This is a genomic window from Pseudomonas sp. SAR267 (assembly GCF_052077595.1).
GTDB classification, from domain to species: Bacteria; Pseudomonadota; Gammaproteobacteria; order Pseudomonadales; family Pseudomonadaceae; genus Aquipseudomonas; species Aquipseudomonas vlassakiae.
The window spans coordinates 2,229,001-2,285,124 of record NZ_JBQIHU010000001.1 but is presented as its reverse complement, the minus strand read 5'-3'; the positions used below and the strand labels follow the sequence as shown (position 1 = coordinate 2,285,124).

Below are 56,124 nucleotides of genomic sequence, written 5' to 3'. Positions count from 1 at the left end.
ACCGGCCTTGAGGGCGGTGAGCTCTCTGTGGGAGCGGGCGTGCCCGCGAATAGGCCCTAAAGGCCGAGCTTGGCCATTCGAGCTTTGACGGAAGCCTCGATGCCAGCAGCATCCAGCCCACACTCGGCCAGCATCTGCGCCGGCTTGGCATGCTCGACATAGATGTCCGGCAGCCCCAGGTGCAGCAGCGGCTTGACCACGCCCTCACGGGCCAGGAACTCGCCCACGGCAGCCCCGGCGCCACCCATGATGCTGTTTTCTTCGATGGTTACCAGCAGCTCATGGTTGGCAGCCAGTTCCAGCACCAGGGCCTCGTCCAGTGGTTTGACGAAGCGCATGTCGACCACGGTGGCGTTGATCTGCTCGGCAACCTGCTGGGCTTCGGCCAACTGCACGCCGAAGACCAGCAGGGCAACCTTTTCACCTTGCCGGCGAACCACGCCCTTGCCGATCTCCAACGGTTCGAGGTCACCACTGATCGGTGCATTCGGGCCGGTGCCACGCGGGTAGCGCACAGCGGCAGGGCCGTTGTACAGGTGGCCGGTGCTGAGCATCTTGCGCAGCTCGTTCTCGTCGCTCGGGGTCATCACCAGCATGCCAGGGATGCAGCGCAGGTACGACAGGTCGTAGGCGCCAGCATGGGTCGGGCCGTCTTCGCCGACCAGGCCGGCACGGTCGATGGCGAACAGCACATCGAGGTTCTGCACCGCTACGTCGTGGATCAGTTGGTCGTAGCCGCGCTGCAGGAAGGTGGAGTAGATCGCCACCACTGGCTTGCTGCCTTCGCAGGCCATGCCTGCGGCCAGGGTCACCGCGTGCTGTTCGGCGATCGCCACGTCGAAGTAGCGCTCGGGGAAGCGTTCGCTGAAATCGACCAGGTCGGAGCCTTCCTTCATCGCCGGGGTGATGCCCACCAGGCGGTTGTCGGCGGCGGCCATGTCGCACAACCACTGGCCGAACACCGCAGAGTACTTCGGCCCGCTGACCTTTTTCGGCGCAGCCGGCTTGTCGGCGGGTTCGAGCTTGGTGATGGCGTGGTAGCCGATCGGATCGACCTCGGCGGGGGCGAAGCCCTTGCCTTTCTTGGTCACCACGTGGAGGAACTGCGGGCCTTTGAGGTCACGCATGTTGCGCAGGGTGGCGATCATGGTCGGCAGGTCATGGCCGTCGATCGGGCCGATGTAGTTCCAGCCCAGCTCTTCGAACAGCGTGCCCGGCACCAGCATGCCTTTGGCGTATTCCTCGGTGCGACGGGCGATTTCCCAGGCGCCTGGCAGGCGCGACAGCACCTTCTTGCTGCCCTCGCGCATGCTCGCGTAGGTGCGGCTGGAGAGGATCTTGGCCAGGTAGTTGGACAGGCCGCCGACATTGCGCGAAATCGACATGTCGTTGTCGTTGAGGATCACCAGCATGTCGGCGTTGACTTCCTGGGCGTGGTTCAACGCTTCGAAGGCCATGCCGGCAGTAAGGGCACCATCGCCGATCACGGCGATCGACTTGCGGGCGCTGTTTTGCAGACGGGCGGCGATGGCCATGCCCAGCGCGGCACTGATCGAGGTGCTGGAGTGGCCGACGCCGAAGGTGTCGTACTCGCTCTCGCTGCGGCGCGGGAAGGCGGCGATGCCGTCCTTCTGGCGCAGGCTGAGCATGCGCTTGCGGCGCCCGGTAAGGATCTTGTGCGGGTAGGCCTGGTGGCCAACGTCCCACACCAGCCGGTCATCCGGGGTGTCGAAGACGTAATGCAGCGCGATCGTCAGCTCAATGACGCCCAGGCCGGCGCCGAAATGCCCACCGGTCTGACCAACGGTGTAGAGCAACTCCTGGCGCAATTCGTCGGCCAGGGTCTCCAGGTCGGCTTCAGCCAGCCGGCGCAGGCCGGCAGGCGTGTCAGCGCGGTCGAGCAACGGCGTGACCGGGCGTTCGCGGGGGATCTCTTGAAACGTCGTGGGCATCAGGCGAGTCGTTATAGGTGTGTGAAGACGCGGCAGTTTACCCCATTGTGGGAAAAGCTGCCCATTCATGCGGGTGCTGCTGGGGCTGCTTTGCAGCCCTTCGCGGGCAAGCCCGCTCCCCCAGGATTACCACTGTATTCACGGCCAGTGAAGTCCGTGTGGGAGCGGGCTTGCCCGCGAAGGGCCGCAAAGCGGCCCCACTCAATCAGTGACGGCGCTCGACGATATAGCGTGCCAACGCCCGCAGCGGCTCGGCATTTTCGCCAAACCCTTGCAGTGCGACCAGCGCCTGGTCGCGCAGTTCGATTGCGTAGGCCTTGGCGGCTTCCAGCCCCAGCAGGGCCGGGTAGGTCGGTTTGTCACGGGCGATGTCAGCCCCCTGGCGCTTGCCCAGGGTAGCGGTGTCGCTTTCCACGTCGAGGATATCGTCTTGCACCTGGAAGGCCAGGCCGATGGCCTGTGCATAAGTCTGCAGGGCATCCAGTTGTGCCTGCTCGGCGCGGGCACTGGCCAGGGCGCCGAGGCGCACACTGGCTTCGATCAGGGCGCCGGTCTTGTGCCGGTGCATGAATTCCAGGGCCTGCTGGTCCAGCTTCAGGCCGACCGAGCCGAGGTCGATGGCCTGGCCGCCGACCATGCCCGCAGGGCCTGCGGCCTTGGCCAGGGCCTGGACCATGGCCAGGCGGGTGCTGTCGGCTTGCGGGCTCAGGGTTGGGTCGAGCAGGGCGCTGAACGCCAGGCTCTGCAAACCGTCACCGGCAAGAATCGCGCAGGCTTCGTCGAAGGCCTTGTGGGTAGTCGGCTGGCCACGGCGCAAGTCGTCGTCGTCCATGGCCGGCAGGTCGTCATGCACCAGCGAATAGGCGTGGATCAGTTCCACCGCACAGGCCGCCCCGTTGGCTTGCTCGGCTGGCGCGCCAAGGGCTTCGCAGGCGGCATAGGCGAGCAGCGGGCGCACGCGCTTGCCGCCGTTCATCACGCTGTAGCGCATGGCGGCGTAAAGCCGCTCCAGCTCCCTGGTCGGGGCGACGAACAGCGGTTCGAGGGCGGCGTCGACACGGGCCTGGCAGCTGGCCTGGTAAGCAGTGATCATGCCTCTGGCTCCGCATCGAACGGCTGCGCGGCCAGTTCGCCGTCACGTTCCAGCAGGATCTGCACTTTCTGTTCGGCCTGGGCCAGGGCGCCCTGGCAGTCGCGGGTCAGGGCGATGCCTTGCTCGAACGCGGCCAGCGAGTCTTCCAGCGACAGTTCGCCGTTCTCCAGGCGCTCGACCAGGGCTTGCAGGTCGGCGAGGGATTGTTCGAAATCGATGGAGGCTTTTTTGCGGGCCATGGCGACAGTCTCGGTGGCGGGTCAGAACGGCGCGACGTTAGCAGAGCGGGGCGGGGGGAGCAAACATCCGACTTGCTGATCAGTTAACGCGCAAATTTGTGGGAGCGGCCTTGTGTCGCGAAAGGGCTGCGAAGCAGCCCCGCAATTTCTGCATTTACGCTGAAATTCTGGGGCGGCTGTGCGGCCCTTTCGCGACACAAGGCCGCTCCCACAGGGATCAGGCTGGCTCGGCCTCGAGTTGCACCATGGCCTCACGGCACCGCGCCAGTTCCTCGATGGTCAGCACCGGCAGGTTGTACTGCCGCGCATACACCGCCACCTGCTCACCCCGCGCCATGCTGCCATCAGGATTCATCAGTTCGCACAGCACCGCCGCCGGGCGCAGGCCGGCCAGGCGCGCCAGGTCAACCGAGCCTTCGGTATGCCCGCGACGGGTCAGCACACCCCCATCGCGCGCGCGCAGCGGGAATACATGGCCCGGGCTGACGATATGGCGTTGCTCGGCGGTCGAACGCAGCGCCGCTTCGATGGTGGTGATGCGGTCCTGGGCGGAAACCCCGGTGCTCACGCCTTCGGCTGCCTCGATGGTGACGGTGAAGCCGGTGCCGTGACGGGCCTGGTTGTTCTGCACCATCGGCGCCAGCTGCAGGGCGTCGACAGTGGCTTCGTCCAGGCACAGGCAGACGATGCCGCTGCAATCGCGGATCATCATGGCCATGGTCTGCAGCGACAGGTTCTCAGCAGCGGCGACGATATCGGCTTCGTCCTCGCGGTCGTCATCGTCGAGCAGCAGCACAGGGCGCCCGGCCTGGAAGGCGGCGATGGCGGCGGAGACATTGGGAAATTGTTTTTGCAGCAAAGGGGACATGAAACGCTCCTCGTGATTGATCGATGAACGTCTCGGGGCGAACAAAATGCGCGCGCAGGGGCGCCCGAATGGCCCCTGCCTGACGCCTTCTTTCATCCGGACTATGACCGTCGGCTCTGGAGTCGCACCAGATCTGCTGACCCCCGGCATGGCCGGGGCGCTCGCGGGCTCATCTTTCGATTTACCGCCGGTGGGGACTTTCACCCCGCCCTGAAGACCGGCCAAGCATACAGCACTGTGCCACCTTGCTGGCAAGCCGCTGTTCCAAGGCCTTCGGCGGTATCATGCAGGCATGGCTCAACAGGAACAGCCCCATGGACATTCTCCAGGTCGCCGGTGGCAAGCCGGTCAAACTGTGGACCGACGGCGTGCCGGTCGAAGACGACGCCCGTCGGCAACTGCTCAATACAGCGAAGATGCCGTTCATCTTCAAGCACCTGGCGGTGATGCCGGATGTGCACCTGGGCAAGGGCTCGACCATTGGCAGCGTGATCCCCACGGTCGGCGCGATCATCCCCGCCGCGGTGGGCGTCGACATTGGCTGCGGCATGATCGCGGCGCGTACCTCGCTGCAGGCGCGTGACCTGCCGGACAACCTGCACCGCCTACGCGGCGCCATCGAGCAGGCGGTGCCCCACGGCAAGACCTTCGGCAAACGCGACCAAGGTGCCTGGGACAACGTGCCGGGCCTGGCAGACAAAGCCTGGGGCCAGCTCGCCGGGCGTTTCAAGGCCATCACCGACAAGTATCCGCGCCTGGAAAAGACCAACAACCGCCACCACCTTGGCACCCTGGGCGGCGGTAACCACTTCATCGAGGTGTGCCTGGACGAGGCCGACCGGGTCTGGTTCATGCTGCACAGCGGCTCGCGCGGTGTCGGCAATGCCATCGGCAACCTGTTCATCGAACTGGCCCAGGCCGACATGCGCCAGCACCTGGCCAACCTGCCGGACAAGGACCTGGCCTACTTCGAGGAGGGCAGCCGCCATTTCGCCGACTATGTCGAGGCGGTGGAATGGGCGCAGGACTTTGCCCGGCGCAACCGTGAACTGATGATGCTGGCGGTGATCGCGGCCACCCGCAAGGTGCTGGGCAAGCCGTTCGAGGCAAGCCTGGAGGCGGTCAACTGCCACCACAACTATGTGCAGCGCGAGCAGCATTTCGGCCGCGAGGTGCTGGTCACGCGCAAGGGCGCGGTGTCGGCGCAGAAAGGGCAGTTGGGCATCATTCCTGGCTCCATGGGCGCCAGGAGCTTCATCGTGCGGGGGCTGGGCAACGAGGAATCGTTCTGCTCCTGCAGCCATGGAGCGGGCAGGTTGATGAGCCGGACCAAGGCCAAAAGCCAATTCACCGTGGAAGACCAGCGGCGGGCCACGGCCCATGTGGAGTGCCGCAAGGACAAGGACGTGATCGACGAGATACCGATGGCGTACAAGGACATCGATGCGGTGATGAAGGCACAGAGCGAGTTGGTGGAAGTGGTGCACACGCTGCGGCAGGTGGTGTGTGTGAAAGGTTGACCTGTCCCGGCCTCTTCGCGGGCACGCCCACACAGGGATACGCGAGCCCCTGGTGCGGGCGTGCCCGCGAAGAGGCCGGGACAGGATTACCGCGACATGTCTCCAATCACCTTACCCAGCGAGGCCGGCAGCATCGGCCCATGCCCCAGCCCTTCGAATCGCTCGAAGTGCACCTGCAGCCCCTGCACCCTGGAAAGATCAGCCGCCAACTCCCGGGCCGGCCGCTCCACATCGCCCTTCACCGGCATACGCGGATTCGCCGGCTCCTCGCTCCCACGCATCAACAGCAACCGTGGCCGGCTATCGCCCAGGCGCTGCTGCAACCCCTGCGCCTCACGCAAGATCGCCCCGTCGTTCCACCATAGCGACGGGCTGGCCGCTGCATAGTCGCTGAACGCGCCAGGCCGGGTTAACAGTGCATGCAACACCGCCAGGCCACCATAGGAATGCCCCCACAGCGTCTGCCGCTGCGGGTCGATTGGTGCCACGTCAGCCACAATTGGCCGCATCTTTTGCGTCAGCAGATCAAGGAACGCATCCGCCCCACCGCTGGGCTCCCCCGTCAGTGGATCGCGCTGCTCGGCCTGTCCGGCTACTGCCGGGGTGTAATCGAAGGTGCGCCCGATCCGCTCGATGCGCTGATCTGTCTGGTACCCCACGGCAACCAGCAACGGTGCCTGACCGGCGGCGAGCTGGCTCAGTTGCTGGGCATTTAGTGCGCCCAGCGCGGCATTGCCGTCGAGCATCCACAGTACCGGATAACCGGTAGCCGGCGCCGGGCGACCCGGCTTGCCGAGCCACAGGCGGTAGTGGCGCTGGCCGTCGGCCGAATCCAGGTCAAGATGACTGAAGCGGTAGGCCAGGTCCTGGCGTTGCAGCAGCGAGGTGTCCATTTTCTGCTCACGTGCTGGCTGCGCCACGGCAACCGGGGCGGCCAGCGCCAGTGCAAAAATCAGGGACAGGGTCATCTTGCTCATCAGGCGTCTCGTCTGGGCTTTGCAGGGAAAGGCCAGATGATAATCAGTGCCGTTTGGGCGTAAAGCGCATTAACTTTCTAAACATTCCCCGCCGATTGGCAGCACCACATGCAGGCACAAGCCGGGGTGAGCATTGCTGGCCCACAGCCGGCCGCCTTGCAGTTCGATGGCGCGGCGGGCGATGGCCAGCCCAAGGCCGAAGCCTGCGCCGCTGTGGGGCAAGCGTTGGTAGGGTTGGAAGATGCGTTCGAGGTCAGCGTGCGGTATGCCGGGGCCCTGGTCGCTCAGGCGCAGGTGCCAGCAGTCGCCCTCACGCCAGCCATCGAGGCTGACCCGGCCGCCCTCGGGCGAATGGCGGATGGCATTGCGCATCAGGTTTTCCAGGGCCTGGGCCAGGCTGTCCAGATGGACCTGCACCCGGCAGTCGGTGCCCAGCGAGCAGGGCAGGCGTGATCGGTCCCAGCCACTTTCGAAGCAGATGTCCTGGCATAGCGCCTCCCACACGGAAAGCATCAGCACGGGCTCGGTAGGCAGTTGCGGTTGCTCGGTGTCCATCCAGGCAAGGTCCAGGGTGTCCTCGAGCAGCTTCTGCATGTCATTGACCTCACGCTCCAGGCGTTCACGCAGTTGTGCCGGCGGCAAGTCGCTGTCATGGGCGATGCGCAAGCGCGCCAGTGGCGTGCGCAGTTCGTGGGACAGCGTGCGCAGCAGCAGGCGTTGTTGCTCAAGGCTCTGGCGCAGGCGCCCGGCCATGTGCTCGAAGGCCTGCGCCAGCTCGCCCAGTTCATCGCGGCGCTCCTGCAGGGGCAGGCCAGGGCTTTCCAGGTCGTCGGCGCGCAAGGCATCGGCGCGGTCGCGCAGGCGGTTGAGCGGCACCACCAGCTGCCGATAGATCGCCAGGCCCAGCAGCAGGGCCAGCAGCGTGGGGGCGACGCCGTGGGTGATGACATGGGTCCAGGGCGTCAGGCCTGTGGGCAGCAGGCGTTCGGGCAGTTGCATCACCAGGCGGCCGTTCTCGGGGTGATCCGGAAACTCGATGCTGACGTACGGCAGTTCATCCTGCAGGCGCCGGCTCATCGGCCAGTCGAGCTTGCGCATGAAGGTCAGGTGGCTGGCCTCTTCGGCGTCCAGCGGCGTGGTGCCGAGGCTTTGCAGGTGTGGCCCGAGCAGCACCGCCCAGGTGTCTTCGGCGTGTTCGAGCTTGCGCCGGAACGCCTCGGCGCCGGTCGCCCCCGCTTGCTGCCAGGCCTGTTCAGCCTGCTGTGCGTAGCGGGCGAGATAGGCCTGGTCAGCTGCGGAGAGAAAATAGGTGCTGCGCTCCACCGACAGGCCCCAGGTCCAGATCAACCAGGTCAGCAACAGGCAGAAGCTGACCTGCAAGGCTGCCAGTTTCCACAGCAAGGGGTGTCGGCGCATCAGGCGTGTTCCGTGTCGACCAGCAAGTAGCCCTGGCCGCGCACGGCCTGGATCTGCAGGTGCTGAGCGCCGATATCGGTCAGCTTGCGACGCAGGTTGCACACGTGCACGTCGAGGCCGCGGTCCAGGCGGGTGTAGGCCCGGTGCAGCACGGTCTGGTACAGGAACGGCTTGCTCAGGGCCTCGCCGGGGTGGGCGCTCAATGTGGCCAGCAAGCGGAACTCCGAAGCGGTCAGGCCGGCCGCCTTGCCGTGGTGAAGCACATCCCGCAGGTACTGGTCGTAGACCAGCGGGCCGGCTTCGCTGTGCGGCAGTGTGCTGCGGCCGAAGGCCACTCGCCGCAACAGGGCATCTACCCGGGCGTCCAGCTCGGCGAGGCTGAACGGCTTTGGCAGGTAATCGTCCGCGCCCCGGGTAAAGCCGCTGATGCGGTCCTGCTCGGCGCCCAGCGCCGACATCAGCATCACGGGGACGGCATGCTGGCGGCGCAGCTCGTCGAGCAGGCTGAGGCCGTCGATGCCCGGCAGCATGATGTCCAGCAGCACCAGGTCGAAGCGGCTGTGCTGCACGGCATTCAACGCCTGGGTGCCGCTGGCGCAGGCGTTGACCTGGAAACCACGGTTGAGAAAGTGGCGCTGCAGATCCTCACGCAGGCGTGCGTCATCTTCGGCGAGAAGGAGTGAGGTGGGCATCGTTTGTCTTTAATGAGAATTTGTATCAGTTAGCCATCATCCCATTGTGGGCGGGGGAAGGGCAATCGCCCCGTGTCAGGCGCATGTGTTAAGAAGGTTAATCCTGCTGCACCTCGGTTTTTCGTCCGGTATCGTTCGCAAAAAGCAACTTGTTTCATTTGCGATTAAATATCACTTGGGCGAAGGGTGTGTCATGAGCGGTTTCAATGGTGTGGGGAGCCCGCGACGGGTTCGGGGATGGCTGGTGCTGGGGCTGCTGGCGCCGTTTTCGTTGTCGGCACTGGCTGAAACGGTGGCAGGCCAGGCGGCGGCGGACGACACGTCGCTCGACCTGCCGGCGCTGACCATCGAAGGCAACCGCCTCTACGACATGCTGCCCTCGGAACAGACCGGTGGTTACAGCGTCGATGCCGCCACCGTGGGCACCAAGACCCCGGCAGCTCTCAAGGACATCCCGCAATCGATCACCGTGTACACCCAGGACTACATCAAGGACCGCCAGTTCGTGCACCTGGATGACCTGGCCAAGTACACCGCCGGCCTGCGCACCCTGACCAACGACAGCGGCCGTTCATCGATCTACGCCCGTGGTTACGAGTACAGTGAGTTCAACATCGACGGTCTGCCGGCGCCCATGGCCAGTATCTTCGGCACCGTACCGTCGCTGGCAGCCTTCGACAGGGTCGAGATCATGCGCGGCCCGGCCGGCCTGTTCAGCAGCACCAGCGAGCTGGGCGGCATCGTCAACATGGTGCGCAAACGCCCAACCGCCGAATTCCAGGGCCATGTCGAAGGTAGCTACGGCACCTGGGACACCAACCACGAAGAAATCGACCTGAGCGGGCCGCTGGACGATGCCGGCCGGGTACGCGGGCGCTTCATCGCCTCGCGTGACGACACCAACGGTGAGGTGGATTACAACGCCAACACCAGCAACAGCTACTACGGCGCGCTGGACATCGACCTGGACGACGACACCACGCTGTCGTTCGGCCTGATCCACGAAGTGAAGAACATCACCCCGCACAACGGCTACCCGGCGACGCTGTCGGGCGAGGTGCCTGATTTCAGCCATTCAAAGTTCCTCGGCGCCGACTGGAACTACTTCGACGGCAAGACCACCGACCTGGTCGCCGAGCTGACCCACCGCTTCGACAACGGTGGCTATGGCCGCGTCGCCGCCCGCGGCTCGCACCGCGACACCAACTACCTGTATGCCTTCACCGCGACCAATGCCACCACCGGGGCCAACTCCGAGCGTGCCAGCGCCCGCGACTTCACCCAGGACACCTACTCGCTGGACGCCAGCTACAGCCAGCCGTTCGAAACCTTCGGCCAGGTCAGCGAATTCGTGGTCGGCACCGACTACAAGAACTACGACACCGAGTACCTCAACGGCACCACCAACCTGGGCAGCATCAACGTCGACACCTACACGCCGACGCGCTTCGCCAAGCCGTCGCCGAACTACAGCACCGAGACCGGCATGCAGGAAGAGGAATACGGCCTGTACTCCAAGGTCACCTTCCGCCCGATCGAGCGCCTGGCGCTGATCGCCGGCGGCCGCTTCAGCTGGTACCGCGGTGATTTCTACACCACCACCCTGAGCAGCGGCTCGACAGTTGACGACAACAAGCGCGTCGATGGCCGCTTCACGCCGTATGGCGGCCTGGTCTACGACCTGACCGAAAACCACGCGCTGTATGCCAGCTATTCACAGGTGTTCAAGCCCCAGTCGGACACCGACGGCAACGGCCGTGTGCTCAAGCCGCGCCAGGGTGAGCAGTACGAGTTCGGCCTGAAGAGCAGCTACTTCGGTGGCGACCTGAACACCCGCTTCTCGGTGTTCCGCCTGACCGACAAGAACCGCGCCAGCACAGAGTACGATGCCGATGGCGTGGACACCGGCTTCTCGGTCGCCTCCGGCAAGACCCGGGTCAAGGGTGCGGAAGTGGAAGTCAGCGGCAAGCTGACGCCTGACTGGGAGCTGCTGGCGGGCTACACCTGGATGGAAACCGACACCGTCAAGGGCGATGCCGAAACCACCTTCTTCATCATGCCGCGCAACCAGGCATCGCTGTGGAGCAAGTACACCATCAGTCAGAGCCCGCTGAACGGGCTGGCGATTGGTGGTGGCGTGTCGGCGATGAGCAACTTCTACTCCGAGAATGGCGGCGTGCGTATCGATGCGCCGGGCTATGCCACCGTGGATGCGATGCTGTCGTACCCGGTGACCTCGAAGCTGACGGCGACCTTCAACGTCAACAACCTGTTCGACCGGGATTACTTGTCGCGGGTGGGCTCGACTTCGACGTTCAACTTCTATGGGCCATCGCGGAGCATGATGGTCGGGGCGCGGTATGACTTCTAAGTTCAGAAAATTCCCGTTGTTTGTAGTCCATTTCTGAATTAGCTTCCTACCGCCCTTGGGCCATTGCGGTGGTGTTCTGGGCGGCCTAGTGTGGTCCGGTCGTTGTCAAAGCAGCGACCGGGCCTGCAAGCCCGTACAAACATCAGTACCGATTTCCGAGTTGCTGCTTGCCAGCAACTTCGGTCAATGGTGGCTGCGTGCGGGAGATCTTCGGATCTGCCGGTTCTCGTCTGTCCGGTCTTGCAGACCTGCACGTAGCCGCCACCCATCAAATGCAAGTGATGACGTGGTGGTTTCTTCGGATACAGACGAGGTTACACCATGCTTAAGATAGTCCCCGATCCACCCCACGATATTCATTCCCTCGAAGACACGCTTGTCCAGGCCACTGACTACGCACTCTGCGCGACGACGGTGGTGCATCAGGCGTTGCTGCTGCAGCCCAAGTCACCGGCGTCGATCCTGATGATGACCTCGATGCATGAGCTGGAGGCGCTGCGGGCTTTGCTCGAGTCGGCGTTGATCCAGGTGCAGATGGCCACTGGGCCTCGGACCTTGCACTAAGGCTCAGGTGATGTATTGCCTGTTCCGGCCTCTTCGCGGGCACGCCCGCTCCCACAGGTACGGCGCATGCCCGCGAAAGGGCCAGAACAGGCATTCGAGAATTTTCAGGGAGATGAGCAATGACCACAGACAACACCCAATGCACCGCCGGCAAAACCACCTTCTTCCAAGGTGAAAACCAGACCCACCCACTGTTCCGCATCGAACCCGGCATTCCCTGCCAGGATGCTCGCGAGCAGGCCTCGGAACTCATGGGCTATGTGCGCGAGCTGACCATCCTCGGCTTGATGGATGAGAAACCGATGCTGATCTGGGCCTCGCATTACCTGAGCGCGATGGCCAAGGCGCTGATGGATGATGCTGAGTTGGGCATGAGGCATTGATTGGCCAGACCTGATAGCGCATCACGGCCACCAAGTGTTCGCCGAAAGATGTGCAGCGCCTATCAGATCGAGCGCCGCCCGCGCGGCGCATCGCGGGCAAGCCCGCTCCCACATCTGTTTCGGGCCAGTCACTCCTATGAAGCCAACAGGGACCGCCCTGGTGCATGACAGGTAACAGGTGGAACAGCACGAGTGCCCATCGAGATGCATCGCCATGGCAACAAGGCTGTTCCTGTTGGCTTCACCGAGATGCATCGCCATGCTAACAAGGCGGTCCCTGTTGGCGGCACAGGAGTGATTGGCCCGAAACAGATGTGGGAGCGGGCTTGCCCGCGATGCGCCGCGCGGGCGGCGCTCGATCTGATAGGCGCTGCACAACTGTCGGCATACAAAAAAAGGGCATTAAAAAGCCGGCTTGTGGCCGGCTTCTCGGGGACGGTTCCGACTAATTTATGGTAAGTCGCAACCGCCTTAACTGTGTGGCCAGCAAGGGCCTGAAAGAGATGGCAAACGGTCGTGTGGAGCGTCGCCGAGCCCTCTGGAACGCGGCTTGCGCCGGCCGGGGCTGAATGTGCCGCGTAGCATACAAGGGCTGGCGCGGTATGCCCAGCAAAAAATGGCACAGGGCGTGTCAGCCGGGGCGTCGCTGGCGGTAATGCGACCAGTGGAACACCCAGCCGAGTACCTCCAGCTTCTGCGCCTTGCGCTGTAACGGTGTGTAGCGCTCCACCACCTCACGCCGGTTGTGGCTGTGCAGGCACAGGGTGCCTTGGTGGCCGAGGCTCAGGCTGTTCACCCTGAGCCTGCCGTTGTGCAGCAGGGCATAGATCTCGCCATCAACCACCCGGGTGTAGCTTAGGTCGATCGCCAGGATGGCATCGCGTGGAATCCACGGCGCCATATTGGCAGCCGGCATGGTCATGCAGATGGCTTGCTCCACGGGTACGGCCAAAGCCTCCAGCGCAGGTGCCGGCATTGCCAGGTGATGGCCGTCGATCGCGATGAGCTGGCCGTTGCGCAGCTCGTGGAAGGGTACTTGCACCAGGGGCACAAGTTGGTCCGATGACGCACCGAATGCGTCTATCGGCATTGCCTGTGGCGCATACATGCGCAGAAGCGAATGCGGGTGCTTCGGGCCTTCGCCCGTTTGCAGCCAGCGGCGCTGCACACAGAACAACTCGGCCATTTCGTCGAGGCGGGCAATCGGGATGCCGCGGGTGAACCAGTTGTTGATGTGCTGCGACGTCACGCGGCGCTGGGCAGCGAAGTCTGAGGGGGTCAGGCCACATTCCCGGAGGAGTGCCTTGAGTCGGTCACCGGATCTGTTCATGAGGCCGAGTGTAGCGGCCGGTTGCCAGTAGCGAAATGAACGTGATGTTGATATGAACGGTGTGAAAAATGCTTGGATGTAGGGCGAAGGTGTAGGGCTGCGTAGGATTTTTTACCTGCCTTCCGCGTAACCCATAAAAAACCCCGCTGAGGCGGGGTTTTTTATGCAAAACGGTATCAGCCTTTGTAGGCAGCGACCGATTTGGTGATCGCGGCGCGGGCGGCGTCGGCGCCTTCCCAGCCTTCGATCTTGACCCACTTGCCCTTCTCCAGATCCTTGTAGTTCGCGAAGAAGTGCTCGATCTGCTGGATCAGCAGGGCTGGCAGGTCGGTGTATTCCTTCACGTCGACGTACAGCTGGCTCAGCTTGTCGTGAGGCACGGCGATAACCTTGGCGTCGCCGCCGCCGTCGTCGGTCATGTTCAGCACGCCGACCGGACGGGCACGGATAACCGAGCCAGGAGCAACCGGGTATGGGGTCACGACCAGCACGTCCAGCGGATCACCGTCGTCGGCCAGGGTGTTCGGGATGAAACCGTAGTTGGCCGGGTAGAACATCGGGGTGGCCATGAAGCGATCGACGAACAGGGTGTCGCTGTCCTTGTCGATTTCATACTTGATCGGCGCGTGGTTGGCCGGGATCTCGATGGCGACGTAGATGTCGTTCGGCAGGTCTTTGCCAGCCGGAATCTTGCTGTAGCTCATTGGGCAGTGCCCCCGTGTTTGATCAAAAAAGTGGCGGCGATTATAGGCACATTCCGCCAGGCCATGCCACGTGTGCACGGATGTGCGGCCGCATCAGGCGTGGCTTTCGCGGTAATCCGGATGCCCGGCCTGCAGCTTCAGCAGGCGCTCGAGCGGGTTCTGCCGGTAGAACAGCGACAGCTGCTGGTACACCTGTGGATAAGCCTGCTGCAGCAGGTCGGGAGCGCTGAAGAAATACTCGCTGGTGACGGCGAAGAATTCCGCCGGGTTTTCCGCCGCGTAGGGGTCGATGGCGGTTTCAGCATCGGGGTCGGCGTCGAGCTGGCGGTTGAGGTCGTCGTAGGCCTGCTGCATGGCCGCTGCCCAGTCTTCCACGCGCATGCCCGGGTGCAGCGGCGGCAGGCCGTTGGCATCGCCATTGAGCATGTCGAGTTTGTGTGCCAGCTCGTGTATCACCAGGTTGTAGGCCTCCCAGCCGCCACTGGCCAGCACCCCGGCCCAGGCCAGGATGATCGGCCCCTGCTGCCAGGCTTCGCCGCTGTGTTCGGCATCCCACGCGTGCTCCACGCCAGTGGCATCGCGGTGGCGCTGCGGGCTCTTGAAGTCATCGGGGTAGAGAATGATCTCGTGGAAACCTTGGTACCAGTTCAACTCGCCCAGGTGCAGCAGTGGCAGCTGCGCCTGGGCGGCGAGAAACAGGCGCTGCTCGTCGTCCAGCTCGACCCCGGGGAGGGTGGTCAGGTGCTTGTCGAGCAGGAACAGGATGCAGGCTTCGCGCAGCCACTGGTCTTCGGCATCGGTGATGCCATCGAGCATCGGCAGGCGATCACGGATCACCTGCCATTGCTGTGGGTCGATCGGGTAGCGCGCGAGTGTGCGCTTGCGCCGCCAGGCGCTGAAGGACCACATGTCTGCTGTCAGTGGGCCTTGGCGGTGCGGCCCAGGCGGCTGCGCAGCAGGCCGAGGATCATCGGTACCAGGGATAGCAGGATGATGGCGACCACCATCAGCGACAGGTGCTGCTTGATGAACGGCACATTGCCGAAGAAGTAGCCCAGGGTCACCAGGCCACCGACCCACAGCAACGAACCGGCCACGCTGAAGCCCAGGAAACGCGGGTAGTGCATGTGCGCGATACCGGCCACGAACGGCGCGAAGGTGCGCAGGATCGGCAGGAAGCGTGCCATGGTTACGGTCTTGCCGCCATGGCGTTCATAGAAGTCGTGGGTCCGCTGCAGGTAGTCGCGGCGGAAGATCTTCGAATTGGGATTGCTGAACAGTTTTTCGCCTGTGGTGCGGCCGATGATGTAGTTGGTGCTGTCGCCGAGGATGGCGGCGGCCATCAGCAGGCCTGCCAGCAGGACCGGGTCCATCCCGCCACCGGCGGCCACGGCGCCAGCGATGAACAGCAACGAGTCGCCCGGCAGGAACGGCATCACCACCAGGCCGGTTTCGCAGAAGATCACAGCAAACAGGATCGCATAGATCCAGGGGCCGTAGTTGGTGACCAGCAGATCGAGGTAGGCATCGAGATGCAGGATTAAGTCCAGCGGGTTGAATTCCATGTACAGCACCTGTGTTCTTGCCCGCCTATACGGGCATGCGATGACCGACAATGCCCTCGGCGTCGGCATGACTAACCTGTGAGTGGGTAAATTTTCACACATGACAGGTCGAAGCATTATACGGCCAAGTAGGAAACCTGCCCGTAGAGTTTGTAGCGGGGGGTTACTGTGTGCGCCTGTGCCGTCCTCTTCGCGGGCACGCCCGCTCCCACAGGTACCACACAAGGCTCAAGGGCTGTGCAGTACCTGTGGGAGCGGGCGTGCCCGCGAAGAGGACGGTACAGGTCAGTCCTGGCTGATCGGCAGGATGTAGTTCTCGAACTCGGTGTCCTTGCGAAAGCCGATCGACTCATAGGTCTTGCGCGCCACCTCGTTGTTGGCACTGGTCGATACCCGCATGCGCACGGCCTGGGTCTGCTTGGCCATTTTCTTGGCCTCGCGCATCAGATGGTCGGCCACCAGCATGCGCCGCGAGTCTTCGGCGACAAAGATGTCGTTGAGGATCCATACGCGTTTCAGCGAAAGCGATGAAAAGCTCGGGTACAGTTGACAAAAACCGAGCAATTTACCGTCATCGTCATCCGCCAAGGCCAGGTAGATCACCGATTCGTCGCGTTTGAGGCGTTTCTCGAGAAAGGCACGCGAGCTGTCGGGGAAAGGCAGCTGCCCGTAGAACTCGCGGTATCTGACGAACAGCGGGGTGAGCAGGTCGAGGTGTTCCAGGGTTGCCTTGATGATGCGCATGTGCGGCCCTCAGAGTCCATTTGGGGAAACGGCGGAATGCCTGCAGCTTTCATGGGCATGCTGCCCCAATGCTGGCCGTCAGTGCAATCCGCCTTCCGTTACAGGTTCTTTAACCTTCACCGAGCAGGAAATTGCCGCGCTGGTTGGGGGTGTTTTCACTGTCGATGCTATGGACCTCGGCTTCGTCCTTCAGATTCACACCGGAAAGCTGCCGCCGGCAGGCTTCGCGCATCAGGTATAGCAGGCGGTGGGCTGCCATGCCGTAACTCAGACCCTCCAGGCGGATGTTGGAGATGCAGTTGCGGTAGGCATCGGTCAGGCCGACCTTTGGGGCGTAGGTGAAATACAGGCCCAGGCTGTCTGGCGAGCTCAGCCCTGGGCGCTCGCCGATCAGCATCACGGTCATGCGTGCACCGAGCAATTGGCCCACTTCGTCCGCCACGGCAACCCGGCCTTGCTCGACCAGCACCACCGGGGCGCTGGTCCAGCCATCGGCTGCGGCCTGCTCCTCGAAGCGGGCCAGGAATGGCAGGGTATGGCGGTGCACGGCCAGGGCCGAGAGGCCGTCGGCGACCACGATGGCCAGGTCGACGCCTTCGGGGTTGGCCTGGGCATGCTGGCGCAAGCGTTCGGCCGAATCGTCGTTCAGCCGCCGTCCCAGGTCGGGACGTTGCAGGTACTGGTGGCGATCAGTGGCGGCGCTGTGCAGCACCAGGCTGTCGCGGCCATGGTCCTTGAGCTGTTCACTCAGGGTGGCGTGGTCGAAGGCCAGGTGCACGGCGTCACGGGCCTGGGCGTGGGCGAACTGGAAGTCCAGTTGCGCAGCGGTAGGCAGGCTGGTGCCGCAACGGCCCAGGGCGATGCGTGCCGGGGTCAGGTTGCGCAGGGCCAGCCAAGGATTTTCAGGGATTGGGGATCGGTCTGCCATGGTCACCTCTAGGCCAACTGTGCCAACGCCTGGCGGAATGCCGGCGGCAGGTTGTCGCCAAAGCGCACGCGACCATCGGCCTGGGTGAAGATGCCGGTGCGTTGCAACCAGGCTTCGAATTCCGGCCCGGGCTTCAGGCCCAGGGTCTGGCGCGCATACAGCGCATCGTGGAACGACGTGGTCTGGTAGTTGAGCATGATGTCGTCGGAGCCTGGGATGCCCATGATGAAGTTGATCCCGGCCACGCCCAGCAAGGTCAGCAGGGTGTCCATGTCGTCCTGGTCGGCTTCGGCGTGGTTGGTGTAGCAGATGTCGCAGCCCATCGGCACGCCGAGCAGCTTGCCGCAGAAGTGGTCTTCGAGGCCGGCGCGGATGATCTGCTTGCCGTTGTACAGGTATTCGGGGCCGATGAAGCCGACCACGGTGTTGACCAGGAACGGCTTGAAGTGGCGAGCCACGGCGTAGGCGCGGGTCTCGCAGGTTTGCTGGTCGACGCCGTGGTGGGCATTGGCCGACAGCGCGCTGCCCTGGCCGGTTTCGAAGTACATCAGGTTCTGCCCGAGGGTGCCGCGCCTGAGCGACAGGCCGGCCTCGTAGCCTTCCTGCAGCACGTTAAGGTTGATGCCGAAGCCGGCGTTGGCCGCCTCGGTGCCAGCGATCGACTGGAACACCAGGTCCAGCGGCACGCCGCGGTTGATCGCTTCGATCGAGGTGGTGACGTGGGTCAGCACGCAAGCCTGGGTGGGAATGTCATAGCGCTGGATGATGGCGTCGAGCATTTCCAGCAGGGCGCAGATCGAGGCGATGCTGTCGGTGGCCGGGTTGATGCCGATCATGGCGTCGCCGTTGCCGTAGAGCAGGCCGTCGAGGATGCTGGCGGCGATACCGGCCGGCTCGTCGGTCGGGTGGTTGGGTTGCAGACGGGTCGACAGGCGCCCGCGCAAGCCCATGGTGCCGCGGAACCGGGTCACCACGCGGATCTTCTGCGCCACCAGCACCAGGTCCTGCACACGCATAATCTTCGACACGGCGGCGGCCATTTCCGGGGTCAGCCCAGGGGCGAGGGCGCGCAGGCTCTGCTCGTCAGCTTCTTCGCTGAGCAGCCAGTCGCGCAGGCCGCCAACGGTCAGGTGGCTGACCGGAGCGAAGGCCTGGGCGTCGTGGGTGTCGACGATCAGCCGAGTGATCTCGTCCTGTTCGTAGGGGATCAACGCTTCATTCAGAAAATGCGTCAGCGGGATGTTGGCCAGGGCCATCTGTGCGGCCACCCGTTCGCCGTCGTTGCTGGCGGCGACACCGGCCAAAAAGTCCCCGGAACGGGCCGGGCTGGCCTTGGCCATCACGTCCTTGAGGCTGTCGAAGCGATAGACCAGGTGGCCTACCGTGTGTACGAAACTTGCCATACAGAATCTCCAGAGCCGCGGGCTGGCCCGCGGCAGGTGGCTTTGATCAGTGCAGCGCCTCTTCGGCCTTCTGGATCGCGGCGAATTCCTCTTCCGGTGTGCCCGCAACCAGGTGGTGGCGGCTGTACAACGCAAAATAGGCGATGAATACCGCATAGATCACGGCAGCGCCAATCACCACCCGTGGGTCGACCAGGAAGCCCGCGACCACGGCGATACACGCCAGCACCAGGGCCAGGCCCGAGGTGAAGATGCCGCCTGGGGTGCGGTAAGGGCGCTCCATTTTTGGCCGACGGATACGCAGGGTGATGTGCGCGGCCATCATCAGCACATACGACAGTGTGGCACCGAATACCGCCACCAGGATCAGCAGGTCACCCTGGCCAGTCAGCGACAGGGCGAAGCCGATGAGGCCGGGGATCACCAGCGCCATGACCGGGGCCTTGCTCTTGTTGGTTTCCGACAGTTTGCGGGGCAGGTAGCCCGCCCGCGAAAGGGCGAAGATCTGCCGCGAATAGGCGTAGATGATCGAGAAGAAACTGGCGATCAGGCCGGCCAGGCCCACCAGGTTGACGAAACTGCCCATCCAGGTAGAACCGCCGTAAGCCTTGGCCAGCGCCTCGACCAACGGGTTGCCGGAGGCCTTCAGGGCTTCGGACCCTGCGCCGCCAGGGCCGACCACCAGGATCAGCAGGGCGAACGCCAGCAGTACCAGCATTGCGCCGATCAGGCCGCGGGGCAGGTCGCGCTTGGGGTTCTTGGTTTCTTCAGCGGCCAGTGGCACCCCCTCCACGGCGAGGAAGAACCAGATGGCATAGGGGATCGCGGCCCACACGCCGACATAGCCGAATGGCAGGAAGCTGCTGGCGCCCGCGGCGTCCGTTTTGGCGATGTCGAACAGGTTGGCTGCATCAAAATGGGGCACCATGGCCACCAGGAATACCGCCAGGGCAATGGCTGCGACGGCGGTGATGATGAACATCAGTTTCAGCGCTTCACCCACGCCGAAGATGTGAATGCCGATAAACACTACATAGAACGCCAGGTAAATCATCCAGCCGCCGATGCCGAACAATGACTGGCAGTAGGCGCCGATGAACGTGGCGATGGCGGCGGGGGCGATGGCGTACTCGATGAGGATCGCCGTGCCGGTCAAAAAGCCGCCCCACGGGCCGAAGGCGCTGCGGGCAAAACCGTAGCCGCCGCCAGCGGTGGGGATCATCGAGGAGAGCTCGGCCAGCGAGAAGCACATGCACAGGTACATGGTGGCCATCAGCAAGGTGGCGAGGAACATGCCGCCCCAGCCACCTTGGGCGAGGCCGAAGTTCCAGCCGGCGTAGTCGCCGGAAATCACGTAAGCAACGCCCAGGCCTACCAGCAGTACCCAGCCGGCGGCGCCTTTCTTCAGTTCACGTTGCTGGAAATAGTCCGAACCGACCTTTTCGAAGTCGACGGAAGACCCTGCCGGCACGCCGGCGGAATGATCGCTTGGCATAGATTCACCTGTTCTTTTTCTTGATGGCCGGAAGGGGTCCGGGCCGATGGTGATAGGTACTGCAGGAAGCGAGCCAGAGCGGTTTTGGCTCTGAAGATTGTGGTAGCAAGTCTGGCCTCTTCGCGGGCAAGCCCGCTCCCACAGGTACTGCACAGGCATGGAATCTTGCGCGATTCCTGTAGGAGCGGGCGTGCCCGCGAAGGGCGCGACGCGGTTTAGAAGAAGCCCAACGGGTTGATGTCGTAGCTCACCAGCAGGTTTTTGGTCTGCTGGTAGTGGTCGAGCATCATCTTGTGGGTTTCACGGCCGACGCCGGACTTCTTGTAGCCACCGAATGCGGCATGCGCCGGGTACAGGTGGTAGCAGTTGGTCCACACGCGGCCGGCCTTGATACCACGGCCCATGCGGTAGGCGCGGTTGATGTCGCGGGTCCACACGCCGGCACCGAGGCCGAACTCGGTGTCGTTGGCAATCGCCAGGGCTTCGGCTTCGTCCTTGAAGGTGGTGACGCTGACCACTGGGCCGAAGATTTCTTCCTGGAACACGCGCATGCGGTTGTTGCCTTTGAGCAGGGTCGGCTGGATGTAGTAACCGGTGGCCAGCGAGCCTTCGAGTTTTTCCACTTTGCCGCCGGTCAGCAGCTCGGCGCCTTCCTGCTGGGCGATGTCGAGGTACGAGAGGATCTTCTCGAACTGCTGCTGCGAGGCCTGGGCGCCGACCATGGTGTCGGTGTCGAGCGGGTCGCCGCGCTTGATTTGCAGCACCTTCTTCATCACCACTTCCATGAACTGCGGGTAGATCGACTCCTGCACCAGCGCGCGCGATGGGCAGGTGCACACCTCGCCTTGGTTGAAGAACGCCAGCACCATGCCTTCGGCGGCCTTGTCGATGAAGCTCGGCTCGGCCTGCATGATGTCTTCGAAGTACACGTTCGGCGACTTGCCACCCAGCTCGACGGTGGACGGGATGATGTTCTCGGCCGCGCATTTCATGATGTGCGAGCCGACCGGGGTGGAGCCGGTGAAGGCGATCTTGGCGATGCGCTTGCTGGTGGCCAGTGCTTCACCGGCCTCGCGGCCATAGCCTTGCACCACGTTGAGCACGCCTTTGGGCAGCAGGTCGGCAATCAGCTCGACCAGCACGGTGATGCCCAGCGGCGTCTGTTCGGCCGGCTTGAGCACCACGCAGTTGCCGGCGGCCAGGGCTGGGGCAAGCTTCCAGGCGGCCATCAGGATCGGGAAGTTCCACGGGATGATCTGCCCGACCACACCCAGTGGCTCGTGGATGTGGTAGGCCACGGTGTTTTCGTTGATTTCGGCAGCGCCGCCTTCCTGGGCGCGGATGCAGCCGGCAAAGTAGCGGAAGTGGTCGACGGCCAGCGGGATATCGGCGTTGAGGGTTTCGCGGATCGGCTTGCCGTTGTCCCAGGTTTCGGTAATGGCCAGGATTTCCAGGTTCTGCTCGATACGGTCGGCAATCTTCAGCAGGATGTTGGAGCGGTCCTGTACCGAAGTGCGGCCCCAGGCGTCGGCGGCGGCATGGGCGGCATCCAGGGCTTTTTCGATGTCTTCGGCAGTGGAACGCGGGAATTCGGCGATCAGCTGGCCGTTCACCGGGGAAGTGTTGTCGAAGTACTGGCCTTTGACGGGGGCCACGAATTCGCCACCGATGAAGTTGCCGTAGCGGTTCTTGAAGGAAACCTTCGCGCCCTCGGTACCGGGATGTGCGTAACGCATGGTGTGTCTCCTGGCTGTTATGTTTGTTGAGGAGTTGGAAAGCGTAGAGCAAAGGTTGGGCCAGCGTGGTGCACCCTCGTGGAATCAATGACTTGGGTCATGCTTTGGCGCCGCAGCAAGGTGCGCTGTGCCAGGCTTGGCACGGCCGGGGTGACACTTTGTACCGTTTGCGACACGGTGCCGGCAGGTACGTTGCAAAGCCTGCGCAGGTGGAGGATGCTGGCCTGAATCTCTATCTGCGGAGAACAACAACAAATGCAGAGCAACTCATTCAGCCGACATGCCCAGCAAGTGCATACCGTTGCCCGTGGAGAAGCGGGCAGCGATCCTTCCATTGCCCGCTCCTGGCTGCGCTGCCTCGACGATTACCACCTCGACCCGTCAGTGATCGAGGCACCGGTGGTGCTTGAGCACGGCCGCCTGCTGGAGAGCCGCGAGCGCCTGCGCCAGGTGCTGAAAATCGCCGACAGCGAAATGAACAGCCTGCACCAGCAGCTGTCTGGAGCCGGCCATGCGGTGCTGCTGACCGACGCCCGTGGGGTGATCCTCAACTGTGTCACCGCACCCAGCGAGCGGCGCAACTTCGAGCGTGCCGGGCTGTGGCTGGGCGCGGACTGGAGCGAGGCACGCGAGGGTACCAATGGCATCGGCACCTGCCTGGTCGAGCGCCAGGCCCTGACCATTCACCAGAATGAGCACTTTCGCGGCCGCCATACCGGGCTGACCTGCTCGGCGAGCCCGGTGTTCGACCCCCATGGTGAACTGCTGGCGGTGCTGGATGTGTCCTCGGCGCGGCCGGACGTGTCGCGCCAGAGCCAGTTCCACACCATGGCGCTGGTGAACCTTTCGGCGAAGATGATCGAGAGCTGCTATTTCCTGCGTCATTTCGAGCAGCAGTGGTTGCTGCGCATCCACGTGCAGGCGGAGTCGGTCGGCCAGTTCAGTGAAGGGTTGTTGGCGTTCGATGGCGATGGCCGGATCTGCGCCGCCAACCAGAGTGCGCTGAACCTGCTCGGCACCATTCGCGGGGGCGTGTTGGGCAAACCGCTGGAGATGTTCTTCGCCTGCAGCCACGACGAGCTGTTCAGCCGCGCTACGCCAGGCGGCAGTACGGTCTGGCCGTTGCGCACCCGTGATGGACGCCAGGTGTTCGCCAGCCTGCGCGGCCAGGCGCAGGCGCCGCGATGGACGGTGCCGGCCAGCCAGCCCCAGGCCAGGCCTGCCGCAGCGCCGGGTATCTGCTTGCTGGACCCGGCCCTGCAACACGATTTTCAACGTGCCGTGCGTGTGTTCGAGCGCGATGTGCCGCTGCTGCTGCGCGGCGAGACCGGTTGCGGTAAAGAAGCCTTTGCCCAAGCCGTGCACCAGGCCAGCCAGCGCTGTGGCAAGCCGTTCGTGGCGGTCAACTGTGCGTCGATCCCCGAGAGCCTGATCGAAAGTGAGCTGTTCGGCTACCGCGGTGGCAGCTTCACCGGGGCGCGCAAGGAGGGCATGCGTGGCAAGCTGTTGCAGGCCGACGGCGGTACTTTGTTGCTGGACGAGATTGGCGATATGCCACTGGCCTTGCAGACCCGCCTGTTGCGGGTGCTGGAAGAGCGCCAGGTGGTGCCGATTGGCGGTGAGCCGCAGGCGGTGGATGTGCGCATCGTCAGTGCCACCCACCGGGATTTGCTGGAGCGGGTGGAGCAGGGCAGTTTCCGTGAGGATCTGTACTACCGGCTCAATGGCCTGGAGGTGGCGCTGCCAGCGGTGCGCGAGCGTAGTGACAAGGAACGGTTGCTGGATTTCCTGCTGCATCAAGAGGCACAGGGGCAGGTGGTCCGATTGGCGCCCGAGGCGCGTCAGGCACTGCTTGGCTTCGCCTGGCCGGGGAACGTCCGGCAGATGCGTAACGTGCTACGGACCTTGGTGGCGCTGTGCGAAGACACCATCATCCGGTTCCTGGACCTTCCCTCCATCTTCAGGACATACGCGCCCTCTGTGGGAGCGGGCATGCCCGCGAACGAGGGCAACGGCCTCGCCTTGCATTCCCAGGTCGGGCCTCTTCGCGGGCATGCCCGCTCCCACAGGGGCGGTGTCGAGCCTGAGGTCTCAGTGAGGGGCGATGTATTGCAGAGCGCAGAACGCCAGGCGCTGATGGAAGTGCTGGAAGCAAAACACTGGCATCTGACCCGGGTCGCCGAGCACCTGGGCATCAGCCGCAATACCTTATATCGAAAATTACGAAAACACGGCATTAGCCGCGTGTAATAACCGAAACAGCGTGTGCGATTTTTCTCGCTCTGGGCTACCCTGCCTCGAAGTTTTGCGAGGTCGACCATGCATATTCATATTCTCGGTATTTGCGGCACTTTCATGGGTTCGCTGGCCGTGCTGGCCAAAGAGCTCGGCCACCGCGTCACCGGCTCCGACGCCAACGTCTATCCGCCCATGAGCACCCAGCTCGAAGCCCAGGGCATCGAGCTGACCCAGGGCTACGACCCGGTTCAGCTGGACCCTGCACCTGATCTGGTAGTGATCGGCAACGCCATGTCGCGGGGCAACCCGGCGGTGGAATATGTGCTGAACAAGGGCCTGCCTTATGTATCCGGCCCGCAGTGGCTGGCTGACCATGTGCTGCAGGGCCGCTGGGTGCTGGCCGTGGCGGGCACCCACGGCAAGACCACCACCAGCAGCATGCTGGCCTGGGTGCTGGAGCATGCCGGCATGAGCCCGGGCTTCCTGATCGGCGGCGTACCGCAGAACTTCTCGGTGTCGGCGCGCCTGGGCGGCACACCGTTCTTCGTGGTCGAGGCCGACGAATACGACAGCGCCTTCTTCGACAAGCGTTCGAAATTTGTGCATTACCACCCGCGCACCGCGATCCTCAACAACCTTGAGTTCGATCACGCGGACATCTTCCCTGACCTGGCGTCCATCGAGCGGCAGTTCCACCACTTGGTACGGACCATCCCGAGCGAAGGCCTGGTCATTCACCCGACCACCGAGCAGGCGCTGGAGCGTGTGATCGGCATGGGCTGCTGGACCCCGGTGCAGACCACCGGTGAAGGTGGCCAGTGGCAGGCTCGCCTGCTCAGTGCCGACGGTTCGCGTTTCGAGGTGCTGTTCGAGGGTGAGGTGCAGGGCGTGGTGGACTGGGCCCTGACCGGTCAGCACAACGTCGCCAACGCCCTCGCCACGCTGGCCGCCGCCCGTCATGTTGGCGTGGTGCCAGCAATGGGTATCGAAGGCCTGAGTGCGTTCAAGAGCGTCAAGCGGCGCATGGAAAAGGTGGCTGAAGTCCAGGGCGTGACCATCTACGATGATTTCGCCCACCATCCGACTGCCATTGCTACCACGCTCGACGGCCTGCGCAAGCGAGTGGGTGAAGCGCCGGTCATCGCCATCATCGAGCCGCGCTCCAACTCCATGAAGCTGGGCGCCCATCGAGATGGCCTGCCGGAAAGCGTCAATGACGCCGACCAGGTGATCTGGTACGCGCCCGCCAACCTGGGTTGGGACCTGGCCGGCACTGCCGCGCAATGCAAGGTGCCCAGCGTGGTGGCCGACAGCCTTGACGCGATCATCGACCGGGTCAAGGGCCAGGCTCGCCCAGGTACTCATGTGGTGATCATGAGCAATGGCGGCTTTGGCGGCCTGCATGGCAAGCTGGCCGAGGCACTGCAGTGAGCGGTCCGGAACGCATCACCCTGGCCATGACTGGCGCCTCCGGCGTGCAATATGGCCTGCGCCTGCTCGATTGCCTGGTGCGCGAGGACCGCGAGGTGCATTTCCTCATCTCCAAGGCCGCGCAACTGGTGATGGCCACCGAGACCGACGTACTCCTGCCGGCCAAGCCGCAGGCCATGCAGGCGTTTCTCACCGAATACACGGGTGCTGCCGATGGGCAGATCCGTGTCTATGGCAAGGAAGACTGGATGTCGCCGGTGGCTTCGGGCTCTGGAGCGCCAGCGGCGATGGTGGTGGTGCCGTGTTCAACCGGTACCTTGTCGGCAATCGCCACCGGCGCCTGCAACAACCTGATCGAGCGAGCCGCCGACGTCACCCTCAAGGAGCGTCGGCAACTGATCCTGGTGCCACGCGAGGCACCGTTCTCGACCATTCACCTGGAGAACATGCTCAAGCTGTCACAGATGGGGGCAATGATCCTGCCAGCGGCGCCGGGGTTCTATCACCAGCCGCAGACCATCGATGACCTGATCGACTTCGTCGTGGCGCGCATTCTCAACCTGCTGAACATTCCGCAGGACATGCTGCCGCGCTGGGGCGAGCATCATTTCGGGGCTGATGATTGAAACGCTGCCTGGCTGGATTGCTGGCGGCCAGTCTGCTCGGCGGCTGCGCCACGGTGCGCACGCTGGACGCCAACAAGCCTGGGGCGCCGGTGGTGTATGCCGGGACCCGGCTGGATATGTACGTGATCAACGGTGGCTGCTGCCCCAAGGATCGCTTTGGGGCCGAGGCACCGGCGTATCCTCACCTGGACCTGCCTGGCAGCATGCTGCTGGACACGCTGTTCCTGCCGCTGTCATTGCTGACGGCGGCAGGCATAGGGTTTCAGGCTACGGGTGGGCTGTAGCGGCTATTACTTGCCGAGCCTGCGTAACTCGTCGGACTCGATCACGCGGATTCCATCTTCTTCTTCCAGCGCCAGGCGCCACAACGCCCGTGCCAGTGTGCATGCCTCGATCCCGCGATATTTACCCGGCATCAACTTCGAGAACGGTGAGGCCAGCTTTTCACCCAGGCGTGGTTCCAGCCGTTCACCGAGTAGCAACGATGGCCGCACGATGGTCAGTTGTGGCCAGTCCTGAGCCTTTAGCGCTTCTTCCATTTCGCCTTTGACGCGGTTGTAGAAGATCGGCGACTTGGGGTCGGCACCCAAGGCGCTGACAACCAGCAGGTGGCGCGCACCCATTTCCCGTGCGCGCTTGCTGAAGGCCACGACCATGTCCAGATCGACGGCGCGAAACGCTTGCTCCGAGCCCGCCTGCTTGAGGGTGGTGCCCAGGCAGCAATAGGCAATATCGACCCGGCCGGCCAGTTGCGGGAGAAACACTGCGGGGTCGCCCACCGGGTTTTCCAGATGGGGGTGCTCGGCCAATGGCCGACGGGTCGGGGCCAGCACGCGACTGATGGTGGGTTCGTTGAGCAGGCGGTCGAGCAGGTGCTCACCGGTTAGGCCGGTGGCACCGGCAAGCAGGACATGCTGAGGCGTCAAATACATGATGTCTCTCCCTTGTTACACACAAGCTTAGCGGCTGGCAGGCGTTTTTGCCTGTTCCTCCGGCTTGGCCTGTGCCGCATTACGCAAGGCTTCCTCGGCTTGGTGCTTACGCAGTTGCTGCCAGTGTGCCAGTACTGCGGTCGGCGCCCAGATCTGGGGTTCGGAGGCCTCGAAACCTTCCCTCCGTTCTCGTTCGGCAACACTGGCGCGCGCCAGTTCAAACGCTTGTTTCAGGTCATCGGTCTGGTTCAAGGCCTCGGCGAACAAGGCATCGCCGAAGTAGGTGAAGTCAGCTTCTTCCGAGCACCCGAACGACACCCGGTCGGCACGGGCGGCCGTCATGATCAGCGTGCGGTCATCCTTGAGCGGGGGGATATAGCCACCTGAATAACAGGCGGAGATGACAATGATCTTGTCGCGGTCCTTGAGCGGGGCCAGGGCGCTGGCCAATTCGTCGGCGGACAGGTCGGCCAGCTGCAGGCGCGGTTGGTCGAGCACCAGTTGGTGGTCCTGGCTGCCGTGGCTGGTCAGGTAGATGAAGATCAGGTCTTCCGGGCCGCTGCGTTCGGCCAGGGTACGGGCGGCGCGGTTGAGGTTCTCGCGGGTGGCCATGGGGCGGGTGGTCATCTGGTCGCGGTGGTTGACCAAGGTGACCTGGCCACGGGCACCGAAACGCACATTGAGCATATTGCTGACATAGTCGGCTTCACGCAGGAACACGCTCTGCTGACCATCACCGGCCACTACCAGGCTGTACAGCTGGACGGGCGGCGCCGAGCGCGGTACCCGCGCCAGCGCTTCATCGAGCAGGCGGCCCTGATTGAGCAGGGCCAGGTCCAGCGGGTCGGGCAGAAGCTTGCCTTTCTGGTCACGTACGCGCACACCATTGACCCAGAAGCCGCTTTCGACCTGGCCGCTGGCCAGCGTCAGCTTGCCGTGGCCCTGGTAGGCGTCGTTGTCGAAACCGCCGACGTACTTGCTGCCATCCGGCAACTGCAGACTGCCTTGGCCAGACAGGTGCCAGTCGACGAAGGTGCCTTTGTAGTGGCTGCCGTCGCTGCCGAGCAATTCGCCTTCGCCGGTCAGCGAACCGTCCTTGAACTCGCCTATCCAGACGTCGCCGTCGGCGTTCTCGTAGCGGCCACGGCCCTCCAGGCGGTTGTCCTTGAACTCGCCGATGTATTGCTCGCCATCGACACTGTCGTAGATGCCGCTGCCCTGCAACTGGCCATCGACGAAGCGGCCGCTGAACTGGTTGCCGCTGGCATCGCTGCGCACGCCGGCGCCATTGGGTTTGCCTCTGGCGAACAGGCCTTGGTAGCGGCTGCCGTCGGCCATTTCCAGTTCGCCTGCGCCTTCGTACTGGTCATCCTTGAATTGGCCGCGGTAGGTCAGGTCGGCCTGCTTGAGCGTACCTTCACCGTCACGTCGGCCGTGGCTGAAGGTGCCGGCATAGTGGCTGCCGGGGGTGGTCAGGTCGCCCAGCCCGTGGAACAGTCCCTTGTCGAACTGGCCTCGGTAGATCTCGCCATTGCTGCCGTGCCACTCGCCCTGGCCGTGCCACTGGCCGTCCTTGAAGCTGCCGGCGTACCAGCTGCCGTTGGGGTAGTCGATGCGTCCCTCGCCCTGCAGCAACCCATCGACCACCTGCCCACGGTAGCGGCCACCGTCGGGCAGGCGCGCGTCAGGCGGGGACAATGATTCACCATCGCCACAGGCTGCGAGCATCAGGGTCAGTGCGAGGGGGAGCAGTGGACGCATGGCGGAATCCGGGCAAAAGGTCTGCCGAGTATGCCGCAGAATACGGGGCGCAGGTATCTGTGATCCAATCGAAAGCAGTGTTGGATTGTTCGCGGGTGAACCCGCTCCGACAGGTACGGCACAAGGCCTGGCCGTGTGGCGATCCTGTGCAAGCGGGTTCACCGAGCCGTCGAACCGCCGCGAAGCGGCCGGTTCAGACAAAGCAGAGCGAGAGGGGTTCAGCGATATAGGCCGGCTTCTCTTCGCCTTCGATCTCCAGGGTAGCGGTCGCCTTGAGCAGCCACTGCCCCGGCTTCTTCTCGGTCACCTCACCCAGGTCCACCTTCAGTCGAACCTTGCTGTCGACCTTTACCGGCTGGATGAAACGCACGCTGTCGAGTCCATAATTGACCACCATCTTCAATCCCTCAGGCAGTACCAGGATGTCCATCATCAGCATGGGGATCAGCGACAAGGTCAGAAAACCATGCGCGATGGTGGTGCCGAACGGGGTTTTCGCCGCCTTTTCCGGGTCGACATGGATGAACTGGAAATCGCCGGTGGCTTCAGCGAACAGGTTGATGCGCTGCTGGTCGATCTTCAGCCAGTCGGAACGTCCCAGCTCCTTTCCAACGTACTGCGATAGCTCATTTACCGGTACATAGGGCATCGCGACTCTCCAGGTTGTCATTTGGTACGAAAGTGCAAGATCAGCACGGCGAACCGTTTCAGCCAAGAAGCCCGCATTTCGGCGAATATCGGCTTATACGTAACGCGTGCTTATAATGACGCGGCGTGCCTGAAGGAGATCCTTATGCTGTTGCGTGGTTTGACCTGGCTGGTGCTGTTTCAGCTGCTGGGTACGGCGCTCAATCACTTGTGTGTGCCGATTCTGCCGGGCCCGATCATCGGCCTGTTGCTGCTGCTGTTTTTCCTCATGGCTCGCGGCGAGGTCGGCAAGCCGCTGAGCGAGGCCGCCGGTAGCCTGCTACGTTACCTGCCATTGCTGCTGGTGCCACCGGCGGTGGGGGTGATGGTCTACGCCAAGGACATTGCCGCAGACTTCTGGGCGATTGCCGGTGCGTTGCTGATTTCCTGCCTGGTCACCCTGGTGTTCGTCGGCCTGCTGATGCAGAAGCTAATCGACCGCCAACACGGCAAGCACGAGGAGTAGCCATGATCTTTGATTGGCAGGGCGCGCTCGACGCGGTCATTCACCATCCCTTGTTCGGTATCGGGATCACGTTGGGCGCGTACCAGATAGTGCTGGCTGCCTACGAAAAGACCCGCTGGCTGTTCCTGCAACCGGTATTGGTGTCGATGCTGCTGGTGATCGGCGTGCTGCTGACCTGCGGCATCAGCTACGGCGAATACCGCAAAAGCACCGAAATCATGAACATCCTCCTCGGTCCCGCCACCGTGGCCCTGGCGGTGCCGCTCTATCTCAACCTTCGGCGCATCCGGCAGCTGTTCTGGCCGACTTTTACTACGCTGGTAATCGGAGGCCTGTTCGCCACGGTCTGCTGCTTGCTGCTGGGGTGGTGGTTCGGTGCCGAACACATGATCCTGATGACCATGGCGCCGAAATCGGTCACTTCGCCGATCGCCATGCTGGTGGCGGAACAGATTGGTGGCGTGGCGGCGCTGGCGGCCGTGTTCGTGTTGATTACCGGGGTGATCGGGGCAATCTTCGGCCCCGCACTGCTGACCCGTCTGGGTGTGCACAGCCCGGAGGCGCGTGGCATGTCGCTAGGTGTGACGGCTCATGCCGTGGGCACTTCGGTGGCCTTGCAGGAAAGTGACGAGTGCGGCGCTTTTGCCGCGCTGGCGATGAGCCTGATGGGGGTGGCCACGGCGGTGTTCCTGCCGTTGGCGGTCAGCCTGGTGGCTTGAGGAGTTGTGATGACGCTACCGCTGTTTCCCCTCAATACCGTGTTGTTTCCCGGTTGCCTGCTGGATCTGCAGATCTTCGAGGCGCGCTACCTGGACATGATTGGCCGCTGCATGAAGCAGGGCACTGGCTTTGGCGTGGTGTGCATCGTCGAAGGCGAGCAGGTCGGCAAGGCGCCGCCGGTGGTGGCTTCGATCGGTTGCGAGGCCATGATTCGTGATTTCGTCCAGCAGGACAACGGCTTGCTGGGTATTCGCGTGGAAGGTGTACGGCGCTTCGAGTTGAGCCAGACCGAAGTGCAGAAGGATCAATTGCTGGTCGGCGAGGTGCATTGGCTGGCGGAGCAGCCGGACAGCCCGCTCACCGATCACGATGATGACTTGCTGGCGCTGTTGGTGGCCCTGGGCGAGCATCCGATGGTCGAGGCGCTGGACATGCCGCGGGACGTCGACGGGCGCCAGGCCCTGGCCAACCAACTGGCTTACCTGTTGCCGTTCATGGAAGAGGACAAGCTGGACTTGCTGGCGATCGACTCGCCGGCGCAGCGGCTGGAAGAGATCCAGAAGCTGCTGGAGCGCATCCAGGGTGAGTTGTTCGCCTGATTGAGCTCAGTGGCCCGTACCGGCCTCTTCGCGGCTAAAGTCGCTCCTGCAGGTAATGTGCGATCCCTGTAGAAGCAACTGTCTTGCTCAATAGCTTAAAGCTGGCGCGGCTCCACAAGTACAGCGCACGCCTGGACGCTGGTGATGATCCTGTGGGAGCGGCTTTAGCCGCGAAGAGGCTGGTGCAGGCTATCTCAATATTGGTAACGCAGCAGGGCGTGGGGCAGCGCATGCATGGCAAAGAACGCCAGCAGCGCGATACACGTCGGCAGCACCAGCCACCAGACTTTTTGCGGCAGTGCCGTCAGCGGCTGCCGATGCTGCACCAGGGTCAGGCTCAGGGCGCACACGCAACAGGCCAGCAGGGCACCGGCCATGATGTCGGTCGGCCAATGGGCACCCAGGTACACCCGCGACAAGGCAATCGCCAGCGCCGGGATGCAGCCCAGCATCACCCAGGTCAGGCGCATGCGCGGCGGCATGCCGCGCCCTGCCAGCACCGCCAGGGTCAGGAAGAATGCGAACGATGCCGAACTGTGCCCGCTGGGCATGCTGTAGCTGGTCAAAGGGTCGCTCAGTACTTCCGGGCGGGCACGGGCGAACAGCCATTTGAGCGTGCCATTGGCCAGCGCCGTGCCCATCAGCGTACCGCCCGCGAACAGGGCATGGCGCCACTGACGCGCCAGGAGCAGCAAGCCGGTCAGCAAACCTCCCAGGAAAAACTGGGTCTTGAAGTCGCCCAACCGGGTCACCAGCACCACGGTGCCGTCAATGGCTTTGCTACGGTGCTCCTGCACCAGCGTCATCACGCCCTGATCGAAGGCCTGCAGGTAGGGCCAGCCAAGAAACACCGCCGTCAGTGCGATGAAGCTGAGGCCGGCGATCAGCCGGGTACCATGACGCTGATCGCGCAGGCTGCTGTTCAGGCTCAGGCCGATCAGTACCGCCAGGGTCCCGGCGATGATGCCGGCATCCAGCCAGAAACCTTCTGGCAAGGGCAGGCGCATGGCCGCACCGGTGGCCCAGCCGGGCAGCAGATAGGCCACCGACCAACCGGCACCCGCCACCAGGCTGACGGCGATGAAGCGCGGCAGCGGCATATCGAACATCCCGGCCACCATTGGCAGCATCGGCCGCAGCGGGCCGATGAAGCGGCCGACCAGCAGGCTGGCGATGCCGTAGCGCTGGAAGTAGGCCTCGGCGCTGCCGATCCATTCGGGGTGATGGCGCAGCAGCGGCAGGCGGCGGATGTTCTGGTGGAAGTACTTGCCGACGGTGTATGACAGAGCGTCACCGAGCAGGCCGCCGAGGAACCCCAGCAGCAGGGTTTCACCCAGGCTGAATGCACCACTGCCGGCCAGCACGGCAACGGCAAACAGCAGTACCGTGCCCGGCACGATGATGCCGGCAATGGCCAGGCACTCAACGCACGCCACCAAAAAAATCGCCAGGCCAAGCCACTGGGGGTTGGCGCTGAGCCAGCCGGTCAGGCTGTCGAGCCATTGGCCCATGTTTCAGCTTCCTTGTTTGATGGTGAAAAAGTCTTGCCCTTCGACTTGGCCCCGGCGCAGCGGGTTCCGGGTGCAGAAACGGGCGTATTCGGCATCGACGAAGCGGTACGGCAGGTGCTCGTCGCGCCCGTGGGGAATGCCCAACCGTGCCGTCTGGATCACCCTTGGCACGGCGATGCCGCAGTCTTCGACGTACAGGCGCTCGGGGTCGAACCGTTGTGCGTCCCAGTGCGGCACTTTCAGGCCCATGGCCTTGCACAACAGGGTCTGCCCGGCGCACAGGCGCTCAGGTGGGCGCAGGTTGCCGCTGGCGTCGGGGTTGTTCAGTTGCATCTGCGCCAGGCTGTTGGCATCGGAGACGGCGTCGACCCAGGGATAGGCGGACTTGATCAGCACGGCGTTGCCTGGGCCCTGGGCACTGAAGTTGAGCGAGTCGCCGCCGCGGGCGTAATACATGTAGATGTGCCCGCCGTCGAGGAACAGCGCCTTGCGTTTTTCGGTGTAGCCGAGCGACGCGTGGCTGCCTTTGTCGGTCAGGTAGTAGGCCTCGGTCTCGATGATCCGCGCGGCCAGCCACAGGTCGCCTTGGCGATGACGGATGACTTTGCCCAGCAACGCCTTGGCCAAGGTCTGGGCGTCGCGGTCGAAGAAGCTGTCGGGGAGGGCGCGTGCAGGGCAGGGGGCTGAGGCTGGCATGCTGGCGGTTCGTGGCAGTAAAGGCGGGGATGATAGCAATGAATAGCTTAATCGAGGCTGAACCGGGACAGTTCGATAAGCGCGGTTACATCTTTCCTATGGATTCTACCGAGCCATTTTCGACCATCCGCCACCCGCCGCTGGGCGTATACCTGCGCGGCAGTTATAATCAGCCGATTTCCCCTTCGCCAAGACACCGAACCGATGACTGAGTCCGTTCTTGACTACATGACCCGCCTGGGTCGCGCCGCACGCCAGGCTTCCCGCGTCATCGCACGTGCCAGCACCGCGCAGAAGAACCGCGCCCTGCAGGCCGCCGCCGATGCGCTGGATGCTGCGCGCGCCGAGCTTGCCGCAGCCAACGAACAGGACCTGGCCGCCGGCCGTGCCAATGGCCTGGAAGCGGCGCTGCTTGACCGCCTGGCGCTGACACCGGCGCGTATCGACGGCATGATCACTGGCCTGCGCCAAGTGGCAAGCCTGCCAGACCCGGTCGGCGCCATCCGCGACATGAGCTACCGCCCGTCGGGCATTCAGGTCGGCAAGATGCGCGTGCCGCTGGGGGTGATCGGGATCATCTACGAGTCGCGCCCGAACGTGACCATCGATGCCGCCAGCCTGTGCCTGAAATCGGGCAACGCCACCATCCTTCGTGGCGGTTCCGAGGCCATCCACTCCAACCGTGCCATCGCCACCTGCATCCAGCGTGGCCTGGCTGCGGCCGGCTTGCCGGCTGCCGTGGTGCAGGTGGTCGAGACCACCGATCGCGAAGCCGTTGGCGCGCTGATCAGCATGCCCGAGTTCGTCGACGTCATCGTGCCGCGCGGTGGCCGTGGCCTGATCGAGCGCATCAGTCGCGATGCCCGGGTGCCGGTCATCAAGCACCTGGACGGTATCTGCCACGTCTATGTGGCCGAGCACGCCGACCTGGACAAGGCCTGGCGCGTGGCATTCAACGCCAAGACCTACCGCTACGGCATCTGTGGTGCGATGGAAACCCTGCTGGTCGACCAGCGCGTGGCCGAAGGCTTCCTGCCGGAAATGGCCCGCCGCTTCCAGGAGAAGGGCGTCGAACTGCGTGGCTGCGAGCGTACCCGTGGGTTGATCGAGGCCACGCCGGCCACTGAAGACGACTGGCACACCGAGTACCTCGACGCGATCCTGTCGATCCGCGTCGTCGACGGCCTGGACCAGGCCATCGAGCACATCAACCAGTACGGCTCGCACCACACCGACTCGATCATTACCGAACATCAAGGCCAGGCCCGCCAGTTCATGGCCGAGGTCGATTCGGCATCGGTGATGCTCAATACCCCGACCTGCTTCGCCGATGGCTTCGAGTACGGCCTGGGCGCGGAAATCGGCATTTCCACCGACAAGCTGCATGCCCGCGGCCCGGTCGGCCTGGAAGGCCTGACCTGCGAGAAGTACGTGGTGATCGGTGACGGCCAACTGCGCGGCCAGGAGTCCTGCTGAGTTGAGCAAGGCCCAGGCAGTCCGGCGCATCGGCATTCTTGGCGGTACCTTCGACCCCGTGCACATCGGCCACCTGCGCAGCGCGCTGGAAGTGGCCGAGTTCATGGCGCTCGATGAGCTGCGCCTGTTGCCCAATGCCCGACCGCCACACCGCGATACCCCGCAGGTGGCGGCGCAGGATCGCCTGGCCATGGTCCGTGAAGCGGTGCAGGGCGTCGATTGCCTGAGTGTCGATGCCCGCGAGCTGGAGCGCGACAAACCGTCGTACACCATCGACACGCTGGAGTCGATCCGCGCCGAGCTGGGCATCGACGACCAGCTGTTCCTGGTACTGGGCTGGGATGCCTTTTGCGGCCTGCCCACCTGGCACCGCTGGGAAGAACTGTTGCAGCACTGTCACATCCTGGTGCTGCAACGCCCGGATGCCGACGTTGAACCCCCTGACGAGTTGCGCAACCTGCTGGCTGCGCGCTCGGAGAGCGATCCCACCGCCATGTCCGGCCCGGCGGGGAATATTTCGTTCGTCTGGCAGACGCCGCTCGCGGTGTCGGCTACACAGATCCGACAGCTGCTGGCCAGCGGCAAATCGGTGAGGTTCCTGGTGCCGGACGCCGTACTGGCCTACATCGAGGCGCACGAACTGTATCGTGCCCCTCACTGACGGTGCCCCAGGGCGCCTCATCCAAACGAGTTGAAGAGTTTTTTATGAGCAAGCAGAAAATCAATGGCGAAGAACTGGTCATGCTGACCATCAGCGCCCTGGAAGACGTCAAGGCCCAGGACATCCAGGTCATCGACGTGCGCGAAAAGCACAGCCTGACTGACTACATGATCATTGCCACCGGTACTTCCAACCGTCAGATCAACGCGATGCTGGAAAAGGTCCGTGAAGCGGTCAAGGCCAAGGGCGCACAGCCGCTGGGTGAAGAAGGCAAGGGCGACAGCGACTGGGTACTGCTGGACCTGAACGACGTCATCGTGCACATGATGACCGCCGCTGCCCGCCAGTTCTACGACCTGGAGCGCCTGTGGATGGGCGCCGAGCAGAGCCGTGCCGCCGATGCCAAGCACCACAGCCCGGAAAACGCCAGCGACTTCTTCACCGAAAAACTGAAAGACCGGGAATAAGGAAGCGTCGTGCGTCTGCGTCTGATCGCGGTCGGCTCGCGTATGCCCAAGTGGGTCGAGGAAGGCTGGCATGAATATGCCAAGCGCCTGCCCCAGGAGCTGTCGCTCGAGCTGGTGGAAATCCCGCTGAACACCCGTGGCAAGAATGCCGACGTCGCCCGCCTGATCCGTCAGGAGGGCGAGGCCATGCTGAGCAAGGTTCAGCCTGGGGAACGCATCGTCACCCTCGAGGTCCATGGCAAGCCCTGGAGTACCGAGCAGCTGGCCACCGAGCTGGACCGCTGGCGCCTGGACTCGCGCACGGTGAATTTGATGGTTGGCGGTCCGGAGGGGCTGGCGCCTGAGGTCTGCGCACGCGCCGAGCAGCGCTGGTCGCTGTCGCCGTTGACCCTGCCGCACCCGTTGGTAAGGATACTCATCGGCGAGCAGATCTACCGCGCCTGGACGGTATTGTCCGGGCACCCTTACCACAAATGAGCCTGTAAGCAGTCCGATGTCGCAGCCGATCCGTCTCAAGGACCATGAGAAAGACGCCCGCCTGGTGCGCAACCGCGTCGTTGTCGGCGCGGTGGCGGTCATGCTGCTCATTTGCGTGTTGGTCGCGCGGCTGTATTACCTGCAGATCATCCAGTACGACTATCACTCGACGCTTTCGGAAAACAACCGGGTGCATGTGCAGCCGATTCCGCCGACGCGCGGGTTGATCTTCGACCGCAACGGGGTGATCGTCGCCGACAACCGGCCCAGTTTCAGCCTGTCGATGACACGTGAACGTGCGGGGAACTGGCAGGAAGTGCTGGATACCATCGTCGAAGTGTTGGACCTGACGGCGGATGACCGGGCGCTGTTCGAAAAGCGCATGAAGCAGGGGCGTCGGCCGTTCGAGCCGGTGCCGATCCTGTTCGAACTCAACGAAGAGCAGATCGCCCGCGTGGCGGTCAACCAGTTCCGCCTGCCTGGCGTCGAGGTCGTCGCCCAGCTGGTGCGCCATTACCCTCAGGGCGCGCATTTCGCTCATTCGGTCGGTTATGTCGGGCGGATCAACGAAAAAGAGCTGAAAACCCTCGATCCGGTCAACTACAGCGGCACCCACCATATCGGCAAGACCGGCATCGAGCGCTTCTACGAGCCCGAGCTGCACGGCCAGGTCGGTTACGAGGAAGTCGAGACCAACGCCCGGGGCCGCGTGCTGCGGGTGCTCAAGCGCACCGACCCGAAGCCGGGCAAGGACATCGTGCTGAGCCTCGACATCAAGCTGCAGGAAGCCGCCGAGGCCGCCCTGGGTGGCCGGCGCGGCGCAGTGGTGGCGCTCGACCCGCGTACCGGCGAGGTGCTGGCGATGGTCAGCCAGCCGAGCTTCGACCCCAACCTGTTCGTCACTGGCATCAGCTTCAAGGCCTACGCCGAACTGCGCGACTCGATCGACCGGCCCCTGTTCAACCGCGTTTTGCGCGGCCTGTATCCGCCGGGTTCGACCATCAAGCCGGCGGTGGCCATTGCCGGCCTCGACAGTGGGGTGGTCAACGCCAGCAGCCGGGTGTTCGACCCGGGCTACTACCAGTTGCCCAACTACGATCACAAGTACCGTAACTGGAACCGCACCGGTGACGGCTGGGTCGACCTGGACACCGCGATCATGCGCTCCAACGACACCTACTTCTACGACCTTGCCCACAAGATGGGTATCGATCGGCTGTCCAGCTACATGAACAAGTTCGGCATCGGCCAGAAGGTCGCCCTCGACATGTTCGAGGAATCGCCCGGGCTGATGCCGTCGCGCGAATGGAAGCGCGCCACCCGCCGCCAGGCCTGGTTCCCGGGTGAAACGCTGATTCTCGGCATTGGCCAGGGCTACATGCAGGCCACGCCGCTGCAATTGGCCCAGGCCACTGCATTGATCGCCAACAAGGGCGTGTGGAACCGTCCACACCTGGCCAAGACCATCGAAGGCCAGCCGCCGGTGGACCCTAACCCGATGGAAGACATCGTCCTGCGCGACAAGTCCGATTGGGCCAAGGTCACCCACGGCATGGAGCAGGTGATGCACAACGCCCGCGGCACCGCGCGCAAGGCGGCGACCGGCGCCCAGTACCGCATCGCCGGCAAGAGCGGTACCGCCCAGGTGGTGGCGATCAAGCAGGGCGAGAAGTACGACCGCAACAAACTCCAGGAGCGCCACCGCGACCACGCCCTGTTCGTGGCCTTTGCCCCGGCCGACGATCCCAGGATCGTGGTCTCGGTGATGGTCGAGAACGGTGAGTCCGGCTCCGGCGTTGCCGCGCCCGTGGTGCGGCAGATCATGGACGCCTGGCTGCTCGACGAGAGCGGCCGGCTGAAAAGCGAATTCGCGCCTGCCACCGTCGCCCAGGAAACGGCCCAGTGAAGAACAATTTCGATCGCATGCTCTCCAGCGAGGACGTGATGCGTCGACGCGCCAGCTTCCTGCAGCGCATCCACATCGACGGCCCCTTGCTGATCATCCTGCTGACCCTCGCTGCCGGCAGCCTGTTCGTCCTCTATTCGGCCAGTGGCAAGAACTGGGACCTGCTGCTCAAGCAGGCCACCTCGTTCGGTATCGGCCTGGTCTCGATGTTCGTCATCGCCCAGCTTGAGCCGCGCTTCATGGCCCGCTGGGTGCCACTGGCGTATCTGGTAGGGGTGTGCCTGCTGGTGGTGGTCGATGTCATGGGCCACAACGCCATGGGTGCCACGCGCTGGATCAACATCCCCGGGGTGATCCGTTTCCAGCCCTCGGAATTCCTCAAGATCATCATGCCGGCGACCATCGCCTGGTACCTGTCCAAGCGCACGTTGCCGCCGCACCTGAAACACGTGGCAATAAGCCTGGTGTTGATTGGCGTGCCGTTCATTCTTATCGTCCGTCAGCCTGACCTGGGCACGGCGTTGCTGATTCTTGCCTCCGGCGCATTCGTGCTGTTCATGGGTGGGCTGCGCTGGCGCTGGATCCTCAGCGTACTTGCAGCGACGGTACCGGTAGCGGTGGCGATGTGGTTCTTCGTGATGCACGACTACCAGAAGCAGCGCGTACTGACATTCCTCGACCCTGAAAGCGATCCGCTGGGTACCGGCTGGAACATCATCCAGTCGAAGGCTGCCATCGGTTCTGGTGGTGTGTTCGGCAAGGGTTGGCTACTGGGTACCCAGTCGCACCTGGACTTCCTGCCGGAAAGCCACACCGACTTCATCATCGCGGTGCTTGGCGAGGAGTTCGGCCTGGTCGGCATCTGCCTGCTGCTGATCGTCTACCTGCTGCTGATCGGCCGCGGGCTGATGATCACCGCTCAGGCGCAGACCCTGTTCGGCAAGTTGCTGGCAGGCAGCCTGACCATGACCTTCTTTGTCTATGTGTTCGTCAATATCGGTATGGTCAGCGGCCTGTTGCCCGTGGTGGGGGTGCCGCTGCCCTTCATCAGCTATGGCGGAACTTCGTTGGTGACGCTGCTGTCAGCGTTTGGCGTTCTGATGTCGATCCACACGCACCGCAAATGGATCGCGCAAGTTTGAATAAGGTGAACAATTTCATGCAAGCAGTGCGTAACTGGGCTGCCCGTTGTGCGCCGTGGATCGGCGCGGTGGGCCTGTTCGGCGCTGTACAGCTGGCCCATGCCGGTGACTACGACGGCTCCCCGCAGGTGACCGAGTTCGTTCTCCAGATGAGCCGCGACTACGGGTTTGCTCCCGAGCAATTGAACGGTGTGTTCCGCGAGGTGCAGCGCAAGCAGTCGATTCTCGACGCCATCTCGCGCCCGGCCGAACGGGTCAAGCCGTGGAAGGAATACAGGCCAATGTTCATCACCGACGCGCGCATTGCCCGGGGTGTGGACTTCTGGCGTCAGCACGAGGCGGTGCTGGCCCGGGCCGAGCAAACTTATGGTGTGCCGGCGCAATACATCGTCGCGATCATCGGGGTGGAGACCTTCTTTGGCCGCAACACCGGCAACTACCGAGTGATCGATGCCTTGTCCACCCTGGCCTTCGACTACCCGCCGCGAGCCGAATTCTTCCGCAAGGAGCTGCGCGAGTTCCTGCTGCTGGCCCGCGACGAACAGATCGACCCGCTCAACCTCAAGGGTTCCTACGCCGGCGCGATGGGCTTGCCGCAGTTCATGCCGAGCAGCTTCCGCAACTACGCAGTGGACTTCGACGGCGACGGTCACATCAACATCTGGAACAACCCCGACGATGCCATCGGCAGCGTGGCCAGCTACTTCAAGCGCCATGGCTGGGTGGCCGGCGAAGGCGTGGTCAGCCGCGCTCGGGTCAGTGGTACGCGGGTCGACGAAGGCGTCACCACGGGCATCGAGCCGGTCAAGACGGTCGGGGAGTTGCGGGCGTTGGGCTGGTCGAGCCATGATGCGCTGCGCGATGATCTGCCGGTGACGGCTTTGCGCCTGGAAGGCGAAAACGGCCCCGAGTACTGGATGGGCCTGAAGAACTTCTACGCGATCACTCGCTACAACCGCAGCGTGATGTATGCCATGGCGGTGCATCAGCTTGCGGAACAGCTGGTCCAAGTACGGGGCGTCAAGTAATGCGCGCAATCATCTCTGCCAATACCTTCAAGCTGCTGACCTGCATGACCGTCGGCATATTGCTGGTCAGCTGTTCCTCCAGCCGCCCGACCTCCCAGGGCAGTGGCAATGTCGTCCGTTCGCAGCCTGGCCTGGATATCAACCGTGCCCACAAGGACGGTGCGCCGTGGTGGGATGTGGATGTCAACAAGATCCCTGATGCCACCCCGACCGTGCATACCGGTGCCTACAAGGCCAACCCGTATACCGTGCTGGGCAAGACCTACTACCCGATGCAGGACGCGCGCAACTACCGCGCCGAGGGCACTGCATCGTGGTATGGCACCAAGTTCCACGGCCAGAACACTGCCAACGGAGAACTGTACGACCTCTACGGCATGAGCGCGGCGCACAAGACCCTGCCGCTGCCGGCCTATGTCCGGGTGACCAACCTGGCCAACGGTCGTAGTGTGATCCTGCGGGTGAACGACCGTGGCCCGTTCTATTCCGATCGGATCATCGACCTGTCCTATGCGGCGGCGAAGAAACTCGGCTATGCCGAGATCGGCACCGCGCACGTACGGGTCGAGGGTATCGACCCGCAGCAGTGGTGGGCACAGAAGGGCCAGAAGCCGCCACTGATGCTGAAAGAACCGCAGGTCGCGCAGACCCAGGCGATTCCGGCCAGCACCGGGCGGGTCGAGCAGTGGACCCCGCCACCGCAGCAGCACGCGGCGCCGGTGGTGCCGGTGCAGGTGGGCGGCGGCAACGTGCCAGCCGGCGCGGCTGGCAATGTCCTGCAGGTAGGTGCCTTCGCCAACCCGGATGCTGCCGAACTGCTGCGCTCCAAGCTCAGCACCATGGTCAGCGCGCCGGTGTTCATCAGCTCCATCGTGCGCAACCAGCAAACCCTGCACCGCGTGCGCCTGGGGCCGTTCGGCAGCCAGGGCGAGATCCAGCAGGCACAGGACAGCATTCGCCTGGCGAATCTTGGCCAGGCCAAGCTGGTCACCGCTGACTGACCGTTCATGTGGGGGTCCGGGCCTCCACAAACTGTCGGTTTTGTCATGAATTGCCGGGCCCGGACATGTACAATATCGGCTTTTGCCCGCAGCGACATAAAGCCGCAGTTCGCGGGCCAGGCCGAAGGCCACCAAAACTAGACTGACTGGCGCTGGGCACACGATGTGGCCCAGGGAACATCAGACCATTAGCGATTTTCGAGAGACGGATGAACATCACCAACCTTGCCAAACGACTTTGCCTGCCCGTACTGCTGATGCTCACGCCTGCTGCCTTCGCAGCAGAGCAGATGATGCCGGCGCCACCGCAACTGGCAGCCAAGTCCTACGTACTCATGGACGCGTCCAGCGGCAACGTGCTGGTCGAGAACAACGGTGACGAGCGCCTGCCGCCTGCCAGCCTGACCAAGCTCATGACCGCCTACATCGCCACCGTCGACATCCGTCGCGGCCAGATCGGCGAAAACGACCCGGTCACCGTCAGCGAGAACGCCTGGCGTACCGGCGGTTCGCGCATGTTCATCAAGGTCGGTAGCCAGGTCACCGTGAGCGACCTGCTGCACGGCATCATCATCCAGTCGGGCAACGATGCCTCGGTTGCCCTGGCCGAGCACATCGCCGGCAGTGAAGACGCCTTCGCCGACATGATGAACAAGACCGCTGCCGAACTGGGCATGTCCAACAGCCATTTCATGAACCCGACCGGCCTGCCGAACCCGGAGCACTACTCCTCGGCGCACGACATGGCCCTGCTGGCCCGCGCGATCATCAATATCGACCCGGCCCACTACGCCATCTACTCGCAGAAAGAGTTCTTCTGGAACAACATCAAGCAGCCGAACCGCAACCTGCTGCTGTGGCGTGACAAGACCGTCGACGGTCTGAAAACCGGCCACACCGAAGAAGCCGGCTACTGCATGGTGGCTTCGGCCGTTCGTGACGGCCAGCGCCTGATCGCCGTGGTGTTCGGCACCAACAGCGAGCAAGCCCGTGCTGCCGAGACCCAGAAGCTGCTGACCTACGGTTTCCGCTTCTTCGAAACCCAGACCTTCTACCAGAAGGGCACCGAGCTGACCCAGGCTCCGGTCTGGAAGGGTGCTACCAGCCAAGTCAAGGCTGGCCTGGCCGAAGACCTGACCATGACTATGCCTAAAGGCCAGCTTAAACGTCTGGTGGCTTCGATGACCATGAACCCGCAGCTCACCGCACCAATCGCCAAAGGTGACGTGATCGGCAAAGTGGAAGTCAAACTGGACGAGAACGTGGTTCACAGCGCCGACCTGATCGCCCTCGATGGCGTCGAGGAAGGTGGTTTCTTCCGCCGTATGTGGGATAGCATCCGTCTATTCTTCTACGGGTTGTTCAACTGAATACGTGACCTGCACGCCCCCGCGTAACCAGTGGGGGCGTTGTTGTTGCCACGGCTTACGAGGCCGTTTCCGCCATGAGCGAACCTGACGTCAAGTCGCACAAAATCGAATTCCCCTGCGACGATTACCCGATCAAGGTAATCGGCGACACCGTAGTCGGCTTCAAGGACACGGTGATCGAGATCCTGAGCAAGCACGCGAGGGTCGACCTTTCCACATTGGCCGAGCGCCAGAGCAAGGAAGGCAAGTACACCACCGTGCAACTGCACATCGTCGCCGAAAGCGAAAATCAGCTGCATGACATCAACAGTGCCCTGCGTGCCACCGGCATCGTGAAAATGGTGCTCTGATGTCGCTTTGCCTCGGTGTTCGCGAACTTGGCCTGCAGCCCTATGAACCGGTGCTGGAGGCCATGCGTCGCTTCACCGAGCAGCGTAGCCCGGACAGCCAGGACGAAATCTGGCTGGTCGAGCACCCCGCGGTCTTCACCCAGGGCCAGGCCGGCAAGGCCGAGCACCTGCTGGTTCCGGGAGACATCCCGGTGGTGCAGACCGACCGCGGCGGCCAGGTGACCTACCATGGCCCCGGGCAGCTGGTGGCCTACCTGCTGCTGGACGTGCGGCGTCTGGGCTTTGGCGTGCGCGACCTGGTCAGCCGCATCGAGCAGACCCTGATCGACCTGCTGGCCAGCTATGGCGTCAACGCCGTGGCCAAGCCCGATGCGCCGGGTGTCTATGTCGACGGAGCGAAAATCGCCTCCCTCGGCCTGCGAATCCGCAACGGCCGTTCCTTCCACGGCCTTGCTCTGAACGTGGACATGGACCTAGCGCCATTCCGCCGAATCAACCCCTGTGGGTATGCGGGGCTGGCCATGACCCAGCTGCGTGACCTGGCAGGTCCGATCGAACTCGACGAGGTCAGGACAAGGCTGCGCGGACAGCTGGTCAGGCACCTCGACTATGCTGAGCAGACGACCCTCACGGGCGGAATCGACTGAATATGACAACTGTGCAAGAAGCCGTGCCGAACCTGATACCCACCCAGGATGCCACCGCGCGCCCAGCGCCGAAAAAAGTGGAAGCCGGGGTAAAGCTGCGTGGCGCCGAAAAGGTCGCGCGTATCCCGGTGAAGATCATCCCCACCGATGAGCTGCCGAAAAAGCCTGACTGGATCCGCGTGCGCATCCCGGTCTCCCCAGAAGTCGACCGCATCAAGCAGCTGCTGCGCAAGCACAAGCTGCACAGCGTGTGCGAAGAGGCGTCCTGCCCGAACCTGGGCGAGTGCTTCTCCGGTGGCACCGCGACCTTCATGATCATGGGCGACATCTGCACCCGTCGCTGCCCGTTCTGCGACGTTGGCCATGGCCGGCCGAAGCCACTGGACCTGGACGAGCCGAAGAACCTGGCCGTTGCCATTGCCGACCTGCGCCTGAAGTACGTGGTGATCACCTCGGTGGACCGCGACGACCTGCGAGACGGCGGTGCCCAGCACTTCGCCGACTGCATTCGCGAAATCCGCGCCTTGTCGCCTGGCGTGCAGCTGGAAACCCTGGTGCCGGATTACCGTGGCCGCATGGAGGTTGCCCTGGAAATCACTGCGCAAACGCCGCCTGACGTGTTCAACCACAACCTCGAGACCGTACCACGCCTGTACAAGGCCGCGCGTCCGGGTTCGGACTACGACTGGTCGCTGGACCTGCTGCAAAAGTTCAAGCAGATGGTCCCGCACGTGCCGACCAAGTCGGGCCTGATGCTCGGCCTGGGCGAGACCGACGAGGAGGTGATCGAGGTGATGCAGCGCATGCGTGAGCACGATATCGACATGTTGACCCTCGGGCAGTACCTGCAGCCATCGCGCAGCCACCTGCCGGTGCAGCGTTTTGTCCACCCGGACACCTTCGCCTGGTTCGCCGAGGAAGGCTACAAGATGGGCTTCAAGAACGTCGCTTCCGGCCCGTTGGTGCGTTCGTCGTACCATGCCGACCAGCAGGCGCACGAAGCCAAGATCAAGCTCTGATCCGGGCTTGAGTTGAACATGCCGATGCACGCTGAGAGGCGGCATCGGCATTTTTGTCTTTGCTGTCCCGTAAGGAGCTGCGATGAATTGCGTTGAAACCACAGAGTCCCGTTTGCCTGCCGCGCTGGCGGAAAATGCCTGCTTTGCCATCGTTGCACCGGCAGGGCCGGCACGTCTGGATGCGCAGAAGGCCGGCCAGTGGTTCAGTGAGCGTGGCTACCGTTGCCGGATCTACCCGGGCGTTTCCCAGGCTGTGGGTTACCTGGCCGGTAGCGACGAGCAGCGCCTGGAGGATCTGCATGCCGCTTTCGCCGACCCGCAGGTCGATGCGATCCTGTGCATGCGTGGTGGTTATGGCAGCATGCGCCTGCTCGATCGGCTCGATTTCGAGCTGATCCGCCGCAACCCCAAGCCGTTGATCGGCTACAGCGACATCACCGCGCTGCACACCGCCATTCACCAGCGTACCGGGTTGATCACCTTTCACGGTGCGATGCTCAATGCCGACCTGTTGGGCGCCAAGCTGCAACCGACCGAGTCATCGTTGCTGGCGCAGTTGGGCGGGCTTTTGCGGGAGGGCGATGAAATTGTCCATCCGGCCGCGTTCGCCTTGAATTGCGTGGTACCCGGTGTCGCCAGCGGGCGCCTGCTGGGTGGCAATCTGTCGATGCTGGGTGCCACCCTCGGGACGGTAGCGGAGATTGATACGCAGGGCTGCATCCTGTTCATCGAGGACGTCAATGAGCCGCTGTATCGGGTGGACCGGTTGCTGACCCAGTTGCGCCTGGCGGGCAAGCTGGAGGGCGTCCGGGGCGTTCTGGTGGGGGATTTTGCCGGGATTACCGTGGCAGCGCTGGCGCCGCTGCTGGAGGAGACGTTCGGGCCGCTGGGCGTGCCGGTGCTGGCCGGGTGGCGCAGTGGGCATTGTGATCCGAATGTGTGCTTGCCGCTGGGGGCATTGGTGAGGCTCGACAGTGAGCAGCAGACATTGGTGCTGGGTCAGGATTTGTTCAAGGCTTGAAATCGCCGGGGCCGCAAAGCGGCCCCGGGGTGCATCAGCGCTGACGCAGGCTATCAAGCAGCTTGTGGGTCGGATAGCCATCCGCCGGCCACCCCAGCTGCTGCTGGGCATTACGAATCGCCTTGCGGGTGTTGGCCCCGATGATGCCGTCCGGGTTCCCGGCTTCATGGCCACGGGCGTTCAGCAGATTTTGCAACTCCATGCGCTCGCTGCGGCTCAATGGCAGGTCTTCTTTCGGCCAGCTGCCGCTGATGAAGCCCCAGCCCGAGAAGCGATCACCGAGCAGGCTCACTGCCAGCGCGTAGGACGACGAATTGTTGTATTTGAGAATGGCGCGGAAGTTGTCCAGCACGAGGAATGCCGGACCACGAGCGCCCGCAGGCAGCAGCAGGGCTGCCGACAGCTGATTGCTGCCCGCTGGCAGCTGGGTACCTGCCGGCAGTTTCACGCCCATCTGCAACCATTCGTACACCGGCTTTCGCAGCGAGCCGTCGGCTTGCCAGTAGTCGAAACCGGCCGGCACCTGCACTTCAAAGCCCCAAGGCTGGCCATGTTTCCAGCCAGAGCTCTGCAGGTAGTGCGCAGTCGATGCCAAGGCATCTGGCGTGCTGTTCCAGATATCCCGGCGACCATCACCGTCGAAATCCACCGCATGGGTGTTGTAGGTGGTCGGGATGAACTGGGTCTGGCCCATGGCGCCGGCCCACGAACCCCGCATGGCCTCAGGCTGGATATCGCCGTGCTGGATGATTTGCAGGGCGGCGATCAGCTGGTCCTGAGCGAACTGAGGGCGGCGCCCTTCATAGGCGAGGGTGGCCAGCGAACGGATCACCGACTTGCTGCCCTGGAACTGGCCAAAGTTGCTCTCCATGCCCCACACCGCAACCAGCGCCTGACGATCGACGCCATAGCGCTGCTCGATGCGGGTCAGCAGTTCGGCGTTCTGTTCCAGCAGTTTCTTGCCGTTGCGCACGCGCAGGGGCGACAGCGCGCCCTCCAGGTATTCCCACACCGGGCGGGTGAATTCGGGCTGGCTGCGGTCGGCCTTGATCACATCGAGGTCAGGGGTCACGCCGAGGAATGCTCGGTCGAAGGTGCTCGCTTCGATGCCGGCCTGGAGGGCCTGCTGGCGGAAGTTCGCCTGCCATTCGGCGAAGGACAGCAGGGGCTGGATTTCAGTGCTGACGTCAGCTGTGGCGCTGGGCAGGGTCACTGCCGGCGCGGGCTGGGCGGGGGCCAGCGGCAGGGCGTCGGCGGCGGTGGGTTTTTCCGCGCAGGCGACGAGCAGGATGAAGCTGGAGGCCGCGAGTAACTGGCGGGAATTCCAACGGGGGAGAAGACTCAAGAGCATGCACGGATCCAGAATTGCAGGTCAGGTGCCGACCATACCATGCCTGCGCCTGCGATGCTTTCATGCGGCCAAAAAGTAAGAAGCCTCCCAATCTCTCGATTGGAAGGCTTTGCGGCGGTAGCTGCCCTTGCCTTTTTCCGGTTGTTCCTGGCGGCAGCGGAACAAGGGTTGGGCGATGATAGATTTGGCCTTGTTGTGGCCGTGCTTTTTCGGCTTTTTGCTCATGGCGGGATCCCGGCTAGGGTAGGTTTCGGGGCGGACTTTAGGGCTTGGGGCTTGGTGGGGCCAATTGATTGTCTTTATGGCTGAGATTCTGGGGCCGCTTCGCGCCCCTTTCGCGACACAAGGCCGCTCCTACAGGTGAACGCGGCTCCTTGTAGGAGCGGCCTTGTGTCGCGAAAAGGGCGCAATGCGCCCTCAGCTATTGCGAAGGAAGTACCAGGCGCTGCCCGGCCATCAACAGTGCCAATCGCGACAACCCGGTCCAGGGCGAGCCCTCGGCCTGCCCCTTGATTTGCGCATCGATACGCTGGGCATCCTGCAGCAACTGCGCCCAGCGCTGCGCCGAGAGGCGCTGAAGCGCTTTGCTGACCAGCGGTCGGCGCTTGTCCCACACGGGCGGACGCGCCTGGCTGAAGGCCTTGTCCAGCGGTACACCTTGGCTGAACTGCTGGGCCAGCCCGGCCAGCAGGCGCAGCTCACGCGCCAACGCCCAGAGAATCACCGGCGGTTCCACACCCTCGCCGCGCAGCCCTTCGAGCATGCGCAGTGCATGTGCGGCCTCACCATTGAGAATGGCGTCCACCAAGCCGAAGACATCGAAGCGCGCACTGTCGGCAACCGCAGCCTGTACCGTCTCGACGGTGATCTGGTTGCCCTCTGCCAGCAGCTTGAGCTTTTCGATCTCCTGGGCGGCGGCCAGCAAGTTGCCTTCTACCCGCGCGGCGATCAGATCGACGGCATCGCGTTGCGCCGACAACCCGGCCTGGGACAGGCGCTGGTTGATCCACTGGGGTAATTGCTGGGGATCCACCGGCCAGATCTGGATGAACTGACAGTGGGCACCTTCGATCAGTGCCTTGCCCCACTTGGTCTTTTGCGCGCTGCCGTCGAGCTTGGGCAGGCTGATCAGCAGCAGGGTGTCTTCGGCGGGCTTGGCGCAATATTCCATGAGTGCCGCAGCGCCCTTGTCACCGGGCTTGCCCGACGGCAGGCGCAGCTCCAGCAGGCGCCGCTGGGCGAATAGCGACAGGCTGGCACCCGCTTGCAGCAGGGTACCCCAGTCGAAATTGGCGTCAGCGCTGAACACCTGGCGTTCGTCAAACCCCTGCTGGCGCGCCGCATTGCGGATGGCATCGGCGGCTTCCTGGCACAGCAGTGGGTCGTCGCCACTGACCACGTAGACCGGGGCCAGGCTACCTTGCAGGTGCTTGTTGAGTTGGGCGGGGGCGAGCTTCATGGGAGCAGGCGGGGCGCCGGAGTGCCCCGTTCGGGCTTAGTTGCCCGGGATTTCCATGGGGGACTGCTGCGGCGTCTCGGCCTGTTGGCGGCGTGCAGCTTCCAGTGCATCGGCTTCGGCCTTGGCGCGTGCGTCGGCCTTGCGCTGCAACTCATCGAGCTGCGCAGGGCTCAGCTGTTGCAGGCGCGAAACCATCGACTGCACCAGGTCGCGGCGCATCTCTTCGCGTGCTCGCAGGGCTTCCTGATCGGAGCCGGTGATATTGCCACCGTCACGCACGTACACCTTGCGTGCTTCTACCTTGTTGCTCAGCAGTTCGAGGTTGTTCAGGCCGAGGATGCTGTAGCTGAGCGTGGTGGTGAGCTCGTACTCGGCAGTGCTGTTGCCGCCGGAGTAGCTCGCCGAGCGAGAGCTTTCCTGCTCGTTGGTCAGTACCAGGCGATAAGGCGCGCCCGCATGCACGTTGACGCCACTGCGCTCAAGTACCTGGCGCAGTTGCACCACGGTCTGGCCGTAGGCGTTGCGCGCACTGACGTCCATCTCCTTGACGCGCAGGTCGTTGGTGCCGGTGCCGCGCAGCTGGAAACCGCAGGCGCTGAGCAGGACAGCCAGGCCCATTACCAGCAGATTGCGTTTGATCATGTTGTTGCTCCCTTGTGGGCCGATACCGCCCACCCGCACCGGATGCGGGTGGGCGTTGCCATCAGTTGGCGACGATGTTGACCAGTTTGCCCGGTACCACGATAACCTTGCGGATAGTCAGGCCATCGATGAAGCGCAGGACGTTTTCGTTGCTGCGGGCAGCGGCTTCGACTTCCTCGCGGCTGGCGGCGGCTGGCATTTCAACCTGGCCGCGCAGCTTGCCGTTGACCTGCACCACCAGGGTGATGCTGTCCTGCACCAGGGCGCTCTCGTCGACTGTTGGCCAGCCTGCGTCGATGACAGCCTGGTCGTGGCCCAGCTGCTTCCACAGCTCGTGGGAAATGTGCGGAGTGATCGGTGCCAGCAGCAGGGTCACGGCCTCCAGGCCTTCCTGCAGCAGGGCGCGGTCCTGTTCGGTGGCCTGCGGGGCCTTTTCCAGCACGTTCATCACGGTCATCACCTGGGCGATGGCGGTGTTGAACTTGTGGAACTGGCCGACATCGGTGCTGGCCTGTTTGATCGCGGCGTGGATGGCGCGGCGGATGACCTTCTGTGCATCGTCCAGTGCGGCGACGTCCAGCTTGCCCGGCAGGCCTTGTGCGACGTGAGCCTGGGCCAGGCGCCAGACGCGGCGCAGGAAGCGGCTTGCACCTTCGACGCCGGAGTCGGACCACTCCAGGCTCGCGTCAGGTGGCGAGGCGAACATCATGAACAGGCGGCAGGTGTCGGCGCCGTACTGGTCGATCATCGACTGCGGGTCGACGCCGTTGTTCTTCGACTTCGACATCTTCTCGGTGCCGCCGATTTCCACCGGCAGGCCATCGGTCTTCAGGCGGGCACCGATGATCTTGGCCTTGGCATCGCGTTCGATTTCGACGTCGGCCGGGTTGAACCAGTCCTTGCCGCCGTTGCTGGCTACGCGGTAGTAAGTCTCGGCGACCACCATGCCCTGGGTCAGCAGGTTCTTGAAGGGCTCGTTGGAGGTCACCAGGCCCTCGTCGCGCATCAGCTTGTGGAAGAAGCGCGCGTACAGCAGGTGCAGGATCGCGTGCTCGATACCGCCGATGTACTGGTCGACCGGCAGCCAGTGGTTGGCTGCTTTCGGGTCGACCATGCCACCTTCGTAGTTCGGCGAAGCGTAGCGGGCGAAATACCAGGACGACTCGACGAAGGTGTCCATGGTGTCGGTTTCGCGCTTGGCCGCAGCACCGCATTTCGGGCAGCTGCACTCATAGAACTCAGGCATGCGCGCCAGCGGCGAACCGGCACCGTCCGGCACCACGTTTTCCGGCAGGGTGACCGGCAGCTGGTCTTCCGGCACGGGTACGTCGCCGCACGACGGGCAGTGGATGATCGGGATCGGGCAGCCCCAGTAGCGCTGGCGGCTGATGCCCCAGTCGCGCAGGCGGAACTGGGTGCGAGATTTGCCCAGCTCCTTGCGGATCAGGGCGGCTTCGATGGCGTCGAAGGCGCCGGCGAAGTCCAGGCCGTCGAACTCGGCGGAGTTGATCAGCTGGCCATGCTCGCCATAGGCGGCCAGCCATTCGCTGCCGACGTCATCACCGGCGCTGGTGCGCACCACGGCCTTGACCGGCAGGTTGTACTTGCGGGCGAACTCGAAGTCGCGCTCGTCGTGGGCAGGGACGGCCATCACGGCGCCATCGCCGTAGTGCATCAGCACGTAGTTGGCGACCCAGACCGGCAGCTTCTCGCCGGTCAGCGGGTGCTCGACGAACAGGGAAGTGGGCATGCCCTTCTTCTCCTGGGTGGCCATGTCGGCCTCGGCGACGCTGCCGCTCTTGCATTCGTCGATGAACGCCTGCAGGGCAGGGTTGCCCTGGGCGGCCTGGGTGGCCAGCGGGTGCTCGGCGGCAACGGCGACGTAAGTGGCGCCCATCAGGGTGTCGGGACGGGTGGTGAAGACCTTGAGGGTGCCTTCGTGGCCGATGCTGGCCTTGTCATACGGGAACTGCACTTCCATGCCACGCGACTTGCCGATCCAGTTGCGCTGCATGGTCTTGACCTGCTCTGGCCAGCCCGGCAGTTCGTCGAGGCTTTCCAGCAACTCGTCGGCGTAGTCGGTGATGCGGAAGTAGTACATCGGGATTTCGCGCTTCTCGATCAGCGCGCCGGAACGCCAGCCGCGGCCGTCGATGACCTGCTCGTTGGCCAGTACGGTCTGGTCGGCCGGGTCCCAGTTCACGGTCCCGTTCTTGCGGTAGATGATGCCTTTCTCGAACAGGCGGGTGAACAGCCACTGTTCCCAGCGGTAGTAATCCGGCTTGCAGGTGGTGACTTCACGCGCCCAATCGATGGCCAGGCCCAGGCTCTTGAGCTGGGTCTTCATGTAGTCGACGTTCTCGTAAGTCCACTTGGCCGGGGCGACGTTGTTCTTCATTGCCGCGTTTTCCGCGGGCATGCCGAAGGCGTCCCAGCCCATCGGCTGCAGGACGTTCTTGCCCAGCATGCGCTGGTAACGGGCGATCACGTCACCGATGGTGTAGTTGCGCACGTGGCCCATGTGTAGCTTGCCGCTCGGGTACGGGAACATCGACAGGCAGTAGTACGTGTCTTTGCCTGGCTGTTCGGTAACAGCGAACGATTGTTGCTCGTCCCAGAATTTCTGGGCGGCGGCTTCGATATCACGGGGCGTGTATTGTTCGTGCATGGCTACTTTTTGCTGAGAGAGAAGAGACCTTGTTCCAGGCAGCGGAACCTCGCTGCGTCCGGCACTCCGGTGTCGTTTTAGAGTGAACGCCGTAGCATACAGCAGCGCCGCGCATCGTGGGAAACCTTGATTGCGAATGCCCGCTGGTCGCGGCATCCGGCTGCTTTTTATAGCGACGCTAAGCTCAGGTGTGGGGGGAGATAATCTTTATCTTCAATGAGGTGAACGGATGGGAGAGACGCAGCTACCCGCAATCAAACCGGAGCTTTACGAACGCCTGATCGACCGTCTTGGCCTGGCACTGGAAGTCGCCAGGACCTCGGTAAGATTACGCGACGAGATGCCAGCCGAGCTGGAGTTGCGTGGCTTGAGCCATGCAGAGTTCGAAGTGATCAAGGCTTACCTGGATTCCCTCCCGGAACGCCGTAATGCCTGTGCCGGTACATTCCCGCAAGCGGAACCGGCCACGGCCAAGATCATCTGGCTCAAGGACAAGAGACGCCCCGCCAACTCGGCGAGTTCCAGGAGGCTGCCGCATCGCTAGCCGTTCAGGACGCCAGGCGCAGGCAATCGCCCGCCGGTTCTACAACACACTTCCCATGATCGACGCCGGCCCGGGCTTGTTGACCGGCGTCGATCCTTTATAGGCTGCACGCCTTCCATGGAGGTGTGTCGATGCCGATCCGGTTTTTCTTCAAGCAATGGCTGATGCCGCCTGGCGTCCTGTTTCTGCTGCTGCTCGCGGCCTGGTGGTTGCGCAGAAGGCGGCCGCAGTTGGCGACGCTGTGTTTTGTCATGGGGCTGGGAGGCCTGTGGCTCATGAGTTTGCCGCTGGTGGTGCAAGAGTCTGCCCATATCCTGGAAACCGAGCCGCCCCTGGCGACAGCGGATTGGACCGGCCTGGCGAGCAGGGCAGATGCCATCGTCGTGCTTGGCGCGGGGCGCGAACGCGGTGATCCGGCCTGGGGTGGTGGTGACCAGCCCACGGCGACGGCCCTTGAGCGCATGCGTTTTGCTGCTCGGCTGGCGAAAGCCTCGGGGTTGCCGGTGCTGACCAGCGGTGGCTTGCATTACGGTACGCCGCCTAGCGAAGCACAGCTGATGGCGGATCGCCTGCGCGAAGATTTCGCCGTCGAGGTGAAATGGAAGGAAGAAGCCAGTCGTACCACCTGGGAGAACGCCCAGCTGAGCGCCAAGGTGTTGCAGCCGCTGGGTATGCGCCGCGTGGTGGTGGTGACCCAGGCGTGGCACATGCAGCGCTCACGCTGGAGCTTCGAGCGGGCCGGGTTCGAGGTGGTGCCGGCACCGGTGGGGTTCCTGGGGCGCGATCATGCACGGCCGTTCGGAGGGTTGCTGCCCGAGAGCCGGGCCATGTGGCAAAGCGGGCAGTTGCTCAATGAAGCGGTGGGCTTGGTGGGGTATCGGTTGTTCTACTGAGCCTTGTGTCGCCAATGCCGGCCTGTTCGCGGGCACGCCCGCTTCCACATGGGAGCGCGGAACCCTGTGGCAGCGGGCGTGCCCGCGAACAGGCCGTTGCAGGCTGAATCAGACTGTCTTGGCGATACGGCTCGCCAGCAGGGCCCAGCCCAGCAACAGCACGCAAAGAATCGCCAGCGGCCAGGACCGCCACTGCAGATAAGGCGTCAGCTGCTGCATTGGCACCACTTCGCCATACAGCACCGCCCGCTGGAACTGCGGCACTTGGGCGGTGATCTTGCCAAACGGGTCGATCAGTGCGGTTACACCATTGTTGGTGGCGCGGATCATCCAGCGGCCGGCTTCCAGTGCACGCATCTGCGCCATCTGCAGGTGCTGCAGAGGGCCGATCGAGGTACCGAACCAGGTGTCGTTGCTGATGGTCAGCAGCAGGTCACTGCGTGCCGCCAGGCCAGCAGCGAACTCGGGATAGACCACTTCGTAGCAGATGAACGGGGCAACCTGGTAGCCCTTGGCTTGCAGCAGTGGCTGGTCCGCGGGGCCGCGGGCAAAGTCCGACATCGGCAGGTTGAAGAACTCGATCGCGCCGCGAAGCATGTCCTGCAACGGCACGTACTCGCCAAACGGCACCAGTTTCTGCTTGAGGTAAGTGCCGTCGCCTTCGCCGGTTGCGGTGACGCCGTTGTAATAACGGCGCTGGTGATGCACCACTTCACGGACGGGGACACCGGTGATCAGCGCCGAGTGCCGGTCGGCAGCAAAGCGGCCCATCACATCGATATAGCCTTGAGCCTGGTCCTTGAGCACTGGCACGGCGGTTTCCGGCCACACCAGCAGGTCAACCAGTCTGGAGCTGAAGCTCATGTCGCGGTACAGCGCCAGTTGCGCGTCGATGTGGGCCGGGTCCCACTTCAGGTCCTGCTCGACGTTGCCCTGCAGGGCCGCAACCTTGAGCGGGTCGCCCGCCGGCGTGGTCCAGGCGTGGCCCTTGAGGGCCATGCCGATCACCCATGGCGCCAGCAGCAGCACCGCGCCGATGGCAAGGAACGATGGGCGTTCGCGCAGGCGCTGCAGGTTGCACAGCAGCGCGGCGCTCAGCGCCAGGGCGAAGGAAATCAGCCACACGCCACCTAGCGGCGCAAGGCCCGACAGCGGGCCGTCGAGCTGGCTGTAACCGGCATACAGCCAAGGGAAGCCAGTCAGCAACCAGCCACGGAAGGCCTCTTGCAGCAGCCACAGGGCGGCGAAGCACAGGGCATCGGCCAGAGGCGCCTCGTTGCGCCTGAACCAGCGTGCCCACAGCCAGGTGGGCAGGGCGAAGAACCAGGCGAGGGCGGCGAAGAATGCCAGCAGCAAGGCGATCGCCAACAACGGCGAGGCGCCGCCGTAGGTATTCATGCTGACGTAGATCCACCACGTACCTGCGCCATAGAGGCCAAAGCCGAACCACCAGCCACGCCACATGGCCTGGCGCGGGCTGAGCTCGCGCAGGCCAAGGTAGAGCAGGGCGATTGACAGCAGGGCCAGCGGCCAGATATCGAACGGCGCCAGGGCCAGGAGGGTCGATGCGCCGGCCGCCAGGGCCAGCAAATTACCGGGCCAGCCGGGGCGGGTGATCCAACGCATGTTTGTCCTTAGCGGGTGATCGGGGTAAGGCGCAGCAAGTGTATCCGCCGGCTGTCGGCATTGAGAATACGGAACTTGTAGGCGCCGATTTCGGTGGTCTCGTTGCGCTTGGGCAGGTGGCCGAAGGCGCTCATCACCAGGCCGCCGACGGTGTCGAACTCGTCATCCGAGAATTCGCTGTCGAAAAACTCGTTGAAGTTGTCGATCGGGGTCAGCGCTTTGACCAGGAAGTCACCGCTCGGTAGCGGCTTGATGTAGCTGTCTTCCTCGACGTCATGCTCGTCCTCGATGTCACCGACGATCTGCTCCAGCACGTCCTCGATGGTCACCAGGCCCGCCACGCCGCCGTATTCGTCGATAACGATGGCCATGTGGTTGTGGTTGGCGCGGAACTCGCGCAGCAGCACGTTCAGGCGCTTGGACTCCGGCACGAAGGTGGCCGGGCGCAGCAGGTCCTTGATGTTGAAGCTGTCGCCGTTCTCTTTGAGGATCAGCGGCAGCAGGTCCTTGGCCAGCAGGATCCCGAGCACATCGTCGTGGCTTTCACCGATCACCGGGTAGCGCGAGTGGGCAGCGTCGATGACGGCCGGGAGGAACTCGCGCGGCGATTGGGTCGCCTTGATGCTGATCATTTGCGAGCGCGGGACCATGATGTCGCGTACCTGCAGGTCGGCGACCTGGATGGCACCTTCGACGATGGTCAGCGCTTCGCTGTCGAGCAGCTTGTTC

Annotated in this window: 55 protein-coding genes and 1 riboswitch (1 of these 56 only partly in view); of the genes, 27 read left to right on the top strand and 28 right to left on the bottom strand. The window is 63.6% G+C overall.

The features are described from left to right. Window positions 1-56: 56 nt before the first annotated feature. The 4 genes from dxs to ribB all read right to left on the bottom strand — a co-directional run bounded on the left by dxs (window position 57) and on the right by ribB (window position 4,152). Entirely contained in the window at window positions 57-1,952 is a 1,896-nt protein-coding gene (dxs, locus tag ACTORR_RS10975) for a 1-deoxy-D-xylulose-5-phosphate synthase (RefSeq protein ID WP_286935092.1), read from the bottom strand. A 205-nt stretch (window positions 1,953-2,157) separates the two neighbouring features. Next, the gene (gene ispA / locus ACTORR_RS10970) at window positions 2,158-3,045 is read right to left on the bottom strand and encodes a (2E,6E)-farnesyl diphosphate synthase (protein ID WP_054886560.1); all 888 of its coding nucleotides are present in this window, start codon (window positions 3,043-3,045) and stop codon (window positions 2,158-2,160) included. After that, a complete protein-coding gene (locus tag ACTORR_RS10965; RefSeq protein ID WP_008092375.1) occupies window positions 3,042-3,284 on the bottom strand; it encodes an exodeoxyribonuclease VII small subunit in 243 nt (80 codons plus the stop codon). Before ACTORR_RS10965 ends, ispA begins: the two co-directional genes overlap by 4 nt. Window positions 3,285-3,501: 217 nt before the next feature. Next, window positions 3,502-4,152: a 3,4-dihydroxy-2-butanone-4-phosphate synthase gene (gene ribB / locus ACTORR_RS10960; RefSeq protein WP_054886561.1), complete on the bottom strand. Its 651-nt coding sequence runs from the start codon at window positions 4,150-4,152 to the stop codon at window positions 3,502-3,504. Window positions 4,153-4,232: 80 nt separating this feature from the next. Further along, window positions 4,233-4,374: riboswitch (FMN riboswitch) on the bottom strand. A gap of 92 nt (window positions 4,375-4,466) precedes the next feature. Between ribB and ACTORR_RS10955 the strand changes: the two genes are divergently transcribed. Continuing rightward, window positions 4,467-5,672 (top strand): RtcB family protein, encoded by a 1,206-nt coding sequence (locus tag ACTORR_RS10955; protein ID WP_286935093.1) that lies wholly within the window; start codon window positions 4,467-4,469, stop codon window positions 5,670-5,672. 86 nt (window positions 5,673-5,758) lie between these two features. On the opposite strand, the gene ACTORR_RS10950 is transcribed toward ACTORR_RS10955, so the two are convergent. From ACTORR_RS10950 to ACTORR_RS10940, 3 genes are all read right to left on the bottom strand, one after another. Further along, a complete protein-coding gene (locus tag ACTORR_RS10950; RefSeq protein WP_286935094.1) occupies window positions 5,759-6,649 on the bottom strand; it encodes an alpha/beta hydrolase in 891 nt (296 codons plus the stop codon). A 69-nt stretch (window positions 6,650-6,718) separates the two neighbouring features. Then, a complete protein-coding gene (locus tag ACTORR_RS10945) occupies window positions 6,719-8,065 on the bottom strand; it encodes a HAMP domain-containing sensor histidine kinase (RefSeq protein WP_286935095.1) in 1,347 nt (448 codons plus the stop codon). Then, window positions 8,065-8,757, bottom strand: coding sequence for a response regulator transcription factor (locus ACTORR_RS10940; protein ID WP_286935096.1), 693 nt, complete (start codon window positions 8,755-8,757; stop codon window positions 8,065-8,067). Before ACTORR_RS10940 ends, ACTORR_RS10945 begins: the two co-directional genes overlap by 1 nt. Before the next feature lie 193 nt (window positions 8,758-8,950). Here ACTORR_RS10940 and ACTORR_RS10935 point away from each other — a divergent pair, with 193 nt between their 5' ends. From ACTORR_RS10935 to ACTORR_RS10920, 4 genes are all read left to right on the top strand, one after another. Further along, window positions 8,951-11,128: a TonB-dependent siderophore receptor gene (locus tag ACTORR_RS10935; protein WP_286935097.1), complete on the top strand. Its 2,178-nt coding sequence runs from the start codon at window positions 8,951-8,953 to the stop codon at window positions 11,126-11,128. 321 nt (window positions 11,129-11,449) lie between these two features. Further along, entirely contained in the window at window positions 11,450-11,692 is a 243-nt protein-coding gene (locus ACTORR_RS10930; protein WP_313365769.1) for a hypothetical protein, read from the top strand. Window positions 11,693-11,811: 119 nt separating this feature from the next. Then, on the top strand, window positions 11,812-12,075 hold the full coding sequence (locus ACTORR_RS10925) for a DUF3077 domain-containing protein (RefSeq protein ID WP_286935099.1): 264 nt from the start codon (window positions 11,812-11,814) through the stop codon (window positions 12,073-12,075). A gap of 192 nt (window positions 12,076-12,267) precedes the next feature. Then, window positions 12,268-12,534 (top strand): hypothetical protein, encoded by a 267-nt coding sequence (locus ACTORR_RS10920; RefSeq protein ID WP_418055832.1) that lies wholly within the window; start codon window positions 12,268-12,270, stop codon window positions 12,532-12,534. Window positions 12,535-12,706: 172 nt separating this feature from the next. Here ACTORR_RS10920 and ACTORR_RS10915 read toward each other — a convergent pair whose 3' ends face one another. From ACTORR_RS10915 to exaC, 9 genes are all read right to left on the bottom strand, one after another. Beyond that, window positions 12,707-13,405: a LexA family transcriptional regulator gene (locus tag ACTORR_RS10915; RefSeq protein WP_099814641.1), complete on the bottom strand. Its 699-nt coding sequence runs from the start codon at window positions 13,403-13,405 to the stop codon at window positions 12,707-12,709. A gap of 176 nt (window positions 13,406-13,581) precedes the next feature. Further along, window positions 13,582-14,109 (bottom strand): inorganic diphosphatase, encoded by a 528-nt coding sequence (ppa, locus tag ACTORR_RS10910; protein ID WP_003255365.1) that lies wholly within the window; start codon window positions 14,107-14,109, stop codon window positions 13,582-13,584. Window positions 14,110-14,202: 93 nt separating this feature from the next. Continuing rightward, window positions 14,203-15,018, bottom strand: a complete 816-nt coding sequence (locus ACTORR_RS10905) for a zinc-dependent peptidase (protein ID WP_054886185.1) — start codon at window positions 15,016-15,018, stop codon at window positions 14,203-14,205. 8 nt (window positions 15,019-15,026) lie between these two features. Beyond that, a complete protein-coding gene (locus ACTORR_RS10900; protein ID WP_054886184.1) occupies window positions 15,027-15,674 on the bottom strand; it encodes a DedA family protein in 648 nt (215 codons plus the stop codon). 285 nt (window positions 15,675-15,959) lie between these two features. Then, window positions 15,960-16,418 carry a GNAT family N-acetyltransferase gene (locus tag ACTORR_RS10895; protein ID WP_054886183.1) on the bottom strand — a complete coding sequence of 153 codons (459 nt, stop codon included), beginning with the start codon at window positions 16,416-16,418 and terminating at the stop codon, window positions 15,960-15,962. Window positions 16,419-16,527: 109 nt separating this feature from the next. Further along, entirely contained in the window at window positions 16,528-17,346 is an 819-nt protein-coding gene (eutC, locus tag ACTORR_RS10890; RefSeq protein ID WP_262108830.1) for an ethanolamine ammonia-lyase subunit EutC, read from the bottom strand. An 8-nt stretch (window positions 17,347-17,354) separates the two neighbouring features. Then, a complete protein-coding gene (locus tag ACTORR_RS10885; protein ID WP_054886181.1) occupies window positions 17,355-18,749 on the bottom strand; it encodes an ethanolamine ammonia-lyase subunit EutB in 1,395 nt (464 codons plus the stop codon). Between the two features lie 46 nt (window positions 18,750-18,795). After that, complete coding sequence (eat, locus tag ACTORR_RS10880) at window positions 18,796-20,244, bottom strand: ethanolamine permease (protein ID WP_054886180.1); 1,449 nt, start codon at window positions 20,242-20,244, stop codon at window positions 18,796-18,798. 215 nt (window positions 20,245-20,459) lie between these two features. After that, a complete protein-coding gene (gene exaC, locus ACTORR_RS10875; protein ID WP_054886179.1) occupies window positions 20,460-21,980 on the bottom strand; it encodes an acetaldehyde dehydrogenase ExaC in 1,521 nt (506 codons plus the stop codon). A gap of 255 nt (window positions 21,981-22,235) precedes the next feature. Here exaC and ACTORR_RS10870 point away from each other — a divergent pair, with 255 nt between their 5' ends. The 4 genes from ACTORR_RS10870 to ACTORR_RS10855 all read left to right on the top strand — a co-directional run bounded on the left by ACTORR_RS10870 (window position 22,236) and on the right by ACTORR_RS10855 (window position 26,559). After that, entirely contained in the window at window positions 22,236-24,230 is a 1,995-nt protein-coding gene (locus tag ACTORR_RS10870; RefSeq protein ID WP_054886178.1) for a sigma-54-dependent Fis family transcriptional regulator, read from the top strand. Window positions 24,231-24,299: 69 nt separating this feature from the next. Next, entirely contained in the window at window positions 24,300-25,649 is a 1,350-nt protein-coding gene (mpl, locus tag ACTORR_RS10865; RefSeq protein WP_286935452.1) for a UDP-N-acetylmuramate:L-alanyl-gamma-D-glutamyl-meso-diaminopimelate ligase, read from the top strand. Further along, the gene (gene ubiX / locus ACTORR_RS10860) at window positions 25,646-26,275 is read left to right on the top strand and encodes a flavin prenyltransferase UbiX (protein WP_054886176.1); all 630 of its coding nucleotides are present in this window, start codon (window positions 25,646-25,648) and stop codon (window positions 26,273-26,275) included. The genes mpl and ubiX overlap by 4 nt, the downstream gene beginning before the upstream one ends. Then, window positions 26,272-26,559 (top strand): YceK/YidQ family lipoprotein, encoded by a 288-nt coding sequence (locus ACTORR_RS10855; protein ID WP_054886175.1) that lies wholly within the window; start codon window positions 26,272-26,274, stop codon window positions 26,557-26,559. Before ubiX ends, ACTORR_RS10855 begins: the two co-directional genes overlap by 4 nt. Before the next feature lie 6 nt (window positions 26,560-26,565). On the opposite strand, the gene ACTORR_RS10850 is transcribed toward ACTORR_RS10855, so the two are convergent. From ACTORR_RS10850 to ACTORR_RS10840, 3 genes are all read right to left on the bottom strand, one after another. Beyond that, window positions 26,566-27,207 carry an oxidoreductase gene (locus tag ACTORR_RS10850; protein ID WP_054886174.1) on the bottom strand — a complete coding sequence of 214 codons (642 nt, stop codon included), beginning with the start codon at window positions 27,205-27,207 and terminating at the stop codon, window positions 26,566-26,568. Window positions 27,208-27,234: 27 nt separating this feature from the next. After that, the gene (locus ACTORR_RS10845; RefSeq protein WP_286935455.1) at window positions 27,235-28,968 is read right to left on the bottom strand and encodes a C13 family peptidase; all 1,734 of its coding nucleotides are present in this window, start codon (window positions 28,966-28,968) and stop codon (window positions 27,235-27,237) included. Between the two features lie 193 nt (window positions 28,969-29,161). Continuing rightward, window positions 29,162-29,617, bottom strand: coding sequence for a MaoC family dehydratase (locus ACTORR_RS10840; RefSeq protein WP_054886172.1), 456 nt, complete (start codon window positions 29,615-29,617; stop codon window positions 29,162-29,164). 144 nt (window positions 29,618-29,761) lie between these two features. Here ACTORR_RS10840 and ACTORR_RS10835 point away from each other — a divergent pair, with 144 nt between their 5' ends. From ACTORR_RS10835 to ACTORR_RS10825, 3 genes are read left to right on the top strand one after another with little or no spacing between them, the layout of a single operon-like run. Beyond that, window positions 29,762-30,121 (top strand): CidA/LrgA family protein, encoded by a 360-nt coding sequence (locus ACTORR_RS10835; RefSeq protein ID WP_054886171.1) that lies wholly within the window; start codon window positions 29,762-29,764, stop codon window positions 30,119-30,121. Window positions 30,122-30,123: 2 nt separating this feature from the next. Then, window positions 30,124-30,840, top strand: a complete 717-nt coding sequence (locus ACTORR_RS10830; protein WP_054886170.1) for an LrgB family protein — start codon at window positions 30,124-30,126, stop codon at window positions 30,838-30,840. Between the two features lie 9 nt (window positions 30,841-30,849). Beyond that, complete coding sequence (locus ACTORR_RS10825) at window positions 30,850-31,440, top strand: LON peptidase substrate-binding domain-containing protein (protein WP_054886169.1); 591 nt, start codon at window positions 30,850-30,852, stop codon at window positions 31,438-31,440. A 194-nt stretch (window positions 31,441-31,634) separates the two neighbouring features. On the opposite strand, the gene ACTORR_RS10820 is transcribed toward ACTORR_RS10825, so the two are convergent. Continuing rightward, on the bottom strand, window positions 31,635-32,951 hold the full coding sequence (locus tag ACTORR_RS10820) for a bifunctional DedA family/phosphatase PAP2 family protein (RefSeq protein WP_313364965.1): 1,317 nt from the start codon (window positions 32,949-32,951) through the stop codon (window positions 31,635-31,637). 3 nt (window positions 32,952-32,954) lie between these two features. Continuing rightward, entirely contained in the window at window positions 32,955-33,647 is a 693-nt protein-coding gene (locus tag ACTORR_RS10815) for a DNA-3-methyladenine glycosylase (protein WP_054886167.1), read from the bottom strand. Window positions 33,648-33,851: 204 nt separating this feature from the next. Between ACTORR_RS10815 and ACTORR_RS10810 the strand changes: the two genes are divergently transcribed. From ACTORR_RS10810 to ACTORR_RS10750, 13 genes are all read left to right on the top strand, one after another. Next, window positions 33,852-35,123, top strand: coding sequence for a glutamate-5-semialdehyde dehydrogenase (locus ACTORR_RS10810; RefSeq protein ID WP_054886166.1), 1,272 nt, complete (start codon window positions 33,852-33,854; stop codon window positions 35,121-35,123). A 1-nt stretch (window position 35,124) separates the two neighbouring features. Then, a complete protein-coding gene (nadD, locus tag ACTORR_RS10805) occupies window positions 35,125-35,784 on the top strand; it encodes a nicotinate-nucleotide adenylyltransferase (protein ID WP_099814648.1) in 660 nt (219 codons plus the stop codon). 44 nt (window positions 35,785-35,828) lie between these two features. Beyond that, window positions 35,829-36,251, top strand: a complete 423-nt coding sequence (rsfS, locus tag ACTORR_RS10800) for a ribosome silencing factor (protein WP_099814649.1) — start codon at window positions 35,829-35,831, stop codon at window positions 36,249-36,251. 9 nt (window positions 36,252-36,260) lie between these two features. Beyond that, window positions 36,261-36,728 (top strand): 23S rRNA (pseudouridine(1915)-N(3))-methyltransferase RlmH, encoded by a 468-nt coding sequence (rlmH, locus tag ACTORR_RS10795; RefSeq protein ID WP_008090421.1) that lies wholly within the window; start codon window positions 36,261-36,263, stop codon window positions 36,726-36,728. Between the two features lie 16 nt (window positions 36,729-36,744). Further along, window positions 36,745-38,634 carry a penicillin-binding protein 2 gene (gene mrdA / locus ACTORR_RS10790; RefSeq protein ID WP_054886163.1) on the top strand — a complete coding sequence of 630 codons (1,890 nt, stop codon included), beginning with the start codon at window positions 36,745-36,747 and terminating at the stop codon, window positions 38,632-38,634. 38 nt (window positions 38,635-38,672) lie between these two features. Beyond that, window positions 38,673-39,776, top strand: a complete 1,104-nt coding sequence (gene rodA / locus ACTORR_RS10785) for a rod shape-determining protein RodA (RefSeq protein WP_054886191.1) — start codon at window positions 38,673-38,675, stop codon at window positions 39,774-39,776. A 17-nt stretch (window positions 39,777-39,793) separates the two neighbouring features. Then, window positions 39,794-40,804, top strand: coding sequence for a lytic murein transglycosylase B (mltB, locus tag ACTORR_RS10780; protein WP_054886190.1), 1,011 nt, complete (start codon window positions 39,794-39,796; stop codon window positions 40,802-40,804). Continuing rightward, window positions 40,804-41,805, top strand: a complete 1,002-nt coding sequence (locus ACTORR_RS10775) for a septal ring lytic transglycosylase RlpA family protein (RefSeq protein ID WP_099814650.1) — start codon at window positions 40,804-40,806, stop codon at window positions 41,803-41,805. The genes mltB and ACTORR_RS10775 overlap by 1 nt, the downstream gene beginning before the upstream one ends. Window positions 41,806-42,014: 209 nt before the next feature. Continuing rightward, window positions 42,015-43,175, top strand: a complete 1,161-nt coding sequence (locus ACTORR_RS10770; protein ID WP_054886161.1) for a D-alanyl-D-alanine carboxypeptidase family protein — start codon at window positions 42,015-42,017, stop codon at window positions 43,173-43,175. A gap of 74 nt (window positions 43,176-43,249) precedes the next feature. Further along, window positions 43,250-43,525 (top strand): DUF493 domain-containing protein, encoded by a 276-nt coding sequence (locus ACTORR_RS10765; RefSeq protein WP_054886160.1) that lies wholly within the window; start codon window positions 43,250-43,252, stop codon window positions 43,523-43,525. Then, on the top strand, window positions 43,525-44,172 hold the full coding sequence (gene lipB, locus ACTORR_RS10760) for a lipoyl(octanoyl) transferase LipB (protein ID WP_054886159.1): 648 nt from the start codon (window positions 43,525-43,527) through the stop codon (window positions 44,170-44,172). Before ACTORR_RS10765 ends, lipB begins: the two co-directional genes overlap by 1 nt. Before the next feature lie 2 nt (window positions 44,173-44,174). Continuing rightward, window positions 44,175-45,191, top strand: a complete 1,017-nt coding sequence (gene lipA, locus ACTORR_RS10755) for a lipoyl synthase (RefSeq protein WP_262108835.1) — start codon at window positions 44,175-44,177, stop codon at window positions 45,189-45,191. A gap of 82 nt (window positions 45,192-45,273) precedes the next feature. Then, the gene (locus tag ACTORR_RS10750; RefSeq protein ID WP_054886157.1) at window positions 45,274-46,212 is read left to right on the top strand and encodes a S66 peptidase family protein; all 939 of its coding nucleotides are present in this window, start codon (window positions 45,274-45,276) and stop codon (window positions 46,210-46,212) included. 34 nt (window positions 46,213-46,246) lie between these two features. On the opposite strand, the gene ACTORR_RS10745 is transcribed toward ACTORR_RS10750, so the two are convergent. The 5 genes from ACTORR_RS10745 to leuS all read right to left on the bottom strand — a co-directional run bounded on the left by ACTORR_RS10745 (window position 46,247) and on the right by leuS (window position 52,332). Next, window positions 46,247-47,563, bottom strand: a complete 1,317-nt coding sequence (locus tag ACTORR_RS10745) for a lytic murein transglycosylase (RefSeq protein ID WP_054886156.1) — start codon at window positions 47,561-47,563, stop codon at window positions 46,247-46,249. Between the two features lie 60 nt (window positions 47,564-47,623). Beyond that, the gene (arfA, locus tag ACTORR_RS10740; protein ID WP_054886155.1) at window positions 47,624-47,788 is read right to left on the bottom strand and encodes an alternative ribosome rescue factor ArfA; all 165 of its coding nucleotides are present in this window, start codon (window positions 47,786-47,788) and stop codon (window positions 47,624-47,626) included. 196 nt (window positions 47,789-47,984) lie between these two features. Then, window positions 47,985-49,022, bottom strand: coding sequence for a DNA polymerase III subunit delta (gene holA, locus ACTORR_RS10735; protein WP_099814653.1), 1,038 nt, complete (start codon window positions 49,020-49,022; stop codon window positions 47,985-47,987). A gap of 36 nt (window positions 49,023-49,058) precedes the next feature. Continuing rightward, a complete protein-coding gene (locus ACTORR_RS10730; RefSeq protein ID WP_054886153.1) occupies window positions 49,059-49,664 on the bottom strand; it encodes an LPS-assembly lipoprotein LptE in 606 nt (201 codons plus the stop codon). A 61-nt stretch (window positions 49,665-49,725) separates the two neighbouring features. Next, the gene (gene leuS, locus ACTORR_RS10725) at window positions 49,726-52,332 is read right to left on the bottom strand and encodes a leucine--tRNA ligase (protein WP_286935775.1); all 2,607 of its coding nucleotides are present in this window, start codon (window positions 52,330-52,332) and stop codon (window positions 49,726-49,728) included. A 229-nt stretch (window positions 52,333-52,561) separates the two neighbouring features. On the opposite strand from leuS, the gene ACTORR_RS10720 reads away from it, so the two are divergent. After that, window positions 52,562-52,876, top strand: coding sequence for a hypothetical protein (locus ACTORR_RS10720; protein WP_286935776.1), 315 nt, complete (start codon window positions 52,562-52,564; stop codon window positions 52,874-52,876). A gap of 131 nt (window positions 52,877-53,007) precedes the next feature. Then, on the top strand, window positions 53,008-53,769 hold the full coding sequence (locus ACTORR_RS10715; protein ID WP_054886150.1) for a YdcF family protein: 762 nt from the start codon (window positions 53,008-53,010) through the stop codon (window positions 53,767-53,769). A 108-nt stretch (window positions 53,770-53,877) separates the two neighbouring features. Here ACTORR_RS10715 and lnt read toward each other — a convergent pair whose 3' ends face one another. After that, window positions 53,878-55,395, bottom strand: a complete 1,518-nt coding sequence (lnt, locus tag ACTORR_RS10710; RefSeq protein ID WP_441343632.1) for an apolipoprotein N-acyltransferase — start codon at window positions 55,393-55,395, stop codon at window positions 53,878-53,880. 8 nt (window positions 55,396-55,403) lie between these two features. After that, window positions 55,404-56,124 carry the 3' portion of an HlyC/CorC family transporter gene (locus ACTORR_RS10705; RefSeq protein WP_027917759.1) on the bottom strand. The gene runs 119 nt beyond the window's last position, so the window shows 721 of its 840 coding nt (coding positions 120-840); its start codon lies off the right edge, out of view; its stop codon occupies window positions 55,404-55,406.

Coding starts and splice junctions, on each gene's coding strand:
- ACTORR_RS10825 (WP_054886169.1), top strand. CDS start 30,850: ATGACGCTACCGCTGTTTCCCCTCAATACCGTGTTGTTTCCCGGTTGC.
- ACTORR_RS10770 (WP_054886161.1), top strand. CDS start 42,015: ATGAACATCACCAACCTTGCCAAACGACTTTGCCTGCCCGTACTGCTG.
- rsfS (WP_099814649.1), top strand. CDS start 35,829: ATGAGCAAGCAGAAAATCAATGGCGAAGAACTGGTCATGCTGACCATC.
- ACTORR_RS10835 (WP_054886171.1), top strand. CDS start 29,762: ATGCTGTTGCGTGGTTTGACCTGGCTGGTGCTGTTTCAGCTGCTGGGT.
- eat (WP_054886180.1), bottom strand. CDS start 20,244: ATGCCAAGCGATCATTCCGCCGGCGTGCCGGCAGGGTCTTCCGTCGAC.
- arfA (WP_054886155.1), bottom strand. CDS start 47,788: ATGAGCAAAAAGCCGAAAAAGCACGGCCACAACAAGGCCAAATCTATC.
- ACTORR_RS10915 (WP_099814641.1), bottom strand. CDS start 13,405: ATGAACAGATCCGGTGACCGACTCAAGGCACTCCTCCGGGAATGTGGC.
- rodA (WP_054886191.1), top strand. CDS start 38,673: ATGCGTCGACGCGCCAGCTTCCTGCAGCGCATCCACATCGACGGCCCC.
- ACTORR_RS10870 (WP_054886178.1), top strand. CDS start 22,236: ATGCAGAGCAACTCATTCAGCCGACATGCCCAGCAAGTGCATACCGTT.
- lnt (WP_441343632.1), bottom strand. CDS start 55,395: ATGCGTTGGATCACCCGCCCCGGCTGGCCCGGTAATTTGCTGGCCCTG.
- ACTORR_RS10955 (WP_286935093.1), top strand. CDS start 4,467: ATGGACATTCTCCAGGTCGCCGGTGGCAAGCCGGTCAAACTGTGGACC.
- ACTORR_RS10885 (WP_054886181.1), bottom strand. CDS start 18,749: ATGGCAAGTTTCGTACACACGGTAGGCCACCTGGTCTATCGCTTCGAC.
- ACTORR_RS10715 (WP_054886150.1), top strand. CDS start 53,008: ATGCCGATCCGGTTTTTCTTCAAGCAATGGCTGATGCCGCCTGGCGTC.
- ACTORR_RS10850 (WP_054886174.1), bottom strand. CDS start 27,207: ATGTATTTGACGCCTCAGCATGTCCTGCTTGCCGGTGCCACCGGCCTA.
- mpl (WP_286935452.1), top strand. CDS start 24,300: ATGCATATTCATATTCTCGGTATTTGCGGCACTTTCATGGGTTCGCTG.
- ACTORR_RS10830 (WP_054886170.1), top strand. CDS start 30,124: ATGATCTTTGATTGGCAGGGCGCGCTCGACGCGGTCATTCACCATCCC.
- ACTORR_RS10820 (WP_313364965.1), bottom strand. CDS start 32,951: ATGGGCCAATGGCTCGACAGCCTGACCGGCTGGCTCAGCGCCAACCCC.
- mrdA (WP_054886163.1), top strand. CDS start 36,745: ATGTCGCAGCCGATCCGTCTCAAGGACCATGAGAAAGACGCCCGCCTG.
- ACTORR_RS10775 (WP_099814650.1), top strand. CDS start 40,804: ATGCGCGCAATCATCTCTGCCAATACCTTCAAGCTGCTGACCTGCATG.
- dxs (WP_286935092.1), bottom strand. CDS start 1,952: ATGCCCACGACGTTTCAAGAGATCCCCCGCGAACGCCCGGTCACGCCG.
- ACTORR_RS10965 (WP_008092375.1), bottom strand. CDS start 3,284: ATGGCCCGCAAAAAAGCCTCCATCGATTTCGAACAATCCCTCGCCGAC.
- ACTORR_RS10950 (WP_286935094.1), bottom strand. CDS start 6,649: ATGAGCAAGATGACCCTGTCCCTGATTTTTGCACTGGCGCTGGCCGCC.
- ACTORR_RS10840 (WP_054886172.1), bottom strand. CDS start 29,617: ATGCCCTATGTACCGGTAAATGAGCTATCGCAGTACGTTGGAAAGGAG.
- ACTORR_RS10765 (WP_054886160.1), top strand. CDS start 43,250: ATGAGCGAACCTGACGTCAAGTCGCACAAAATCGAATTCCCCTGCGAC.
- exaC (WP_054886179.1), bottom strand. CDS start 21,980: ATGCGTTACGCACATCCCGGTACCGAGGGCGCGAAGGTTTCCTTCAAG.
- ACTORR_RS10745 (WP_054886156.1), bottom strand. CDS start 47,563: ATGCTCTTGAGTCTTCTCCCCCGTTGGAATTCCCGCCAGTTACTCGCG.
- ACTORR_RS10730 (WP_054886153.1), bottom strand. CDS start 49,664: ATGATCAAACGCAATCTGCTGGTAATGGGCCTGGCTGTCCTGCTCAGC.
- eutC (WP_262108830.1), bottom strand. CDS start 17,346: ATGGCAGACCGATCCCCAATCCCTGAAAATCCTTGGCTGGCCCTGCGC.
- ispA (WP_054886560.1), bottom strand. CDS start 3,045: ATGATCACTGCTTACCAGGCCAGCTGCCAGGCCCGTGTCGACGCCGCC.
- ACTORR_RS10720 (WP_286935776.1), top strand. CDS start 52,562: ATGGGAGAGACGCAGCTACCCGCAATCAAACCGGAGCTTTACGAACGC.
- leuS (WP_286935775.1), bottom strand. CDS start 52,332: ATGCACGAACAATACACGCCCCGTGATATCGAAGCCGCCGCCCAGAAA.
- ACTORR_RS10815 (WP_054886167.1), bottom strand. CDS start 33,647: ATGCCAGCCTCAGCCCCCTGCCCTGCACGCGCCCTCCCCGACAGCTTC.
- ACTORR_RS10900 (WP_054886184.1), bottom strand. CDS start 15,674: ATGGAATTCAACCCGCTGGACTTAATCCTGCATCTCGATGCCTACCTC.
- mltB (WP_054886190.1), top strand. CDS start 39,794: ATGCAAGCAGTGCGTAACTGGGCTGCCCGTTGTGCGCCGTGGATCGGC.
- ppa (WP_003255365.1), bottom strand. CDS start 14,109: ATGAGCTACAGCAAGATTCCGGCTGGCAAAGACCTGCCGAACGACATC.
- ACTORR_RS10940 (WP_286935096.1), bottom strand. CDS start 8,757: ATGCCCACCTCACTCCTTCTCGCCGAAGATGACGCACGCCTGCGTGAG.
- ACTORR_RS10905 (WP_054886185.1), bottom strand. CDS start 15,018: ATGTGGTCCTTCAGCGCCTGGCGGCGCAAGCGCACACTCGCGCGCTAC.
- lipA (WP_262108835.1), top strand. CDS start 44,175: ATGACAACTGTGCAAGAAGCCGTGCCGAACCTGATACCCACCCAGGAT.
- ribB (WP_054886561.1), bottom strand. CDS start 4,152: ATGTCCCCTTTGCTGCAAAAACAATTTCCCAATGTCTCCGCCGCCATC.
- ACTORR_RS10845 (WP_286935455.1), bottom strand. CDS start 28,968: ATGCGTCCACTGCTCCCCCTCGCACTGACCCTGATGCTCGCAGCCTGT.
- ACTORR_RS10930 (WP_313365769.1), top strand. CDS start 11,450: ATGCTTAAGATAGTCCCCGATCCACCCCACGATATTCATTCCCTCGAA.
- holA (WP_099814653.1), bottom strand. CDS start 49,022: ATGAAGCTCGCCCCCGCCCAACTCAACAAGCACCTGCAAGGTAGCCTG.
- ACTORR_RS10935 (WP_286935097.1), top strand. CDS start 8,951: ATGAGCGGTTTCAATGGTGTGGGGAGCCCGCGACGGGTTCGGGGATGG.
- ACTORR_RS10750 (WP_054886157.1), top strand. CDS start 45,274: ATGAATTGCGTTGAAACCACAGAGTCCCGTTTGCCTGCCGCGCTGGCG.
- lipB (WP_054886159.1), top strand. CDS start 43,525: ATGTCGCTTTGCCTCGGTGTTCGCGAACTTGGCCTGCAGCCCTATGAA.
- ACTORR_RS10945 (WP_286935095.1), bottom strand. CDS start 8,065: ATGCGCCGACACCCCTTGCTGTGGAAACTGGCAGCCTTGCAGGTCAGC.
- ACTORR_RS10895 (WP_054886183.1), bottom strand. CDS start 16,418: ATGCGCATCATCAAGGCAACCCTGGAACACCTCGACCTGCTCACCCCG.
- ACTORR_RS10810 (WP_054886166.1), top strand. CDS start 33,852: ATGACTGAGTCCGTTCTTGACTACATGACCCGCCTGGGTCGCGCCGCA.
- ACTORR_RS10925 (WP_286935099.1), top strand. CDS start 11,812: ATGACCACAGACAACACCCAATGCACCGCCGGCAAAACCACCTTCTTC.